The organism is Actinoplanes sp. NPDC024001 (genome assembly GCF_040638955.1).
Lineage (GTDB): Bacteria > Actinomycetota > Actinomycetes > Mycobacteriales > Micromonosporaceae > Actinoplanes.
Map to the genome: position 1 here is coordinate 1 of NZ_JBEZZB010000045.1, position 54,848 is coordinate 54,848.

Here is a 54,848-nt window from a genome sequence, read left to right on the forward strand (position 1 = left end):
CGCCCGCCCGGCGCCGGAGCGGGCCGGCCGGGCCGCGGCCAGCCGCAGCGCGAGAGCCGGCGACTCGCCGGAGCGGGCCGCCGCGAGCGCGTCCCGGGCCAAGGCCGCGCCGCTGAACAGCGCCTCCAGACAGCCGGTGTTGCCGCACGAACAGGCTGGGCCGCCGGCTTCCACCTGGATGTGCCCGATGTCGCCGGCACACCCGTCGACCCCGCGGAAGACCGCGCCGGCCAGGTGGATGCCGCAGCCCACCCCGGTGCCGATCTTCACGAAGAGGAAGTCGTCGACCGAGTGGGCGACCCCGCCGTGCCGCTCACCGATCGCCATGATGTTGACGTCGTTGTCCACCACCGCCGGGCACCCGTGCTCACGGGCGAGCAGTTCGCGCACCGGATACCGATCCCAGCCCGGCATGATCGGCGGTGATACCGGCACGCCGTCGCGGAAGCTGACCGGTCCCGGGACACCGATCCCGACCGCGTCGAGCCGCTCGTACACCCCCTCGGTCTTGGCCTTGGCCAGCAGATCGTTGACCCGGTGCAGGGTCGCCCGCGGGCCGGAGCGGATGTCGGCCGCCTCCCGGTAGGCCGCCAGCGGCTCCAGCCGCCCGTTGGTCACCTCGACGTCGATCGAGGTGGCGCCGAGGTCGACCGCCGCGAAGCGCAGATCCGGATGCAACTCGACGAGCGTCGACCGGCGGCCACCCCGCGAGGCGGCCATCCCGGCCTCAGCGATCAGCCCGGCGGCCACCAGGCGCTCGACCTCGGCGAGCAGGCGCGGCCGGCTCAGCTCGAGGCGATCGCCCAGCTCAGCGCGGGAGACCGGGCCTTCGTCACGGAGCAGGCGAAGGATTCGCAAATGGGGTGCATCGGTCAGGTACAACGAACACCTCCGATGGAGTGGTGCCCGTCACAGTAGGCCCGTTCCGTCACAGCCGTCCATACCTTCTGCATGATCAATAAAAACTTTTGCTTCCTGACGCGAAAGTCCGGCGTGGTGCCGCACCTAGCACCGGCGTCGATTCGTCCGGAGCTGCCCGAAGAGGGGTCGATGTGCGGCTCGCTCCCGACGCCTCACGCTCGCGCCTTTCGCCAGGACGATGAGTCCGCGAGCCGCCGGGGCGTCGACCGACAGGCTGCATCCGAGAGGCCAGGCAGCCAGGCGAGGCCAGGCCAAGCCGCGCAGGGCCGGGCCGGGCCAGGCCGAGCGGGGCCGGACCGGGCGGTGCCGGGCCGGGCGGTGCCGGGCCCGGCAGGCCAAGACGGCTGGCGGCCTGGAGCCGGGCCGCCAGGCCGGGCCGCCGGATCGGAGCCGAACCGCCGCGCCTGGGCGGGGACGCCGCGGAACAGGCTGGGCGGAGCTAGGCCGTCAGGCTGAGCCGCCGAAGCTGGACGACTTTCGGAGCGCGGAGTCCGTCTCGCCCACAGAACTTGTCCAGCTTTGCGATGACGGTGGCCCGAAAACATCAAGATCGCGAGGGGTGGGCGCAACTCAGCCATAAAGATCTGCAGATAAAGTCAGGAGCCGAGGGTCCCAACCGTGAATAGACACTTCTACCCAAAGAACAGAGTTATACCGGCTCAGGAAAGGTCTGGAGATCTGTCGCGATCAGGGTGCCGCCTTCAAAAGTCCTGCGACCTAGGCAGGAAGTCCTGGACGGAAACGTCGCAGGCGAGGACATCTGTGGGGCCTCGGCGTCTGACAGCGTCTGCGCTCGAAGACATTCCGCGTTCGACGCCGGGAAAGAGGAAAGGACTTACTCCGTCAGGGGGTGACCAGCCAACGGCGGCACGCGAACCGACCTAATCGCATGCCCGCATTACCCGCGAGGCGCGGGCTGGGCAACGAAACCGTGCGCCACCGCGCGGCGCGAGCCGGCAACGAAACCGTGCGCCACCGCAGGGCGCGGGCTGGCAACGAAACGGTGCGCCACCGCGGGGAGCGGCGGCGCACCGGAACAGGCGGGCAGGGGCGCTAATTCTGGCTTAGGCCGTGCTCGCTGCCCTTCTTGAGCTTGCGCGTGTCGCGCAGCTCCAGGAACGGCTCGTCGTCGGCCGGGTGGCCGGCTGCGATGGCGCGGCCGCGTTCCAGTTCGGCGTCGAGTTCGGCGCCGAGCATGATGGCGATGTTGGAGATCCAGAGCCAGACCAGGAAGGCGATGACACCACCGAGCGTGCCGTACGTCTTGTTGTAGTTGGCGAAGTTGGCCAGGTAGATGGCGAAGGCCGCGGAGGCCGCCACCCAGAGGACGACCGCGAAGATGCCGCCGGGGCTGACCCAGCGGAAACCGCCGGTCTTCGCGTTCGGCGAGGCCCAGTAGAGGACCGCGAACATCAGGCTGACCAGCGCGACCAGGACGGGCCACTTGGCGATGCTCCACGTCGTGACGGCGACTTCGCCGAGGCCGATCTGCTCGCCGACCACGCGGGCGATGTCACCGGTGAAGATGACGATCGCCGCGGAGAGGACCAGCATCACGCCGACCAGCGCGGTGACGCCGACGCGGATCGGCAGGGTCTTCCAGACCGGGCGGCCCTCCGGCACGTCGTAGATGGCGTTCGAAGCGCGCATGAACGCGGCAATGTAGCCCGACGCCGACCAGAAGGCCACCAGCAGACCGATGATCGCCGCGAAGCCGGCGGTGCCCTGGTCCTTCACCTGGCCGAGCACGGTTTGCACGAGGTTCTGCAGCTGGTCATTGGGGGCGATCTCCTTGATCGCGTCGCTGACCGCTTTCTGGCCGTCGGTGCCGACCAGGCCGAGCAGCGAGATCAGCACGATCATGGCCGGGAAGATCGACAGCACGCCGTAGTAGGTGAGCGCGGCCGCCCAGTCGGAGATGTTGTCCTCGGAGAACTGCTTGAACGTGCGGCGCACCGCGGCAAAGACGCCTTTGAAGCGGAGCTGGCTGGGTTTGTCCGGCCCCTCGTCCGGCCCGGGGGCCGAGAGGTCGGGATCGCGGTCCTCAGCCGTCCGGGTCGTGGCCGCGGCGGCCGCGTCGTAATCGGCGGCGCCACGGCGCCGGGCGCCGGCCGCGTCAGGACCGTCGGCCGCTGTGGGCTCGGCGTGACCGGCCGAGGCGTGCCGGCCCGGCTCTTCTTCGGATTTGTGGCGAAGTTTCATCGCGGGGCTTCCCTCCGGGTGAACCGACGGCTCCCGGCCGACCGCACGCTGCCCTCCCCGCTGCCACGTGCGATTACGGCCTTGATGCTTGTTGCCCGGCAACAGCCCCGCCTAACCTCCGGGACGGGACCTCACTTGCACAGCATGCGCTCCATCCGGCGACCGGCGACGGTCAGACCGACGGCGAGAAGCACCAGCAGGTAGACCACGTCGAGCACCTGCACCCACCCGACGGTGCCGGTGGTGATGCCGCGGATCAGGTCGACCGACCGGTACAGCGGGGTGACCTCGACCAGCCAGCGCAGCACCGCGGGATAGGCCGTGGCCGGCACGAACGTCCCGGAGAAGAGAAAAAGGGCGAACTGGGCCGAACCGATCAGATCGAAGTCCTGCCAGCTGCGGATCAGCGTGGACGTCGTCATGCCGAGCGCCCCGAACGCGAACCCGACCAGGACCGTCGCCGGGAAGGCCGCCAGCGCCCGCATCGGCGACGTCAGATCCATCGCCACCATGATCACCAGGAAGGCCGCGGAGTAGATGCTGCCGCGGATCATCGCCCAGGCCAGCTCGCCGAGCGCGATCTCGATGGGCCGCACCGGAGTGGCGAGCATGCCCTCGTACAGCCGCATGAATTTCATCTTGCCGAAGAAATTGAAGGTGGTCTCGGAGAGCGCCCCGCTCATCGCCGACGCCGCCAGCATCGCCGGGGCGACGAACTCCGCATAACCCACCACGACACCGCCGGGCAGCCTGATGTCGCCGATCAGCTGCCCCACCCCGATCCCGATGGAGAAGAGGTAGAGCACCGGCTCCAGGAAGCCGCCCAGCATCACCAACCAGTACGCCGAGCCGAGCGCGGTGACGTTGCGCTCGGCGACCGAGGCGGACCGCCGGCCCATCCCCTCGAAGGACACCAGTTTCGGCAGAACCAAGGTCAGCACGTCACACCACCAGTCGCTTGCCGAAGCGCCGGACCGCCAGGAACCATCCCGCCGCGCCCCAGACCATCAGGTAGAGCAGGTGCCACAGCCCGTCCCACCCGGGCCAGACACCCAGGGTGGCAGCCCGGGACAGGTCCACCCCGTGCCAGAGCGGCAACACATAGGCCACCCAGCGCAGCACGCCGAGCGACTCGACCGGGAAGAACACCCCGGAGAAGAGCGACATGGGCAGCACCGCGAACCGCATCAGGATCGCCAGATAGCTGTCGCTGGTGACGCTCGCGCTGTATGCCATCACCGGCGCGGCCAGGGCCAGCCCGGTGAGCGCCGCGATCGGCAGCACGGCCAGCGCCGACAGCGAGTGCAGCGTGCCGAACAACGCCGCCACCAGCAGGAACGCGGCCGCACTGATCAGCACCCGGAAGAGCATGAAGGCCAGGTGGCCGGTGACGATGTCGGCCACCCGCAGCGGCGCGGCCGCCTGCCCGAAATAGACCTTCAGCCACTCGAAATAGCTCAGCACCGGCCAGGTGGACTCGCCGATCGCGGTCTGCGCGGCGGCCGAGGCGATCAGGCCGGGAACCAGCCAGTCCAGATAGTCGACGCCCTCGACGCCGGCCGTGACATAACCCCCCACGCCGATGCCGAAGCCGAGCATGGTGAGCAGCGGCAGCACCAGCGTGGAGAGCGCGCTCGCCCGCCAGGTCCGGCGGTAGTTGACCAGGTGATATTCCAGAACATAGGCCGAGGCGGTCATCAGTCCACCAGCGTCCGGCCGGTGAGGTGCAGGAAGACGTCCTCCAGGCTGCTGCGCCGGACCAGGGCGCTGGACGGGCTGAGCGAACGCCGGTGCACCTCGGCGAGGGCCTCGTCGCCGTCGGCCACATAGAGCAGGATGCGGTCGGGCAGCACCTCGAACCGGTCGGCGATGCCGGCCATCTTCTCCGCATAGGTGCCCTGCTCCTCGGTGGCGAAGCGCAGCTCCACCACCTCCCGCGTCGAATAGCGCTCGATCAGCTCGCGGGGCGAGCCCTCGGCGGCGATCCGGCCGCCGTCCATCACCACCAGGCGGTCGCAGAGCTGCTCCGCCTCGTCCATGTAGTGCGTGGTCAGCACCAGCGTCACGCCCTGCTGCTTGAGCCGGAACAGCCGCTCCCAGACCAGGTGGCGGGCCTGCGGGTCGAGACCGGTGGTGGGCTCGTCGAGCAGCACGATGTCGGGCTCGTTGACCAGCGCCCGGGCGATCGTCAGTCGCCGTTTCATCCCGCCGGAGAGCGGCTCCACCTTGCTGTCGGCGCGCTCGCCGAGCTGCACGAACTCGAGCAGCTCGGCGGCCCGGGCACGGGCCACCTTGCGGGGGATGCCGAAGAACCGGGCGTAGGTCGTCAGATTCTCCCGGACGGTCAGCTCGGTATCGAGATTGTCAAGCTGCGGGCAGACGCCCAGTCGCGCCCTGATCCTGGGGCCGTCGCGCTGCGGATCCATCCCGAGGATCCGCAGCTCACCGCCCGTTGGTGGGGAGACACAACCGATCATGCGCATGGTGGAGCTCTTGCCGGCGCCGTTCGGCCCCAGGAAGCCGAACGCCTCACCGGCCCGCACGTCGACGTCGATGCCGTCGACCGCGGTGAAGTCGCCGAACCGTTTGATCAGACCGCGCGCGCTGATGAGAGAGGACACATCCGCAGACCCTACGGAGGGGGTACGACAGAATCCCGCGCAGCGCCCACCAACTCGTCGGTCGCCTCGACCACCTCGGCCCGTTCCACCGGGGTGCCCGCGTCGTACCGCACCGCCCAGCTCAGCCCGTTGCGCCCGCTGACCCGCCGGCCGACCACCCGGACCGCGCCCTCCGGCAGCGCGTGGTGCGTCGTGTACGCCACCGAGCGGGTGACCCGCGCTCGTACCTGATCGGGCAGCTCACCGGGCTCCAGCAGCAGGAACGACCGCACCGGGCCGTCCACCAGGACGGTGTAACCGTCCCGTTCCTCGGCCACCTCGGCCGGCGTGATCCGCAGCTCCCGCCCGGACCAGGCCGCCTTGTGGATCTCGTGCCAGCCGAGCCGCTCCACCGCCGACGGCAGCCAGATCCCCCGGTTGGTGGCGACCACCACCTCGTCGGTGGACTCGGCCACCGGGCACCAGGCCAGCACCCGCTCGTCGGCCTCCAGGGGCGGACGGGACTCCTGCGGGAGCCGCGGGCGCCGTCGGAAGAGCTTCACAATCCACCTGCCGCCTGTTCACGCAGGGCACGGGCCTGCTGTTCCAGCGAGAAGAGCTCCCCGGCCAGCGCAAGGTACTGATCCTTGTGGGTGACCGGGTTGAGCCGCTGCACCTTGGACTTCAGATCACGGATCCGGGTGGCCAGCGCGCCACCCTGCAGCCGGGCCAGGGTGATCTGCACATAGCGCGGGTCGACCGGGCCGTCGACGTAGAGCGGCTCGACCGCCAGCTCGCTGACCAGCACCTGGCCGCCGAGGTCGGCGCACGAGTCGCGGACCTTCTCGATCCAGACCGCGCCGCCGGTGGCCGAGGACGCCCCACCGGCGTGGGTCACCGCTTCCCGGACCGCCTGCAGGACCGCGTCGCCGTAGTTCTCCGGGCCGAGCGCGTCGAACATCGGCCCGGCCAGCACCGGCTCCTGCAGGGCCAGTTTCAGCGCCTCGCGCTCCACCAGCCGCTGCGGCGAGTCGGCAGCCGACGACTGCGCGCCCCGCTGCGGCTGCGGCGCCGCCGCGTCCCCGCGCACCGCCGAGTTCACCGCCCGCTGCACGGGTTCCAGGTCCATGCCGAGGTCGCCGGCGAGCTTGCGCGCGTACTCCGGGCGTTTCTCCCGGTCTTTGATCTTCGCCACCAGCGGCGCCGCGCGCCGCATGGCCTCCACCCGGCCCTCGACGGTGTCGAGATCGAATTTCGCGAGGGTCTGCCGCAGCGCGAAGTCCACCAGCGGCTCGCGGCCGGCGATCATGTCGCGGACCGCGAGGTCACCGCGGGCCAGCCGCAGCTCGCACGGGTCCATGTTGTCCGGCGAGACCGCGATGAAGGTCCGCCCGACGAACCGCTGATCCTCCTCGAACGCCCGCAGCGCCGCCTTCTGCCCGGCCGCGTCCCCGTCGAAGGTGTAGATGATCTCGCCGGTGAAGCTGTCGCTGTCCATCAGCAGCCGGCGCAGCACCTGGATGTGGTCCACCCCGAACGCCGTGCCGCAGGTCGCCACCGCGGTCGGCTCGCCGGCCTCGTGGCAGGCCATCACGTCGGTGTAACCCTCGACGATCACCGCCCGGCCCCGCTTGGCGATCTCCCGCTTGGCGTGGTCGATGCCGTAGAGCACGTGCGACTTCTTGTAGATCGGCGTCTCCGGCGTGTTCAGGTATTTCGGGCCGTCGTCGTCCTCGAAGAGCTTGCGCGCCCCGAACCCGATCACGTCACCGCTCAGGTCCCGGATCGGCCAGAGCAGCCGGCGCCGGAACCGGTCGATCAGCGAGCCGGACCGGGCCGGTTTCGACAGGCCGGCCGCGGTCAGCTCCTCCGCGGTGAAGCCCTTCATCCGCAGGTGCTTGCTGAGCATGTCCCAGCTGTCCGGGGCGAAACCGCAGCCGTACTTCTCCGCCGCGTCCCGGCCGAAACCACGCTCGGCCAGGAACTCGCGCGCCTTGCGCGCCCCCGGCGTACCCAACTGCTCGCGGTAGAAGTCGACGGCGGCGACGTGCGCGGCCAGCAGGCGCTGCTTCTGCCCGGTCTGCGGCCGCGGCGCGGCCGGGCCGCCGGTGTCGGTGTCGTAACGCAGCTGGATGCCGGCCTTGCCGGCGAGCCGCTCGACCGACTCGATGAACGACAGGTGCTCCGCGTCCATCAGGAACTTGATGGCGTCGCCACCCTGCCCACAACCGTGACAGAAATAGACATTGCGGGCGGGGGACACGTTGAACGACGGAGTCTTCTCGTCGTGGAAGGGGCACAGCCCCTTCAGATTGCCGCCACCGGCCGACCGCAGCGTCACCGTCTCGCTGATCACGTCGACGATCGAACTCCGGTCACGGACCAGTGCGATGTCCTCGTCCTTGACCCTGCCCGCCACGGCATACATCCTGCCTCGCGCTATCGGCGGGCCGCCACCAGGGTCCGGTGCCAGGCCACCGCCGCGTGATCGGTCAGCGAGGCCACCTGGTCGATCACCACACGGAGCGCGGCGGCATCGTCGGCGGCGGCCGCATGCTGCGGCCGGAACAGCGGATCCAACCTCTCCGGGGTACGGGTGAGCGCCTCCACCAACTCGACCAGGATGGTGCGCTGCTGGTCGTACCAGTCCTCGGCGGCCCGGGTGCGCATCACGTAACGCAACGCCATGCCCTTGAGCAGGGCGCACTGATCACGCACGGTACGCGGCACCACGAGATCCGCGTCGTAGCGGCGCATCGGATCGGTGCCGAACCGGCTGTGCGTGGCGCCGACCGCGGACGACACGAACCGCCCGGTCAGCACACTGGTCATCCGTTTGAGGGCGACCTGCGCCGGATAGCCGCCGTCGTAGTCGGCCACCGCCACCACCGCCGGGTCGGCCAGCAACTGGTCCAGCGCGGCGCCCAGGTCACCGGCGCTCTCCGCGGAGTACGTGGCGGCCACGTCCGCGCAGAGGGCGGCCCGCTCGTCCGGGTCGTGCAGCAGCGGGCGCAGGCTCAGGTAGCCGCCGTGGATGCCGTCCTCGACGTCGTGCACCGAGTAAGCCACGTCGTCCGCCCAGTCCATCACCTGCGCCTCCAGGCACCGGCGCTCGTCGGTGCGCGGCTGCCGCAGCCACTCGAAGACCGGCCGGTCGTCCGGATAGACCCCGAACTTGCGGCTGCCCGGCTTGCGGAACCACGGGTACTTGGAGCAGGCGTCGAGGGCGGCCCGGGTCAGGTTGAGGCCGGCGCCGGGCACCTTCGCCTCCAGCCGGGTGAGCACCCGCAGGGTCTGCGCGTTGCCCTCGAAGCCCCCGCAGTCCTGGGCGACGATGTCGAGCGCGGCCTCGCCGTTGTGCCCGAACGGCGGGTGCCCGATGTCGTGCGCCAGCCCGGCGACGTCCACCACGTCCGGGTCGCAGCCGAGCCGGGCGCCCATCTCCCGGGAGATCTGGGCCACCTCCAGCGAGTGGGTGAGCCGGGTCCGCAGGAAGTCGTCCGACCCGGCGGTGTGCACCTGGGTCTTGGCCGCGAGCCGCCGGAACCCGGCCGAGTGCAGCACCCGGGCCCGGTCGCGCTGGTACGGCGTACGCCCGTACCCACTGTCCTTGGCGGGCTCGGATGCCCACCGCTGGGCGTCGGCGGCCGTCATGATCCCACCCTAAGCCGGATGCCCCTATCGGGAGCGGGACCCGAGCACGCAGAACTCGTTGCCTTCCGGGTCGGCCAGCACTATCCACGGGACGTCGTCGCCCTGACCGATGTCGGCCGGCCGGGCGCCCATGTCCACCAGCCGCTCGACCTCGGCTTCCTGATCTTCCGGGCGCAGATCCATGTGGAGCCGGTTCTTCACCGCCTTGACGTCCTTCACCGGGGTGAACAGCAGAGCGGGCAACTCGTCCCGGCTCCGGCGGATCTCGACCTCGTCCGACTGCTCGTTGACGATCACGTAGCCGAGCGCCTCGGCCCACCACCGGGCGAGCCGTGCCGGGTCCTGCGCGTCCACCACGATCTTTTCCCACCGGACCGGCATGAAACCTCCCGAGATCGACGTATGTGACGATCACGTTACGCGACCCGGGTGGGTGACCCCGAACGGAACAGCGCACCGGCCGTGCGACGACGGGACTCGATGAAGCCCAGGATGACGTTCCGTGATTCCTGGTTCACCGGCGACCGCGTCGATGCGGCGCCTGCTCACCGACCTGGGCGAGTCGGGCCGTACCGGCGCGCTGCATGTCGGCGGCACCCCCGGCGGGGTGCTCTATCTGACCGCCGGGCGTATCACCTATGCCGAGACGCCGGCGCGTCCCGGCATCGGCGAGCGCCTGGTCTCCTCCGGCCGGCTTTCCCCGCACACGTGGCGGGCGGCGTACGCCGAGGGCCGTGGCTCGCACCGGGTCGGGCGGGTGCTGCTACGGGACGGCCGCTTGGGCCAGAACGAGCTGACCCTGCGGGTGGTGGCGGTGATCGCCGACGCCGCCCACGAACTGTTGCAGCAGGATGACGCGCCGGCCCGGTTCGTGCCCGGCGAACGGCACTGGCTCGGTGAGGTGGCCGGGGTGGACCTGGGCGCGCTCGGGCACCGCACCGCCGTACGACTGCGAGCCGCACCCGGCCCGCGCAGGCCGCGCTCGCGGCCGGTAGCGCTGACCGGACCATGACGCACAAAACGTGCGACTTGTCGCCGCAGTGTCACCGGAGGATGGCCCACGGTGGCGGCGCGGGAGGCACCGGACGCCATCGGGGCAACGAGGCCCGTGAGCGACGAAGCGCTGAGGAGTGATGTGCCCGGCGTCGACCACTGTCTGCAGGAGGCCATGACGATCCCCGGCGCTGTCGGGGCCAGCATCGTCGACTACACCACGGGGTTCCCGGTCGCCACGACCGGAGCCGCACCCAATGCGGACCACGAGGCCGCGGCGGCCGGCACGGCGGAGGTGGTCCAGGCCGCGAACAGCCGCTCGCTGTTCGTCTCGGCCATCCCGCACGACCTGCTCGAAGACCTGATCATCACCACCGCCGGCGGCTATCACCTCCTGCGGATCGTCCAGACCGAGTTCGACAGCCGGCTGGTGCTCTACGTGTGGCTGGACCGGGTGCGCGGCAACCTCGCCGTGGCCCGCCGACAGATGCAACGCCTCGCCGACGAACTGGTCGCGACCTGAACAGGAGTTTGTGGTGACACCCACGAAGACCGCAGCGCCCGGGAGCCTGCTCACGCAGGTCGCCGGCGAGCGGCAGACCGGCGCGCTGGTGGTCGGCGGCCACCCGGGCGGCGCGGTCTACGTCTTCGAGGGGCGGATCGTCTACGCCGAGTCACCGGCCGCGCCGGGGGTCGGCGCCCTGCTGACCTCCTCCGGGCGGCTGGCCGGGCGGACCTGGCAGAACGCGCTGGACCTGGGCACCTCCACCGCCCGGGTCGGGCAGCTCCTGGTCGAGCAGGGCCACCTCACCCAGGGTGAGCTGGAGCTCTGTGTGCTCGGCGCGATCTACGACGCGGCCTATTTCGTGCTGAGCTCGCCGTCCGCCCCGGCGAAGTTCGTGCCGGACGCGGCGCACTGGCTCGGCGCGGTGGTGCACGTCGACGCGGCCGCGATCGACCGGGAGGTGCGCCGCCGGGTCCGGCTGCTCGACGACATCCTGCCGAATCCGCGGATCGACACCGCGCCGGTCATCCCGGTCACCCGGGCACCGCGGGAACGGGTCGTGCTGACCGCGCTGCAGTGGGAGCTGCTGGTGCACGCCGACGGCCAGCGCACCCCGGCCGATCTGGCTCTGCTGCTGGGCCGCGCGGGCTTCGCGACCATCCAGGAGCTGCGGCGCCTCGCGGCGCTCGGGCTGATCGAGCTGCCCGCGGTACGGGCCGCCGACGGCCCCGATTTCGTCCGGCTCCCCCAGCCGCGCGGCGTCTCGGTGCCGGTCGCCCGTCCCGCCGTGGACGTCGCGGACGCGCCGACCGTACCGGTGATCAGCGGGCCGGAGCCGGTGACGGCCCGGACCCCGCCGCCGAACAGTGAACCGCCATTGGCCGCCACGCCGGCCGCCGACAACAACGCGGGGGTGTACCGGCCGCCCCGGCTGGCCCGCCGCAAACCCGGCGCCAAGCTGCCGAAGGAGATGGCAGCCGCCGAGAACCCGCCGGTGCACCAGGGCACCGACGAAGTCCTGCTCAAGCGCATACGCACCGCATTGCGGGCACTGCGGTGACGCGCGCACCCCCGACCAGCCGAAGGAGCGAGGAGAGGATGACGGTGGACCCGGCGGTACTCGAGGAGCTCGGCCGCCTGCGAAGCAGGGTGCCCGAACTCTCCGGCAGCGTGCTCGCCACCGCGGACGGCTTGGTCGTCGCGCACGATTCGCACGGACTCGAGCCGGACACCCTGGCCGCGCTGGCGGCCGCCCACCTGGCCCTGGCCCGCCGCTTCGCGCACGCCGTCGACCACGGCGAACTGCGGGAATCCGTGGTCGAGTGCGACGGCGGCTACATCACCTCGTACACCGCGGGGCCGAACGCGCTGCTCACCGTGGTCACCTCCGGCGACGCGAATCTCGCCATGGTGCACCTGGAGGCCCGGCGATGTGTTCGCCGCATCGTCCGGATCCTCGCCCTGGAGTCCGCGCCGCAGCTGCGGCCGGAGATCCCCACGCAGTCCGGTCCATCGACGCCGCTCGCCCGGCGGACCCCGATGGCCACCCTGCCCAACGTCGCGCGCCGCCGCCAGGCGGCCGGCTGACCGGCAGATGAACCGCGGCACCGCCGCACCAGACGGCGTGGCACCCGCCGCGCCCGATCGGCTCGACCGTCCGAGCAGGACGCGGGCCGCCATCCCACCGCAACGGAGGAACGAATCCCATGCCCGACATGGACACCGCACTCAAGGAAATCATGGAGATCGACGGCTGCATCGGCGTCGCTCTCGTCGACCACACCAGCGGCATGGCCCTGGGGACCCTCGGAGGCGGCAAGGAACTCGACCTGACCGTCGCGGCTGCCGGCAACACCGACGTGGTCCGGGCGAAGCTGCGGGCCATGGAGATGCTCAACCTCTCCGAGAAGATCGAGGACATCCTCATCACGCTGGACACCCAGTACCACATGATCCGGCCGCTCACGAGCCGGTCCGGCAAGGGCCTGTTCCTGTACGTGGCGCTGCGCCGGGACCGCGCGAACCTGGCGATGTCCCGGCACCAGCTGCGCCGCATCGAGAACGACCTCGACGTCTGAGGCCCAGCGGCGTGATCGCCACCCCTGGCGGGGAGGGCCCGCACCGCCCTCCCCGCCCTCGCCGCTCCCGGCGGATGTGGTGCTGATCTCCCTACGGGCGGGAGCCCGGAGTCCGGCAACTACCATGGGCTCCCATGACGGCCCGCGAGATCGTCGACCGGGCCCGGGCCGGAGACCTCGATCATGAAACTGCGCTTGACCTGCTGACCGGCGCGCCGGCTGCCGAGGCGGACGCCGCCCTCGACGCGGCGCTGGCCGAGCAGTTCGACCGGTTGTTCCGCAACGGCTGGCAGCCTCTCGAACTGCACCGGGCGGTCGCCCGGCGGGGCAACCCGATCCAGGCGCGGCTGGTCACCGAGGCGGCGACCGCGTTCCTGCGCGGCAAGGATCCGGTCGACGAGCGCTGGCGGGCCCAGATCCCGGCCCCGGCCCACGAGCGCAAGCGCCAGGACCGGATCGCCGTCCTGGACGCCTCCCTCGACCTGCTCTGCGAGCTGCGCCGGCTGCCCGCCATCGAGGTCCTCATCCCGCCGCCGGGCACCGCGGACACCACCGTCCACCACCACGCCGACCGGCGCATCCTCGACCGGGTCCGGGCGTTGCTGGCCAAGGCGGAGGCGACCGACTTCCCGGCCGAGGCGGAGACGTACAGCGCCAAGGCCCAGGAGCTGATCACCCGGTACCGGATCGAGGAGGTCACCGCCCCGGATGTGGACGTGACACCGTTCGCCCGCCGGATCGGGGTGGACCACCCGTACGAGAGCGAGAAGGCGAGCCTGCTGGACGCGGTGGCCCGGGCGAACACCTGCCGTACCGTCTGGTCGCCGGAGCTGGGCTTCAGCACGGTCTTCGGCTTCGACGCCGACATCGAGGCGGTGGAGTTGCTCTACACGTCGCTGTTGGTGCAGGCCAACCGGGCGATGACCCGCGACGAGCCGGCCAAGGGCAAGGCCCGGGTGAAGGCGTTCCGGCGCTCGTTCCTGGTCGCCTACGCGATCCGGATCGGCGAGCGGCTCCGGCAGGCGGCCGAGCGCGAGTTCGCCGGCCACGACCTGCTGCCGGTGCTGCGCAATCGCGAGGTCCAGGTGCACGAGGCGATGGACCGGGCCTTCCCGCGGACCGTGCGGGCCCGGGGCCGCCGGGTGGACAGCCTGGAGGGCTGGGAGTCCGGCCGGGCCGCCGCCGACGAGGCCGAATTGCTTTGACAGCCGCGGCAGACTGGGGGCATGCACCCGGTTTGACGCTGACACCGCCTGTTCCACGTGGTGCGTGCCCTCGAGGAGGGCGTGCTCCTCTACCCGGTCTACGCCCTGCTCTTCGCCGACACCGGGCTCACCACCGGCGAGATCTCGTCGCTGTTCGCGATCTGGTCGGTGGTCTCCTTCGTGTGCGAGGTCCCGGCCGGGGCGCTCGCCGACGTCTGGTCGCGTAAGCGGCTCTACGCGCTCGGCCAGGCCGTCACCGCGGCGGGTTTCGCCTGCTGGCTGATCTGGCCGGCCTACCCGGGCTTCGCCCTGGGCTTCGTCCTGTGGGGCATCGGCGGCGCGCTCGGCTCCGGCACGCTGGAGGCGCTCGTCTACGACGATCTGGGCGACTCCACCGCCTACGCCCGGGTGATCGGCCGGTCCGGCACGGTCGCGCTGCTCGCGATGCTCGCCGCGACGCTGCTCGCCGCACCCGCCTACGCCGCCGGCGGCTACCTGGCGGTCGGCCTCGCCAGCATCGCGACGGTCGCCCTGGGCGGTCTGCTCGCGCTCCGCCTCCCCGAGAAACCCCTTTCCGGTACGGACGACAGCAGTTCCGAAGAGACGGCGGAGGGCCTGGGTTACCTGGCTACGCTCCGGTCGGGTCTGCGGGAAGCGGTCGGCAGCAGGCACGTCGCCCGGGCGGTCCTGGTCGCCGCGGCGGTGCCCGGGTTCAGCGCCCTCGACGAATATCTGCCGTTGCTCGCCCGGGACAAGGGTGCGCTGACGTCAGCCGTACCCCTGCTCTTCGCCGTGACCGCGCTGGCGATGGCGGCCGGCAGCGCGCTGGCCGGCCGGGTGCCGCCCACCTCGCCGCGCCCGCTCGCGGGCGCGCTGCTGCTGGCCGCCGCGCTGATGGCGGCCGGTTCGCTGGTGCCGCACCTGGCCGGCATGATCGCCGTCTCGGCCGCGTTCGGCCTGCTCCAGTTCGCCATGGTGCACGCCGAGACCCGCCTGCAGGAGACGATCACCGGTCCGGCGCGCACCACGGTCCTGTCGATCAGCGGTTTCGCCGCCGAGGTCGGTGCGGTCGCCCTGTACGCCGCTTTCGCCCTGCCGCTGGCGCTGCCCGTGCTCTACGCCGTTGCGGTCGTCCCATTGCTGGCGACCGCCCTGCTCGCGACCCGTCAGAAGCCGCCACCGGAGTAGCCACCGGAGGAGGAACTCCCGCCGCCACCGTCGAACCCACCGCCATAGGAGCCGCCGTCGAATCCACCGCCGAAGGAGCCGCCACCGTCGGAGCCGCCGCCGTAGGAGCCGCCGCTGACACTGCTGTAGCTCGCGACGTCGATGCCCCAGATGCTGAGATAGGGATCCGGCTGCGAGCCGAGGCTGCTCCAGGTCACGCCGGGGGTGCGAACCGGGTTCCGGTGGCCGCGCCGCCGCGCCCGCTCGTGCGGCCAGCCGCCGGCCGGGCGCAGCGCCTCCGCCTCCTCGGTGCGCCCGTCCCTGCTCAGCAGGGTGAAGAGCGCGAAGAGGACGGCCGGCTCGGACGCCTTCGGATGTTCGCGCAGCAGGGCCTCACCCTCGGCCGTCCGGCCCTGCTGCTGCAGGAGCAGGGCGAGCGGAACCGCCGCGGCGGGGTCGGCCACCGCGGGCCGCAGGACCGTCTCGGCGTCGTCGAGGCGGCCGGCCCGGGTCAGCCGGTGCGCGGTCAGCAGCCGCCAGTCTCCCGCCGGTGCGGCCGCGCCGGTATCGAGGGCCCGCAGCCGGGTCGCCTCCCGCTCCACGGCCATCGCCTCGTCGTAGGTCCCGGGCCGGGTCAGCATCGCGGCGAGCAGCTCATGCCGCTCCGGGTTCTCCGGGTCCATCGCGACAAGGGCACGGGCGATCTCCACCACGCCCGACCCGTCGCGGTAGGCATCCCCGTCGAGCATGGCGACCAGGTCCACGAGCTCCTGCTGGGAGGCGGCGGCGAGCAGCCGCGCCCGAATCGGCCCGGTGTCCAGCTCGCTGAGCCGGCCATGCCGGAAGTACTCGTTGAGCAACGCCCGGTAGGCCGGTGTGCTGCCCTGCTCGATGGCGCTGCGCAGCATGCCCTCGGCCTGCTCCGGTGATCGGTCAGCAAGCGTCCTGGCGATGCGGGCGTGCAGCTCCCAGTCGCCGGGCCGGGAGCGCAGGTTCATCCGCAGGCCGGTCGTCCGCCCGGGCCAGATGCCCGGCTCCCGCCGGACGACCCATCCGCAGATCAGGGCACCGGCCAGGGCGCCCGCGAGCAGCGCCCACCACCCCACCTCCGGCCGGAACCACCGGACCGCCCCGGCCACCACGGCGAACGGAACCAGGACCGCGGCCAGCCGGACCGACCAGACGATCAGCACGGCCGGCCACAACGACACACCTGCCACCTTCTTCGGCATGCGTTGATCGTGCCCGATCGATGCGAGGAGTCAAGCAACCTTTTCAGCGCTGCAACACACATACCGGCATCCCCTTGGAAAGGCGATCCCCATGCTTCGCAAAACGCTCCTGGCCGGTGTGACCGGCCTGCTGGCCGTGACGGCCAGCGTGTACGGCCTGACGAGGGCCGACGCCGCGACCTACCCGAACCCGGGTGCGGTCACCGGGTCGACCTTCGCGCACGACCCGACCATGGTGAAGCGCCCGGCCGGCGGGTACCTGCTCGCCTACACGGCACCGGGCATCGGGCTGAAGACGTCGACGGACCGGACCCGGTTCACCGACGCCGGCAAGGCGTTCCCGAACGGCACCCCGTGGGCCGACCCGTACACGAACGGCGACGCCAACCTGTGGGCGCCGGACATCTCGTACCACGGCGGCAAGTACCTGATGTACTACTCGGCCTCCACGTTCGGCTCCAGCAAGTCGGCGATCTTCCTGGCCGGCAGCACCACCGGCGCGGCCGGCACCTGGACCAACTACGGCAAGGTCATCGAGAGCACCGCGACCAGCGGATACAACGCGATCGACCCGAACCTGACGGTCACCGCCTCCGGCGAGTGGTGGCTGAGCTTCGGCTCGTTCTGGTCCGGGATCAAGATGGTCAAGCTGAACCCGGCGACCGGCAAGCGGGCCGACAGCACCGTCCACCACCTCGCCGAGCGGTTCGTGAACAGCAAGTCGGTGGAGGCGCCGCACATCTACTACCGCGGCGGCTACTACTACCTCTTCGTGGCGTTCGACCTCTGCTGCAAGGGGGCGTCCAGCACGTACCGGACGATGGTGGGCCGGTCGAAGTCGATCACCGGGCCGTACGTGGACCGGGCCGGCACCGCGATGACCGCGGGTGGCGGCACCGAGATCCTCGCCTCGCACGACGCCGTCTTCGGGCCGGGGCACCCGGCGGTCTTCGCCGACGGCAGCCAGGACGTGCTGGTCTACCACTACTACACCGCCGCGGGCGACGCCCGGCTCGGCATCAACCTGCTCGGCTGGACCTCGTCCGGCTGGCCGTACGTCTACTGAGGGGACCTGTGATGAGGCGTATTCGCGCGGCACTTCTCGTGGTCCTGATGGCGACCGCGGCGTTCACGGTGGGCGTCCTGCGCCCGCTCTCCAGTGAGGCGGCCGTCGCCTTCACCAATCCGGTGGCGCACGCTCCGTACGGCGCTGATCCGTGGATGGGTTACGACAACGGTTACTACTACCTGGCGGCGACGACCTGGAACTCGCAGGTGGTGATCAAGAAGGCGAAGTCGGTGGCGGCGCTGCCGGGCGCGACGGCGTCGGTGGTCTACACCGGCACGGCTGCCAGCAGCTGCTGCAACGTGTGGGCGCCGTCGATGCACAAGCTGGCCGGGCCGAACGGGACCCGCTGGTACCTGTACTACAGCGCCGGCACAGCGGCGTGCTGCGACGGGCAGCGGTCGTTCGTGCTGGAGTCGGCGGGCACCGATCCGATGGGGCCCTACACGTTCAAGGGCCAGCTGAACGTGCAGGCCGGCAACGGGTGGGCGATCGACGGCAGTGTCGCCACGATCGGCGGGAAGAACTACTTCCTCTACTCGTCGTGGGTCGGTGACCTGCAGTCGCTGTTCATCGCGCCGATGAGCAACCCGTGGACGGTCTCCGCCCACGGCACGCGGATCTCCTATCCCACCCATGACTGGGAGAAGGCCGGGGGCAACACCGAGGAGGGCCCGTACATCCTGCAGCGCAACGGGCAGACCTTCCTGACGTTCTCGGCGTCGTCGTGCAACACCCCGGACTACAAGATCGGCATGCTGACGCTGACCGGCAGCAACCCGCTGTCCGCATCGTCGTGGACGAAGAAGAGCACCCCGCTGTTCCAGCGCTCGGACGCCAACAGCGTCTTCGGGCCGGGGCATCACTCGTTCTTCACCTCGCCGGACGGCAGCGAGACGTGGATGGCGTACCACGCCAACGAGACCACCGGCCAGGGCTGCGGGGCTACCCGCACCACCCGGATCAAGAAGGTGAACTGGAACAGCGACGGAACCCCGAACCTGGGTACGCCGGACCGGCTGTCGAGCTCGCTGGCCGCGCCGTCCGGTGACCCGGGTGGCACGGTGTCGTTCCCGGCGGCCGGCACGAAGTACCGGCTGACCAACCAGGCCTCCGGCAAGGTCCTGGACGCGGCCGACTGCGGGACGGCGAACGGGACGGCGATCCGGCAGTGGGCGCCGCTGGGCAACGCCTGCCAGCAGTGGACGTTCACGAGGACGACCAGTGGCTACTACCGGATCACCAACGTCAACAGCGGCACCGTGCTGGACTCGGTGAACTGCGGGGCGGCCAACGGCACCGCGCTGAACCTGTGGGCGAACCTGGGCAACGCCTGCCAGGAATGGAGCCTGACCCCGGTCAACGGCGGCTACCTGATCGCCAACCGGGGCAACGGCCTGGTCCTGGACGTCACCGACTGCGGCACCGCCGACGGCGTCGCGGTGCGGCAGTGGGCGTCGCTCGGCAACACCTGCCAGCAGTGGAAGATCGCCGCCTGACCTCGGGTGGGCTCCGCACGCGCAGCTCACACGGAGGATCTAGGCGAGGCCGTGCCGGGTCGCGTAACCGGCGGCCTCGGTGCGGTTGCGAGCGCCGATCTTGGCGAACGTGTTGTTGATGTGCGTCTTCACCGTCGCCTCGGTCACGAACAGGGCCGCGGCGATCTCGGCGTTGGTGCGGCCCGCGGCGATCTGCCCGAGCACCTCCGCCTCCCGCTGAGTCAGCCCGTCCGGCAGCCGCTCCGGCGCCGGGCGGGCCGGCGGCCGGTTCATCGCGTCGGCCAGCCGGGCCGTGACCACCGGGTCGAACATCGCGTGCCCGGCCGCCGCCGCCCGCAGCGCGATCCCGATCTCGGCCCGGCCGGCGTCCTTGGTCAGATAGCCCCGGGCGCCGGCTGCCAGCGCGCCGGCGATCGACTCCTCGTCCGCGTACGTGGTCAGCACCACGACCGCCACCTCGGGGAACCGCTCCCGGACCCGGGCGGTGGCGGTGATCCCGTCCAGCACCGGCATGCGCAGATCCATCAGCACCACGTCCGGCCGGGACTCCGCGATCAGGTCGAGAGCCCGCGCGCCGTCCCCGGCCGACCCGACGACCTCGACGCCGTCGGTAAGCTCCAGCAGAGCGGTCAGCCCCTCCCGGACTAGCTGCTGGTCGTCGACCACCAGCACCCGCAACAGCCGGTCGCTCAACGGGGAACCTCCACGGTGACCCGCCAGGCGCCGTCCACCACACCGGCCGTCAGCGTGCCGTCGACCAGGGCGATCCGCTCCCGGGCGCCGGTGAGGCCGTGTCTGCCCGTACCCTCGGCGGGTTTGATCTCGTCGGTGGGATTCTCCACCGCGAGCCGGACCGCCGGCCCGGAGAGGTCGAGGATCATCGTGACCGGCGCGCCGGGCGCGTGCCGGACCGCGTTGGTGAGCGCCTCGCGCGCGATGCGCAGCAGCGCGACCTCCGCGGCCGGTGACAGCGAGCAAACGCTGCCCTCGATGCGCAGGGTGACCACGGCTCCATGATCGGCCCGGTAGGCCGCCGCCAGCTCGGCGAGCGCCCGCGGCAGCGGCGGCACGTCCTCGCGCAGTGCGGCCACCGCCGAACGGGCCTCGACCAGGCCGTCCGCGGCCAGCCGGCGGGCCCGGCGGATCCGGGTGGCGGCGCCCTCGACGTCGCCGCGCTCGGTCAGCTGAGCCTCGGCCACCTCCAGCTGCACGCCCAGCGCGCCGAGCGAGTGGGCCAGCACGTCGTGCAGCTCCCGGGCGATCCGGGTCCGCTCGTCCAGCGCGGCGGCCCGGGCCTGCGCCTGCTGCATGCGCAGCGTCTGCTCGGTGCGCAGCCGGTACTCCCGCCGGTGCAGGCTGAACAGCACCAGCACGGCGATCAGCGCGGGCTGCGTCAACATCGCCGCCGGCCCACGGCCGGCCAGCCACAGGCCGGACAACAACACCCCCAGGACGCTCGCGGTGAGCGCCAGGATGGCCCACATCGGGGTACGCGGAAGCAGCACGAACGTGAACAGTGCCGCGTAGAGGTAGAGCAGCGCCGACCCGTCGTCCGGACGGCCGGCGACGACGGCCGGGAGCAGCGCCGCCAGTGCCAGGGCGGCACGGGCGAGCCGGGGCCGGCGACGGTCGGCGACCAGGAAGAACATCCAGCAGGCGAGGGCGACGGCGAGCAGCGGGCGCACACCGGTGCTCGCCGTGCCCGCGGTCAGGAACGCCCAGAGCAGCAGCGCGCTGAGCACGATCCGGACCAGCCAGCCGGTCTCCGGATCGTCCTGGCGCAGCCGTTCCCGAAGGGTCAACCCCGCTCCCCCACCAGGGTCAGGATCAGGTCGATCATCAACAGACGGTAGGCGACGAACGCGAGGCCCGCCACGCCCAGTATCACCAGGATGGCGGCGATCGCCCGGCCGGTGATCCGGCCGCCGTCCCGGTCGAGCACCCGGCCGATGATCTGACCGGCCAGCCGGGTGCTGCGGTTGCCCTCGCGGTCGCCGGTCAGCACGTAGTTGACGGCGCCCCTCTTCCCGGTGCGTTCAGGCATGCTCTTTCCGTTGCCTTCAGTCATGCCGCAACGCTAGGAATCGAGCGGGGTGGACCGGGACCGCCGGAGGGTGGAGATCCGGGTGGAGAGCGCCGGTCAGCCGCCCGACTCGTCGGTCTCCGCGCCCTCCGGGACCGACTCGTCGTCCCGGCTGTCCAGCCAGCCGTGCGGCAGCGACACCTTGCCCGGGGCGTTGACCCGGCCGCGCGGCTGACCCAGCGCGTCGGCCGGGAACGGCACCGCCGGGTCCAGCCTGGCCAGCAGGTCGTCCAACTCGGCGAGCGACGAGATCATCGCCAGGCTGCGGCGCAGATCGCCACCGACCGGGAACCCCTTCAGGTACCAGGCGACGTGCTTGCGGAAGTCGGCGCAGCCGTGCTTCTCGTCCTCCAGCGCCTCGACCAGCAGCTGCGCGTGCCGGGAGATGATCTTTGCGACCTCGCCGAGCGTCGGCAGCACCGGCTGATAGCTGTCACCCTGGGTGAACGCGGCCTCCAGGTCGGCGAAGAGCCACGGCCGGCCGAGACAGCCGCGGCCGACGACCACGCCGTCGCAGCCGGTGTGCTCGACCATGCGCAGCGCGTCCGAACCCTCCCAGATGTCGCCGTTGCCGAGCACCGGCACGTCCAGGGCCTGCTTCAGGGTGGCGATCGCGTCCCAATCGGCCTTGCCGGAGTAGCGCTGCTCGGCGGTCCGCGCGTGCAACGCCACCGCGGCCACCCCGGCGTCCTGCGCGGCGAGGCCGGCCTCCACATATGTCAGGTGGTCGTCGTCGATGCCCTTGCGCATCTTGATCGTGACCGGGATGCCGAACGGTTTCGCCGCCTCGACCGCCTGGCTCACGATCCGCCCGAAGAGCCGGCGCCGCCACGGCAGCGCCGAACCGCCGCCCCGGCGGGTCACCTTCGGCACCGGGCAGCCGAAGTTCAGGTCGATGTGATCCGCCAGGTTGTCCTCGCCGACCATCCGCACCGCGGCCGCGGTCACGTCCGGATCCACGCCGTAGAGCTGCAGACTGCGGAAACCCTCGTCCTCGGCGAACGCGATCATCTTCAGCGTCTTGGGGATCCGCTCCACCAGCGCCCGCGTCGTGATCATCTCGCAGACGTAGACGCCGCCGCCCTGCTCGCGGCAGAGACGCCGGAACGCCACGTTGGTGATCCCCGCCATCGGAGCGAGCACGACGGGTGGGTTGACGGCATGGTTGCCGAGCAGGAGCGGAGCGGTCACGCGCTCTAGGGTGACACGCTCCGCCCGGCGACCTCGAATCGGCCGCTCGGCTACTGCCGGTTGTCGCGCTCGATCAACGTGTCCAACATCCCGATGATCTTGTGCATCCCGCCGTCCAGGCGGTCAAGCTTCTCGGTGTGCTCCGCGAGGGCGGCGGCGTGCTGCGCGTGGGCGGCGGTGTGCTGCGCGAGGGTGGCGGTGTGCTCCGACTGCGTCTCGCTCAGGGCTTTGAGGAGCGTGGTCTGCACCCGCAGCTTCTCGGCCAGGTCGGACAGGTCGTGGTCCTGACTGGCGCGGAGCCTTTCGACCTCGTCCATGCGCTCCTCCAGGCGAGTGACGCGGGCTTCCAGGGTGGGCATCGTGCCTCCGAAGGGAAGGGTAGCCGGTTGCCAGGCCGGCCCGGGACTTCACGGCTCCATGACTATAGGCGCTGAGCTACTAGGCGCGCGACCCCTGAAAGGCGTGCGCGGCCCACGGCCGTCTGGCAGAGTCGGGCGGGTGAGTGACGCGTCGAGCCCACGGCGGCTGATCGCCGTTTTCGAGTCGCCGGTCTCCGAGATGCTGCTGCGGTTCGGCGTGGAGCTGGGCTTCCACTCCGTGCTCGTGGAGCCCGACCCGGCCAGGCTGGCCGGGACGCCCCGGGCGCACGGCGGCACCTTCGTCAACGACCTCTCGGCGGCAGCGCCGGACGAGCACACCGACATCCTGCTGACCGATCATCACCGGCCGGAGCCGGAGATCGGGGCGATCCTGCGCGAGGCCCTCTCCGGCAAGGCCCGGTGGATCGGCATCCTCGGCAACCCGCGCGCCGAGGGCCCGCACGTGGCGGCGCTGCGCGGCCTGGACGTGCCGGACGAGGAGATCGCCCGGGTGCACCGCCCGGTCGGGCTGAACATCGGCTCCCGCACCCCCGCGGAGATCGCGGTGGCGGCGCTCGCCGGCCTGATCGCGGACCGCAACGGCCGCCCGGGCGGCTTCGAGTTCTGAGCCGGGGTCAGCGGGTCTTCCGGAACGTGTGCCACACGCGGGCGCCGACGATCGCGACGCCGAACGGCACCCAGCAGACGACGAAGCCGGCCGATCCGGAACGGGCCAGGTCGACCGCCACGTAACCCATCAGCCCGAACGCGATGAGCGCCCCGGTCACCGCCCATACCCGCGCCGGATGCACCCGCCACCGGCGCGGCGGCGGGTCGTAGGGCCGCGGCTCCCGGGAACCGCCGATCAGTGCCCCGCCCGCGACGAAGAGGGCGAGGAAGGCCCAGAGCGCGTAGTGCCACTGGAATCCGCCGCCGCTGCGCAGGATCGACCCGATGCCGATCAGCAGCACCACCAGGGCACCGGCCGTGACCGCGAAGACCCGGGCCCGGTCCGGCCGCGGCTGATGGCGGGGCATGGCACACCATACCCCGCCATCGATCATGTTCGAATCCTCAGCTCAGCGGGAGCGTGTAGCCGATCAGCGGGGCGTGGTCGGAGAAGCCGTCGGGCGTCGCCGAGGTCAGCGTGTCCTGGAAACCGGCGTGCCGGACGTCGCAGGAGTCGAAGCCGGCACTGGCGAACAGGTAGTCGATCTTGCCGGGGTCGGTGCCGCCGATCGTGGTCTCCCGCTTCGCATCCCCGGCGCGATACGAGACCTCGTCACACTCGGGGTAGTCGTCGTGCATGGTCTTGAGCCAGGTGTCCCACTGGCGCGTGTTGAAGTCACCGCCGATGACCACCTGCGGCGCGTCCACCGGGCGGGTGAGGAAGGCGCGCAGCGCCTTGATCTGGGCGGCGTAGGCCGCCTCACCGACGCCGCTGTTGTACAGGTGGGTCGTGCACACCTCGGTCGACCAGTTCTTGACCTTGGCACAGAGCACGCTCGGCTGCCCCTGGCCCTCGGGCGAACGGGGCGTCTGCGGCACATGCAGCACCCGGCGGGTGGTCTGGGAGATCGTGCCGCGGACGGCGATGGCGACGCCGAGGGTGCCGGCGAGGCCGCTACGGCAGTCCGAACGCCCGTCCGGGCGCGGCATCTCAGCCCAAGCCGTCGTCCACTCGGAGCCGAGATTCGCCTGGATCCGGTCGAGCAGGCTGGTGTTGCCGGCCGACTGGTTGATGACGAGCGGGCCTGAGCACATCTCCTGCAGCATCACCACGTTGAGCTGGTGCGCGTCCACCAGACTGCGGATCGCGCCGACCTTGGCGTCCGGGTTGTTGCGGTGCGGGCAGTAACCGGGGTCGGGGAAAGCGCTGCCGGCTTCGCCGCAGATGTTCCAGGTCACCGCCCGGATCTGTTCACCGGCAGCGGCCGCCTCGTTCACCACCGCGGGCGCGGTGCCGGTTCCGCCCGCGTGCCCCAGAACCCCGGCGAGGACGGCACTGACGGCGACGGCGGCGAGCAGGGACGGCAGCACTCTGCGCACGATGGAATCACCCTCCAGAGATCGAAGATCTTGAAGGTGAGACCGTATCGCGGGGCATGGCCGAGCCATGCCCCGCGTCGGCGTTCAGCAGCCGGGAAGGCGCTTGATCAGGTAGTCCTCGATCTGGTCGAGGGAGACCCGCTCCTGCTTCATGGTGTCGCGGTCGCGCACCGTCACCGCGTTGTCGGTGAGGGTGTCGAAGTCGACGGTGACGCAGAACGGCGTACCGATCTCGTCCTGGCGGCGGTAGCGGCGGCCGATCGCCTGCGAGTCGTCGAACTCGACGACCCAGCGCTTGCGCAGGTCGGCGGCGAGACCCTTGGCCTTCGGCGACAGCTCCGGGTTGCGCGACAGCGGCAGCACGGCGACCTTGACCGGCGCGAGCCGCGGGTCGAACCGCATCACTGTGCGCTTGTCGACGCCGCCCTTGGTGTTCGGCGCCTCGTCCTCGTCGTAGGCCTCCAGCAGGAAGGCCAGCACCGCGCGGGTGAGGCCGGCCGCCGGCTCGATGACGTAGGGCACCCAGCGCTCGCCCTTCTCCTGGTCGAAGTAGGAGAGGTCGACACCCGAGTGCTTGGAGTGCGTCGACAGGTCGAAGTCGGTGCGGTTGGCGATGCCCTCGAGCTCGGCGAACTCGGTGCCGCCGAACTGGAAGCGGTACTCGATGTCGACGGTCCGCTTCGAGTAGTGCGAGAGCTTCTCCTTCGGGTGCTCGAAGAAGCGCAGGTTGCTCTCGGACAGGCCCAGGTCGCGGTACCAGTTCCAGCGCTCCTGCAGCCAGTACTCGTGCCATTCCTCGTCGCTGCCGGGCGCGACGAAGAACTCCATCTCCATCTGCTCGAACTCACGCGTACGGAAGATGAAGTTGCCCGGGGTGATCTCGTTGCGGAAGCTCTTGCCGACCTGCGCGATGCCGAACGGCGGCTTCTTGCGCGCCGCGGTGGCCACGTTGTTGTAGTTGACGAAGATGCCCTGCGCGGTCTCGGGCCGCAGGTAGTGCAGGCCCTCCTGGCTCTCGGTCGGGCCGAGGTAGGTCTTCATCAGGCCGTTGAACATCTTCGGCTCGGTGAAGGTGCCCTTGTTGCCGCAGTTCGGGCAGTTCAGCTCCTGCAGCGAGGCGGGCAGCTTGCCGTGCTTGGCCTCGAACGCCTCCTCCAGGTGGTCGGCCCGGAAGCGCTTGTGGCAGGACTGGCACTCGGTCAGCGGGTCGACGAACGCGTCCAGGTGACCGGAGGCGGCCCAGACGTCGCGGGCCAGGATGACGGCGGAGTCCAGCCCGACGATGTCGTCACGCTGCTGGACCATCGTGCGCCACCACTGCCGGCGGACGTTCTCCTTCAGTTCCACGCCGAGCGGACCGTAGTCCCAGGCCGAGCGGGTTCCTCCGTAGATCTCGCTGGAGGGGAAGACGAAGCCGCGGCGCTTGGCCAGGCTGACGACGCTGTCGATACGGTCGGCAGGCATGTTGATTTTCCTCCTACGCCGGCTGGGTGTCGGCGGGGAAATTCGTAGGTGACGGGACGAAAAGCGAGGTTACTCCCCGAGCTCGCACACCTCGAACTCGGCCGTCGAGGTGTTCTGCTCGATGCGGGCCCGCAGGTCGCCCACGTCACCGTCGGAGTACGTCACCCGGACCGGGACGCTGAACGTGAGCGAGTTGAAGTCCCCGACCTGGTACGACGTGATCTGCTGGCTGGCCGCCATCTCCGAGGTGTATTCCGCCTCGCTGATCTCGTCCCTGGTGTCCTGGCACAACTGCCGGTACGCCTTGCCGAACTCGCGGTCCTGCACGGCCTCCACATAGCGGCTGACCACCACGGTGGCCTGCTCGTTGAGGGCGTCGTCGGCGGCCAGGCCCAGCCCGTAGAGCGCGGCCCCGCCACCGCCGCAGACCAGCAGCAGCACGCCGCCACCGACGCCGAAGCCCAGCCCGATCCGCCGGCCTTTCCCCTCCACCGGGGGCGCCGGGAACGGCGGGTGCACGCCCGGACCGTGCGGTGGCGGCGGGACGTGCCCGGGGACGGGCGGCGGTACGTACGGCGCCGTGCTCATGCTCCCAGCCTAGTGTTCAGCGCCAGGGCTCGGTGGACCGGTCACTCGCCGTGATCACCACCGGCTCACCGGGCGCGGCGGCGGCGAGCGTCTCGAAGGCCGACGGCTCGTCCAGCGACTCGGCGAGCAGCGGGGTGGCGTGCACCTTCACGTCGAAGTTGCCGAGGGCGCGCCGGTAGGCTCCCACCGACTCCCACTCGGTGACCAGGGTCCAGGCGGCGGGGTCCTCCAGGGCCCGGGCGAGCCGGCCGGATCGGTAACCCGGGCAGCGCGCCAGGGCGGCGAGCGCGGCATGCGCCCGCTCGAGGAATCCGTCCTGCGTGTCCGGTGGGGCTTGGAAGCGGTTGAGCACCAGCATGTGACGAGGGTACGCAAGCGACAGGGAGCCGCCCGTGACACCGTCAGACCACCTTCTCCGTCGCCTGTCCCGGGTGAGCCCGACGGCGGCGTTCCTCGGCGCGCTCGTCCTGTTCCTGGCCGGGCTCTTCCTGCCGGGCATCGTGGGCGCCCTGCTGCTGGGCGTGCTCGCGGCCGGCCTGGGCGCGCTCACCTTCACCACCTGGCCGGTGCAGTCACCGGCGACCCGGGTCGTCCGGGTGGTGCTGCTCACTCTTCTGGTGGCCGCGGCGGTGTCGAAGGCTCTGTGAATCCATGCGCTTTTGACAATCATTGTCATTATCGACGACAGTTGCTGGCATGATGCGTCGCCTGGTTCCCGCCCTGCTCCTCCTGGTTGCCCTCAGCGGCTGCGGCGGGACGTCGAGTGACGACGGCAAGCTCGACGTCGTCTCCGCCTTCTACCCGCTTCAGTTCATCAGCGAGCGGGTCGGCGGCGACGTGGTCAGCGTCAGCAACCTCACCAAGCCGGGCGCCGAGCCGCACGACGTGGAGCTGACCGCCCGCCAGGTGGGCGAGATCACCGACGCCGGCCTGGTGGTCTACCTCAGCGGCTTCCAGCCCGCGGTGGACGAGGCGGTCAAGCAGAACGGCGGCGACCGCGGTTTCGACGCCGCCACCGCGGTGGAGCTGCTCACCGCTGAGGAGGCGGACGCCCACGCGCACGAGGGCGAGGCCGAGGGCGAGGAGGCGCACGCCGAGGAGAGCACCGGCACCGACCCGCACGTCTGGCTGGACCCGACCCGCCTGGCCACCATCGCGGACAAGCTCGCCGAGCGGCTCGGCCAGGCCGACCCGGACCACGCGGCCGACTTCACCGCCCGGGCCGCCGCGCTGCGTACCGAGCTGACCGCGCTGGACGGCGAGTACACCGCCGGGCTGAAGACCTGCGAGCGGCGCGAGCTGGTGACCAGCCACACCGCGTTCCACTACCTGGCCGACCGTTACGACCTGAGCCAGATCGGCATCACCGGCATCGACCCGCAGGCCGAGCCCTCCCCGCAGCGTGTGGCCGCGGTCGCCGCCGAGGCCAAGGAGCACGGCGCCACCACGATCTTCTTCGAGACCCTGGTCAGCCCGAAGGTCGCCGAGACCATCGCGAGCGAGGTGGGCGCGCAGACCGCGGTGCTCGACCCGATCGAGGGCCTGACCGACCAGAACGCTGACTACTTCTCGGTGATGCGCGCCAACCTGGCCGCGCTGACCAAGGCGTTGGGATGTGCCTCATGACAGTTGTCGAAGTGCGGCACGCCGCCGCCGGGTACGACGGCCGGGAGATCCTGCGGGACGTCTCGCTGAGCGTGGCCGCCGGTGACGTGGTCGCGGTCCTCGGGGCCAACGGCTCCGGCAAGTCCACCCTGATCCGCACCATCCTCGGCCTGGTCCCGCTGAGCCGCGGCGAGATCGAGCTGTTCGGGACGGCGCAGCGCCGGTTCCGGTCCTGGGCCCGGATCGGGTACGTGCCGCAGCGCCTCGGCGCCGGCAGCGGCGTGCCGGCCACGGTCGGCGAGGTGGTCGCCTCCGGCCGGCTGGCCCGGCGCGGCATCTTCCGGCTGCCGGGCGCCGCGGACAAGGCGGCGGTCCGCGAGGCGCTCACCGCGGTCGGCCTGCTGGACCGCGTCAACGACCCGGTCGCCACCCTCTCCGGCGGCCAGCAGCAGCGCACGCTGATCGCCCGCGCCCTGGCCGGCAAGCCGGACCTGCTGGTCCTGGACGAGCCGAACGCCGGCGTGGACGCGGCCAGCCAGGAGGCGTTCGCCACGGCGCTGGCCCGCTTCGCCGGCGACGGCGGCACGATCATGCTGGTGCTGCACGAGCTGGGTCCGCTGCGGCCATTGATCGGTCGTACGCTCGTGGTGCACGACGGACGGATCGCGCACGAGGGCGCGCCTCCGGAGCCGGCCGGGCACCACGCCGAGCCGGACCACGACCACGTGCACCCGCACGCCGACGAGGTGAAGGCGGGCATCTGCGAGTGGGCGCCGACCGAGGGAGCGAAGTCCTACTGATGGAGCTGCTCGCCTACCCGTACATGCAACGGGCCATCATCGCCGCGCTGATCATCGGGTTGGCCGCGCCGGCGCTCGGCATCTATCTGGTGCAGCGCCGGCTGTCGCTGGTCGGCGACGGCATCGGGCACGTCGCGCTCACCGGCGTCGGGGTCGGCCTGCTGCTGAACCAGTCCCCCGTGCTGACCGCGGTGCTGGTCGCCACGATCGGCGCGGTCGGTGTCGAGCTGATCCGTGAACGCGGCCGCACCTCCGGCGACCTGGCGCTCGCGCTGCTCTTCTACGGCGGCATCGCCGGTGGCGTGGTGCTGGTCGGGCTCTCCGACAGCGCCAGCAACGCCAACCTGATGCAGTACCTGTTCGGGTCGCTGGTCACCACGTCGCCGCAGGACATCACGGTGATCGGGGTGCTGGGAGCGGCGGTGCTGGCGGCGATGCTGCTGCTGCGGCCGGCCCTGTTCGCGCTCTGCAACGACGAGGAGTACGCCCGGGTCAGCGGTCTGCCGGTGCGTACCCTCAACATCCTGCTCGCGGTGACCACCGCGGTGACCGTCACGATCGCCATGCGCACCGTCGGCCTGCTGCTGGTCTCCGCCCTGATGGTGGTCCCGGTCGCCGCCGCCCAGCAGGTCACCCGCGGGTTCCGCGCCACCATGGCGGCCGCGATGGCGATCGGCCTGCTCGCCGCCGGGGTGGGCGTCCTGGTCTCGGCCGAGGCGGACACCGCGCCGGGCGCCACCACGGTGCTGATGGCCCTGGCCGCCTTCCTGGCCACCACGATCGGCGGGCTGGTCCGCCGCAACCTGCGCCGCCGGCAGTCCCGCCCGGCGGTGGCCACTGAACCCCCGGATGTGGTGCTCCATGGCTGACGGCTACGAGGCGTACGAATCGGCGGGCGCGCTGCTGCGTGCCCTGTCCGCGCCGATCCGCGTGGCGATCGTGGTGGAACTCGGTGAGGGCGAACGCTGCGTGCACGACCTCGTGGAGAAGCTGGGCGCGCCGCAGCCGCTGGTCTCGCAGCACCTGCGGGTGCTGCGCGGCGCCGGCGTCGTGCGGGGTGTGCGGCGCGGCCGGGAGATCGCATACTCCCTGGTGGACGAGCACGTCGCGCACATCGTCACGGACGCCGTGAGCCACGCGAGGGAGGGCCGGTCGTGACTGACACCGGAGCCCCGCGCAACACCAAGCAGCGCAGCGCGGTCAGCGCCGTGCTGGCCGAGACCGAGGGCTTCCACAGCGCGCAGGACCTGCACGCGATGCTGCGCGAGCGGGGCGAACGGGTCGGGCTGACCACGGTCTACCGCACGTTGCAGGGCCTCGCCGACGCCGGCGAGATCGACGTGATGCGCCCGCCCGGCGGGGAGCATCTCTACCGGCGGTGCAGCCAGGGGCACCATCACCATCTGGTGTGCCGCTCGTGCGGGCGGACCGTCGAGGTGGCCGGCCCGGCGGTGGAGTCCTGGGCCGAGAAGGTGGCCGGGCAGCACGGCTTCGTGAACGTGTCGCACACGTTGGAGATCTTCGGCACCTGCCCGGAATGCGCCGCCAAGGGCTGAGTGGGAACCTTCCGGTGTGAAGCTCTACGCCGACCGCGTTCCCGTCGCCCTCCGTCAGCTGATCACCGACATCGCCGTCGTCCTCTGGGTCTATCTGTGGATCCGGATCGCGTTCTGGATGAACGATCTGGTGCAGAAGCTGGCCGTGCCCGGTCAGAAGCTGGAGGGCGCCGGCACCGGCATCGCCGACAACCTGGCCGACGCCGGCGGCAAGGTGGACGACGTCCCGGTGGTCGGTGACGATCTCACCGAGCCGTTCACCAAGGCCGCGGACGCCGCCCGTGCCATCGCCGACGCCGGCCGGGAGCAGCAGGAGTTCGTCGGCCAGCTGGCGCTGATCCTGCCGGCCGTGGCGGTCGCGGTGCCGCTCGCCCTGGTGCTGTTCTTCTGGCTGCCGTTGCGGCTGCGCTGGATCCGCCGGGCCGGGGTGGCCGCGGCGGTCCGCAACGAGCCGGCCGGCCGCGACCTGCTGGCACTGCGGGCCCTGGCCGGCCGCCCGCTGAACGAGCTGGCCAGGCTGGGCCCGGACATCGCGCAGAGCTGGCGGGCCGGCGACTCGGACGCGGTGGACGCGCTCGCCGAGCTGGAGCTGCGGCAGCTCGGGCTACGAGGACGCCGCCGCTGAGTCCTCGTCGTCCTCGCCCCACTCCCGGTGGAAGAACGGCAGCCCGGCCCAGAAGGTGAGGAACCAGCCGGCCGTGATCACGGTCAGCGGGATGGCCCACTTCCAGTCCAGCACGTAGTCGGTGATCAGCAGGACGCTGCTGACCATCGAGATCAGCATGAAGGCCAGCCCGCTGGACGCCATCTTGTGCGCGTACTTGACCAGCTCAGGTTTGCGGCCCTGCCGGAACAGCGCGCGGTGGAAGGCGACCGGCGAGATGATCAGCGCCGTGGCGAACGCCGCGCTGATCAGCGCCACCACGTAGACGTCCTTCTGGAACGCGGTGGCGTTCGGGAAGCCGTTGCTGAACGGGATGGTCAGCAGGAAGGCGAAGAGGATCTGCACACCGGTCTGAGCGACCCGCAGCTCCTGCAGCAGGTCCGCGAAATTGCGGTCCCAGCGCTGCTTCTCGGTCTCCTGGGACGAATTCTTTCGGGGGGATTGCGTTTCGACCGCCATGTCGCGCCAGCGTTCCCCCACAGCGTCATGGTCAAACGCCGATCCGTGCCAGCACGGCGTCCGCCAGTTCACGTGGCGCCTGTTCGGGCACCCAGTGGCTGACGCCCCGCATGGCGACCAGCTGATAGTCGCCCTGCACCCAGTCGGCGGTGCGCAGCGCGGCGGTCAGGCCGACCACGCCGTCGCGGTCGCTCCAGACGTACGTGGTGGGCACGGTGACCACGCCGGTCCCGGCCACCTGGTCCAGGGAGAACGCGCGGTACCAGTTCAGTCCACCGGTCAGCCGCCCGGGCTCGTGCATCGCCGCGACGTACTGCTCGGCGTGGTGCAGCGGGCGCAGCATCCAGCGCAGCATCGTGCCGTTGCGGGCCAGCAGCAGCCGCTCGGCGACCGACGACCGGAAGACCTGGAAGTAGGCGAACCGGGCCCGCTGCGAGGGGCGGACGCGCATCGCGAGCATCAGGGCACGCGGGTGCGGGACCGAGATCGCGGTGAGGGTGCGCACCCGGTCCGGGTGGCGGGCGGCGAGCAGCCAGGCGACGTGCGCACCCCAGTCGTGGCCGACCAGGTGGGCGCGTTCGACACCGAGAGCGTCGAGCACGGCGAGGGCGTCGGCGACCACCTCGTCCAGCCGGTACGCGGACACCTGGGCCGGGCGGGCGCCGGGCGAGCACCCGCGCTGGTCCATCGCGTAGGTGCGCAGGCCGGCCGCCTGCAGGCGCGGCGCCAGCAGGTCGAACTCCCGGTGGTCCTGTGGGAAGCCGTGCAGCAGCAGTACCGGATCGCCGTCCTCGGGGCCGCCCTCGTACACGTCGAACGTCAGACCGCGGGCCTTGACCTCCATGTGGCTCCCTCCCTGTTACTGGCCTTCACCTCGGTGTTAGCGTCATCGTCATCGAAACACATGCACCGAAGTTTGTTCGCGACGGCGGAGACCAGTGCGTCGCTTCAGCGATGCATAAGTCGAGGTAGGTCGCGAACAAACCTCGTTCCGACAGGGGAGCGCACAGCGCTGAGAGTGCGGGCGACCGCAGACCCTCGCACCTGATCTGGGTAATGCCAGCGCAGGAAGTTCGGTCTTTTCTCCAGCCGTTCCCGGGCATCGCCGCCCGGTTGCGGCGTGCGTCTCCTCCCGGTACCCGCTGGGAGGCGTTATGAACGACACCAACCCGAACCGCTGGCGCACGATAGACGTCGTGGTCGCCTCGGTCATCGCCGTCGCGTTCGGCGTGATCTTCTGGGCCTGGAACACCGTCTGGAGCGTCACCGAGAGCGCCTTCGCGTTCTTCCCGCCGGCGCAGACCCTGCTCTACGGGATCTGGCTGATGCCGGCCGTGCTCGGCGGCCTGATCATCCGCAAGCCGGGCGCCTCGCTCTACACCGAACTGGTCGCGGCCATCATCTCCGCCCTGCTCGGCAACAGCTGGGGCGCGACCGTCATCCCGCAGGGCCTGGTCCAGGGCCTGGGCGCGGAGCTGGCGTTCGCCGCACTGCGCTACCGCAACTACCGGCTGCCGGCCGCGCTGCTCGCCGGCGCGCTGACCGGCCTGAGCGCGGCGATCTTCGACTTCTTCGCCTGGAACTCGGAGACCGCCCTCTGGTCGTACCGCGTTCCGTACGCGCTGCTCACCGTGGTCAGCGGCACCGTGCTCGCCGGCCTGGGCAGCTGGCTGCTGGTCCGGGCGCTGGCCCCGACCGGTGTCCTGGACCGGTTCGGAGCGGGCCGGGAACGGGCACTGATCTGAGTCATGAGTGAGGTTCAGCTCCGCGGCTTCGGGTGGCGGCACGCCGGTCGCCGTGCCTGGGCGGTCCGCGGGCTGGACCTGCACATCCGGCACGGCGAGCGGGTGCTGCTGCTCGGTCCCTCCGGGGCCGGCAAGAGCACCCTGCTCGCCGCGCTGGCCGGGCTGCTGCCGGAGGACTCCGGCGAGTCCGAGGGCACCCTCGAGATCGACGGTCTAGAGGCGCGTAAGGCCCGCGACCGGGCCGGCATCGTCTTCCAGGATCCGCAGACCCAGCTGGTGATGGCCCGCAGCGGCGACGACGTGGCGTTCGGGCTGGAGAACCGGGGTGTGCCGGCCGGCGACATCTGGCCCCGCGTCAGCGACGCCCTGGACCGGGTCGGCTTCCCGTACCGAATCAATCGCTCGACCGCCGCGCTCTCCGGCGGCGAGGCGCAGCGCCTCGCGCTCGCCGGCGTGCTGGCCCTGCGGCCCGGCCTGCTGCTGCTCGATGAGCCGACCGCCAACCTGGACCCGCCCGGCGCCGAGCTGGTCCGGGAGGCGGTGGCCCGGGCCACCGGCCCGGAGACCACGCTGATCATCGTGGAGCACCGGGTGGCCGAGGCGCTCACGCTGGTCGACCGCGTGGTCGTTCTGGAGCCGGGCGGCGGCGTGCGCGCCGATGGCGCGCCCGAGATGATCTTTGCCGCCTACGGCGACAAACTGGCGGACGAGGGCGTCTGGGTGCCCGGCTTCAGCACGCCGCCGGTCAAGGCCGCAACCGGAGCAGACCCCGATCTGGTACGGGCGGAGCACGTCGCCGTGCCCGGCCGTCTGGCCCCCGTCTCGATCGGTGTGGGCGGCGGCGAGGTGCTGGCCGTCACCGGGCCCAACGGCGCCGGCAAGTCCACGCTCGCGCTGCTGCTCGGTGGCCTGCTGGCTCCCGGCTCGGGCCGGATCGAGGCGTTCGGCGACCGGCGCCCGCCGCACCGGTGGCGGGCCGCGACGCTGACCCAGCGGATCGGGTCGGTCTTCCAGAACCCGGAACACCAGTTCGTCACGAGCCGGGTCGCCGACGAGCTCGCCCTCGGGCCGCGCCGGGTCGGCCGGTCGCCGGACGAGGTGCGGCGGATCGTGGACGAGCTGCTGGAACGGTTGCGGCTGACGAAACTGGCGGCGGCGAACCCGTACACGCTTTCCGGTGGGGAGGCCCGGCGGCTGAGCGTGGCCACCGCGCTGGCCACCGCGCCGCGGCTGCTCGTCCTCGACGAGCCCACCTTCGGGCAGGACCGCCGCACCTGGCGGGAACTGGTCGACCTGCTCGCCGGCCTGCGCGCGGAGGGGCACGGGATCGTCGCGGTGACCCACGACGACGCGTTCGTGCGGACGCTGGCCGACCGTACCGTTCCGCTCGGCCAGCCGGCGCCGGCGCCGCTGCCGCGGAGGTTGCGCCCGTGACCCTCGCCCTGGAGCCGGTGGCCGACCCGTCCGCGCCGCTCGCCCGCCGTAACCCGGTCGCCAAGCTCGGCGCCGCCCTGCTCTTCTCGCTGCCGCTGATCGCCACGGTCGACCCGTTCACGCCGGCGGCCGCCCTGCTCGTGGAACTGGTGCTGCTGCCCTTCTTCGGTATCCGCTACCGGGTGCTGGCGCGGCGGGCCGCGCCGCTGCTGCTCGCCGCGGCCGGGGTGCTGGTCACGATGGTGCTGTTCGCCGCCGAGCGCACCGGCGACCTGCTCTTCTCGGCCGGGCCGTTCGACGTCACCACCGGGGTGCTCGCCACCGCGACCGGGCTGATCCTGCGCATCTTCGCGGTGGCCCTGCCCGGGATGATCGTCTTCGCCACCACCGACCCGACCGACCTGGCCGACGCGCTGGTGCAGAACGCGAAGGCGCCGGCCCGGTTCGCGATCGGCGCGTTAGCGGCGTTCCGCCTGCTGCCCCTGCTCGCCCAGGAGTGGCGGGCGCTGACCCTGGCCCGCCGGGCCCGCGGCGTGGACGCCGGGCGCAACCCGGTGGCGAAGCTGCGGCTCTTCGCGTCGACGGCGTTCGCGCTGCTGGTCGGGGCGCTGCGGCGCGGGGTACGGCTGGCGGTGGCGATGGACGCCCGCGGCTTCGACTCCGGCACGCCCCGGACGTACGCGCGGCGGCAGCACTTCACCACCGCGGACACCGCGCTGCTCGCCGGCGCCGGGACGGCCTGCGCGGCGATCCTGGCCCTTTCCATCGCACTGGGGTTTTTCCGGCCGATTGTCGGCTGATCGTTCGCCGGGCGGCAATGCGATCGACAGCGGGCGTTGTCCTGATCTGACCAAGGTGACGATCATGGGTCACGGCCACGATCATCACCACCACACTGTCGATGCCGCCGGGGCGGACGTCCCCGACGCACTGGACCTCAGCGTCCCCGAGGGCGAACTCGCTCCCGACGACCGCTCCCGCCGCCGCTTCCTGCTCGGCGCGGGCCTGCTCGGCGCCGGCGCCGCCGCCTCCGTGCTGGCCCGACCGGGCGCCGCCGCGGCCGCCGGGCTGCCGCACACCCACGACCACGTGGGCGGCGGCTCGGCGAAGGGCGGTTTCCGGTGGCTCGCCGGGGATCACCACATTCACACGCAGTACAGCTCGGACGCGCAGTACCGAGTGCTCGACCAGGCGCAGAAGGGGCACGCGTACGGGCTGGACTGGCTGGTCATCACCGACCACGGCAGCGCCACCCACGCCAAGATCGGCGTGGACAAGGTCAACCCGGACATCGTGAAGACCCGCTCCGCGCTGCCCGAGCTGCTCACCTTCCAGGGGCTGGAGTGGAACATCCCGGCCGCCGAGCACGCCACCGTCTTCGTGCACCCGGGCCGCAACGAGGTCGACGTCCTCAAGCAGTTCGAGAACGCGTACGACGGCTCGCTGCTGCCCTCCACCAACACCGCCGCGCAGAACGAGGCGATGGCGATCGCCGGCATCCAGTTCCTCGGCGAACAGGTCCGCAAGCGCAAGATCGACGGCGCGCTGTTCTTCGCCAACCACCCGGCCCGGCGCGGCATCGACTCGCCGCACGAGATCCGCAACTGGCGTGACGCGGACCCGACCGTCGCGGTCGGCTTCGAGGGCGCGCCCGGCCACCAGGCCGCCGGCATCCCCGCCCCGAACGGCCGGGGCGGCGCCCGCGGCTACTACGACAACAACCCGTCGGCCGCGTCGTTCGCCGGCTACCCGCTGGAGAGCTACCGCACCTGGGGTGGCTTCGACTGGATGACCGCCACGGTCGGCGGCCTGTGGGACAGCCTGCTCGCCGAGGGCAAGGCGTGGTGGATCACCGTCAACTCGGACAGCCACGTCAACTACCTGGACCAGACCGAGCGGGGCCCGGGCAGCGACTTCAACGCCAACGGCAAGTACAACGACCCGGTCTACAACGGCTCGATCAACACCCAGGCCGGCGACTTCTGGCCGGGCTACTACGGCCGGACCAACGTGGGCTCGTCGTCGTTCTCCTACCGGGCGGTCATGGACGGCCTGCGCGCCGGCCGCGTCTGGGTGGACCACGGCCGGCTGATCAAGGGCCTGGACGCCCGGGTGCGGGTCTCCGGCGACCGCCGCGGGCACACCGGCACCCCGCTCGGTGGTGTGCTGCAGGTCAAGCGCGGCACCTCGACCGAGCTGGTCCTCGACATCGACCTGCAGGACATCCCGAACTGGGCCGGTTTCATCCCGGTGCTGAAGCGGGTCGACGTGATCGTCGGCACGGTCACCGGGCCGGTCGCCGACAAGGACGCCTTCACCACCCCGAACACCAAGGTGGTCAAGTCGTTCGAGGTCTCCAGGACCAGCGGGCGGATCACCCTCAGCTACGACCTGGGGCGTCTCGACAAGCCGTTCTACCTGCGGGTCCGGGGCACCGACGGCAACCGCACGCAGCCGGGTCTGCTCGGCGCCTCGGTCGACCCGTACGGTCCGCAGCTGGACGTGGTCGGCGCCGCCGACCCGTGGGGCGACCTGTGGTTCTACACCAACCCCATCTGGGTCCTGCCACGATGAGTTCGAATTCCCGGATCATCGGGGTCAGCCTCGGCCACCGCACCCTGGCCGAGGCCGACCACTGGATCCTGGCGCTCGACCCGGCGCCCGTGCTGGCCTGCACGCACCTGGTCGGCGAACCGTTCCCGCACGTGGCGATCAGCGTGCTGAGCGTTTCGCCGATCACGTCGCCGCCGGAGCTGCGGTCCGCCGCGGATGCCGCGGCCACCGGGCGGTCCGGCCGCGCGGTGCGGTTCCCCGGTGTGGAGCGGCTGACCGGTGACCTGACCGTCGGTGAGATCCTGCAGCGCAGCTCCATCTCCCGGGTCGACGTGCTCGGCGGCGGCCCGGCCGAGGCGGGGACCGTGGTGGCGACCGGCGACTTCGTCCGCCCGCAGTTCCAGGGCGGCGAGCTGGTGCTGGTCACCACCCCGGCGGCCGGTGGGCGGCTGGTCCCGTTCGAAAGGCGGGACCCGACCCCCTGCTGTGCCGATCACTGACCCGGGGCTTTCTAGGGTGGGGGCCATGTCGCGTACCCCACTGCCGCAACTGCTGGCCGAGGCGCGCAGCGGCGTGTTGCTCTTCAGCCTCACGCCGCCGCGCAGCAGCGCCACCGAGGAACGGATCAAGGAGATCGCCGAGGCCACCCTGCAGCGCCTCGGCGGTCTCGACCTCGACGGCCTGCTGCTCTACGACATCGACGACGAGTCCGACCGCAACCCGGACGAGCGGCCGTTCCCCTACCTGCCGACGCTTGACCCGGCCCGGTACTACGCGGAGCACCTCACCGGCTGGCGCGACCCGGTGATCATCTACCGCTGCGTCGGCAAGTACTCCGGGGAGGAACTGCGCGACTGGATGACCGGGGTCGACTCGCGGGTGCTCAGCGTCTTCGTCGGCGCCTCCTCGGGCGACAAGCCGGTCCGCACCACCCTGCCGCAGGCGCACCAGCTTCGCGCCGAGGTCCGGCCGGACCTGCCGCTGGGCGCGGTGGCCATCGGCGCGCGCCGCGACGAGCACCTGCGCATGCTCGCCAAGCAGGAGCGCGGGGCGAGCTTCTTCATCTCCCAGGTGGTCTACCACGTCAACGAGACGAAGAACCTGCTCAGCGACTACTACTACGAGTGCCGGGACCGGGGTGTGCAGCCACGCACGGTCATCTTCACGCTGTCACTGTGCGGATCGCTGAAGACCCTGGAGTTCCTCAACTGGCTCGGCGTCGACGTGCCCCGCTGGCTGCGCAACTCGCTGCGGCACGCGTCCGACCCGCTGGCCGAGTCGTACCGGCAGTGCGTGGCGATCGCCCGTGACCTGATCGACTTCTGCGAGGACCTGGGCGTCCCCTACGGCTTCAACGTGGAGAACGTCTCGATCCGCCGCACCGAGATCGAGGCGACCACGAACCTCGCGGCCGAGGTCGCCGGCCTGCTGGCCCATCACCGCGCGGGCTGATCCAACGCGGTCAGCTCGGCGGGCGTCAGGCGCAGTCCGCCGGCCGCCACGTTCTGCTCCAGGTGAGCGATGTCGCCGGTGCCCGGTATCGCGAGGACGTGCTCACCCTGATGCAGGGTCCAGGCCAGCCGCACCTGATGTTCGGTCACCCCACGCTCGGCGGCGATCCGGGCGGCCGGTCCGTTCCCCGCGGCGGCGCCGGCCTCCCGGGCGCCGCCGGCGATCGCGAAGAACGGCACGAACGCGATGCCCCGGGCGCCGCACTCCCGCAGCAGGTCGTCGTGCCGCCGCAGGTCGAGCGCGTAACTGTTCTGCACGCACGACACCGGCGCTATTCGCTGTGCCTCGACGAGGTGCTCCACCCGTACGTTGGAGATGCCCAGCTGGCGGATCATCCCCGCCGCGCGCATCTCGGCGAGGGCGCCGAACCGCTCGGCGAGCGATTCTCCGCCGGCATCGCCGGCGATCCGCAGGTTGACCAGGTCCAACGTGTCCACCCCGAGCCGGCGCAGGTTCTCCTCCACCTGGAATCGCAGCTGCGCGGCGGTTGCCGCGCGACCCCAGCCGCCATCCGGCAGGGGGCCCGGCCCGACCTTGGTCGCGATGAGAAGATCTTCGGGGTACGGGTGGAGCGCGGCCCTGATCAATTCGGTGGCGTACCGGACCGCGCCCGGCTCCCCATCGATGATCCCGCCCGGCGAGAAGTAGAAGGCCGCCGTGTCGATGTGGTTCACCCCGAGCTCGACGGCCCGGCGCAGCACACGGATCGCCGCCGTCGGGTCCGCTCGCACGGTGAGGCGCATGGAGCCGAAGCCCATGCGGTTGACGGTCCGGTCCCCCAGGGTCCACGTTCCGGCCGCGGTGATCGCTTCAGAAGGCACCCGGTGACGGTAGGTGCGCGGCGGGCGTTGCGCACTCGCCCGGCCACCCGATACCGAAATGCGTCGATCGCTGATAGTTTTTGGTCACGGGCGAGGTGCCGGGTGGCGATACGGTAACCGCGTGATCGACTTCTCCAACGGCTCCGTGTTCAAGCTCAACCCCTGCGATCCGCAGGAGGTCTACCCGCAGATCAGCCCGTTCCTGCTCCAGGGCGAGCAGATCATCTTCAGCTTCAAGGCGGTCCGCGACTTCGTCGTCTTCACCGACAAGCGCCTGATCGCGGCGAACGTGCAGGGCATCACCGGCTCCAAGACAGACTTCACGTCGCTGCCCTACAGCAAGATCCAGGCTTTCTCGGTCGAGACCGCCGGCAGCCTGGACCGCGACACCGAGCTGGACCTCTGGTACAGCGGCCTGGGCAAGGTCCGCCTGGAGTTCAAGCGCAACGTCGACATCCGCCAGCTCAGCCTGATGATCGCCACTTACGTCCTCTGACCGGTGGCCTCCGATGCGAAGCCGTCACATCGGAGGCCGCACCGCTCAGTTGACCGCGCCCGGCTCGGCAACCCACCGAGTAGGCTGCCCCGTCACCTTCGCCACCTGCGAGAAGTCCTTGTCGAAGTGCAGAATGGTCATCCGGTGCTCCTCGGCCGTGGCCGCGACGAGCAAATCCACCGCCCCCGCTGACCGATGTTTGCCACGCTCCGTCAGCGCCTCCTGCACCTCGGCCGCACGCTGGTAGACCCGGTCCGGAACAACCACCCAGCAGTAGACCCTGCGCAGCGCCTCTTCCCACTCTGCCCGCTGCTGCCTGGAACGTGCGCTGTAGAAGATCTCCAGTTCCGTCAGCGGACAGATACTCAGAACTCCCGCGGCTGCCGCCCTGCGCCACGCCGCGCGCAGCTCGGGGTCACGCGAGAGTCGCGTGAATGCGCTGGTATCGACCAGGTATTCCACGGTCATCGACGGTAATTCCGCTTGTCGGCGAGATCGTCGAAGGCGCCGGCGGCACCCATCTCACCGAGACGCTCGAACGCCTCAAGCCTGCGGCGCACCGCGATGACCTCCCGCAGCGCCGCGTTGACGGTGTCTTGCGTCCCCGAGGTGCCGAGTATCTCGGCCGCAGTCGTCAGCGCCTCGTCATCGACATTGATGCGATGTTCCGCCACTACCGCCTCCATGAATCAACCGCCTCCCCATCTTAGGCTTCGCCAACTAGCGCCTAGTTGCTTTGCGACTAGACTAGTCGCCTGCATTGATCGACTCAAGGGGTGATCGCTGGGAGGATGGCCGCATGCTGGTTGCTTTCTCTGTGACGCCGATCGGGAGCGGGGACTCCGTCGGCGACGCCGTCGCCGAAGCCGTTCGGGTGGTTCGCGCCTCCGGGCTGCCGAACCGGACCGACGCCATGTTCACCACGATCGAGGGCGAGTGGGACGAGGTGATGGCGGTGGTCAAGCAGGCCGTGGACGCCGTCGCGGCGGTCGCGCCCCGGGTCAGCCTCTCGCTGAAGGCGGACGTCCGGCCGGGCGTCACCGGCGCGCTCACCGCCAAGGTGGAGCACATCGAGCGGGTCCTCGGCGCATCGTGAGGCCCAACGTGAGGCGCCTCGTGATGTGGGACATCGACTACACGCTGCTGCGCGGCGGCGGGGTCGCGGCCCGGGCCTGGAAGGCGGCGTTCACCGAGGTGACCGGCGTCGACTGGCACAGCACGCCGAGCTTCGGCGGGCGCACCGACCTGGACATCTGCGCCGAGGTTTTCGCCGTGCACGGGGTCACCGACTGCACGCCGGAGCGGTTCTTCGCGCGGTATGTCGAGATCGTGCACGAGAGCCGGCACGAGTTCGCCGAGCAGGGCGCGCTGCTCCCCGGCGTCCGCGAGGTGCTGACCCGGCTCGGCGACGACCCGCGGGTGGTGCAGACGCTGGTGACCGGCAACGTACCGGAGGTGGCCGCGGCGAAGGTCGCGGCCTTCGGCCTGGCCGGCTCGTTCGACGCCGAGGTCGGTGGTTACGGCACCGACGACAGCGTGCGCGCCACCCTGGTGCGCCGCAGCCTGGAGCGGGCCCGCGCGAAGTACGGCGAGGACTTCCGCCCGGTGGTCGTCGGCGACACCGTGCACGACGTGACGGCCGCGCTGGCGAACGGCGCGGTCGCGATCGCCGTGGCGACCGGTGCGACCGCCGCGGCCGACCTGACCGCGGCGGGCGCCCACACCGTGCTGCCGGACCTGGCCGACGCGGACGCGGCGATCCGGGCGCTCACCGCCTGAGCGGTGAGCGTCAGGTCGGGCTGACCGGGTTCGGCAGGGCGCCGCCGAACCGGCGGTCACGCTGGGCGTAGAGCTCGCACGCGTACCACAAGTGGCGGCGGTCGAAGTCGGGCCAGAGGGTGTCGAGGTAGACCATCTCCGCGTAGGCCGACTGCCAGAGCAGGAAGTTCGACGTGCGCTGCTCGCCGGAGGGACGCAGGAACATGTCCACCTCCGGGATCTCGGGGTGGTAGAGATAGCGGGCGATGGTCTTCTCGTTGACCTTGTCGGCCTTCAGCCTGCCGGCCGCCACGTCCCGGGCGATCGCCGCCGCCGCGTCCGCGATCTCCGCCTGGCCGCCGTAGTTCACGCAGAACTGCAGGGTGAGCGTCTTGTTGTTCTTGCTCATCTCCTCGGCGGTCTGCAGCTCGGAGATGACGCTTTTCCACAGCCGCCCGGCCCGCCCGGACCAGACCACCCGGACGCCGAGGTCGACCAGCTGGTCGCGGCGGCGGCGGATCACGTCCCGGTTGAAGCCCATCAGGAAGCGCACCTCCTCGGGCGAGCGCTTCCAGTTCTCGGTGGAGAACGCGTAGGCCGAGAGGTAGGGGATGCCCAGCTCGATGGCGCCCTCGATGGTGTCGAAGAGCGAGTACTCCCCCTGCTCGTGCCCCTTGGTCCGGGACAGGCCGCGCTCCTTGGCCCAGCGGCCGTTGCCGTCCATGACGATCGCCACGTGGCGCGGGATCGCAGCGGAGGGCAACTGGGGCGGCCGGGCACCGGAGATGTGCGGGGTGGGCGGGCGCGGCGTCAAGGGTTCAACTCCCGTCGATCGACAAGCGGCAGCGAGCGCAGCGCCCGCTCCATGTGCCATTGCAGGTGGGCGGCGACCAGGCCGCTGCACTCCCGGCGGACCGGGGACTCGGTGGCGTCAGCGAACGCCCAGTCGCCGGTGGTCAGGGCGGCCATCAGGGTCAGCGTGACCGGGCTGGGGTGGGCGGCGCCGGGCGGCCGGCAGTCCGGGCAGACCGCGCCGCCGGCCGGGACGGCGAACGCCGCGTGCTGGCCGGGGGCGCCGCAGACGGCGCACTCGGTGATCGCGGGCGCCCAGCCGGCGAAGGCCATGGCACGCAGCAGGTAGGCGTCGAGCACCAGGCTGCCGGCGTGCTCACCGGCGGCGAGAGCCTTGAGCGCGCCCAGGGTCAGCTGGAAGAGCCGCAGCGCGGGCTCCCGCTCGACCGGGGTGAGCCGCTCGGCGGTCTCGCAGATGGCGCTGGCCGCGGTGTATCGCGGGTAGTCGGCCAGGAAGCTCTTACCGAACAGCGCCACCGCCTCGACCTGGCTGACCGAGTGCAGCGAGCTGCCCACGCCCTCCGGCGAGCCGGCGAGCTGCAGGTCGATGTGGCCGAACGGCTCCAGCCGGGCACCGAAGCGCGAGCTGGTGCGGCGCACCCCGCGGGCGACGGCGCGCAGCCGGCCGTGCCGCCTGGTCAGCAGGGTGACGATGCGGTCGCTCTCGCCGAGCTTCTGCACGCGCAGCACCACCGCGTCGTCGCGGTAGAGATGGCGTCGGTATCCGGCGGGCACCCCGTCATTCTGCCCGGTGCCTACGACAAACCCTGACCCGGATCTCAGGGTTGCCTCCGGGACGGGACTGATGGTGCCCGGGGTGCGCCCCGAAATAGCGTCAGGGCATGCCGAAGGAGAGCACAGCATGAATCGGAGAGTTGCCCTGATCCTGGCTGCCGCCTCGGTGGGCGCCCTGGCCGGCTGTGACGGCGTGGTGGGCGCGCGGATGACCTTCGACGACACCGAGACCACGAAGATCACCGAGATCGTGCTGACCGGTGGTCACGGCGACGTCCTGGTGCACGGCAACGCCTCGGCCACCGAGACCCGGATCCGGCGGGTCATCCGGGGCGACACCGATCCGAAGGCGTCCTACCAGCGTTCCGGCGGCGTGCTCACGCTGAACACCGACTGCGGCCCGGACTGCAGCGTCTCCTACGAGATCACCGCGCCGGCCGGGGTCGCGGTCCGCGGCGAGCTGACCGCCGGCGACCTCACCCTCGCCGGGACCGGCCCGGTCGATCTGGAGCTGACCTCCGGCGACGTGATGGTGGAGCGGGCCACCGGCGCGGTGAAGGTGAAGGCCACCTCCGGCGACGTGACCGTGATCGGCGGCACCGGCGTCACCGTGGACACCAAGTCGGGCGACCTGATGGTGGACGACGTCACCGGTCCGCTGACCGCCCGGGCCACCTCCGGCGACATGACCCTGCGGCTGGCCGCCCCCTCGTCGGTGACCGCCTCGTTGACCAGCGGCGACATCGACCTGATGGTGCCGCCCGGCCCCTACCGGGTCCGCACCGACATCACCCACGGCAGCGACGAGCAGATCGTCGGCATCCCGAACGACCCGAAGGCGACCAACGTCCTCGACGTTCGCACCACGAACGGTGACGTCTCGATCACCGCAGGATAGAGACGGGCTCGCCGGCGGGGGCCGGTGAGACCGGCACGGGGGCCCGCCGGCCCGGTACCAGCACGGGCCGGCGGCCGGCCGCCACGTCCTCCACCCAGCCGACCGCCGCGATCACCACGCCGAGCAGCAGGAAGACCACGACGGTACGCCAGCCGATGCCGGCGAACCCGTGCACCGGCAGGCCGAAGTGCGCGCCGGTCTGGGTCACCGCGACGATCAGCGGCACGTGCCAGAGATAGATGGTCAGGGCCCGCGAGTTCAGCACGGTCAGCAGCCGGTGCCCCCGGACCATCGGCGCGAAGCCGAGCGCGACCAGGATGAACGCGGCCGACCAGAGGGCGTTGCCAAGCGGGATGTCGTTCAGGTCGAAACCGCGCGGCCCGGGATGGGTGAGCACCCACGCCGCCGCGGGAACGGCCAGGGCCGCGGCGATCCCGAGCAGGAGCTTGCGGTTGAGCCGGCTCAGGTGGCCGTCGTGGTGGGCGAAGCCGAGCAGCCAGGCGCCGCCGTACAGGGCCAGGTCGCGGGCCACCGGCGGGACCGTCAGGTCACCCAGTTCGAGGATCGCCAGCGCCACGTACGGGGTCAGCAGCGAGGCGATCGGGAACCGGCGGAAGACCGGCAGGGCGAACGGCGAGAGCAGCACCAGCCAGAGGAAGTCGCGCAGGTACCAGGCGTGGCTCAGCGACTGCATCCACCAGCCGGTGGCCTCCGGGTCGACGATCGGAAAACCCCAGAGCAGCAGGCGCACGTCCCACGGGGTGCCGGCCAGCAGCATGGCCGGCACCGCGATCAGGGCGATCACCCAGAGCGAGGGCAGCAGGCGCCGCAGCCGGCGCTCCACGGACCACACCCCGAACCGGTCCAGCGACGCCGCCATCAGCGAGCCGGCCAGCGCGAACATCACCGACATCGCCGGGAAGAGGATCGTCAGGGCGGTCCAGCCGGTCAGGTGATAGATCACCACCCGTACGGTGGCGACGGCGCGCAGAAGGTCGAGGTACCGGTTACGCATGGCTGAACGTGTTACCCGCGTTCCAGCAAAAAGCGCAAACTCCGGTGAACTATCCCATAGTCAGAGAATGTCCAAATATCGATTAAAATCCGAGCTTACGGAGCTGTTTCGGATCCCGCTGCCACTCTTTGGCGACACGAACGTGGAGATCCAGATAAACGCGGGTGCCGAGCAGCTCCTCGATCTGTGCGCGGGCCTGTGAGCCGACCTCCTTGAGCCGGGCGCCCCGGCTGCCGATCACGATCGACTTCTGGCTGTCCCGCTCCACGTAGAGGTCCGCGTAGATCTTGGTCAGCTTGCCCTCGACCATCATCTCCTCGACCAGCACCGCGATCGAGTGCGGCAGCTCGTCACGCACGCCCTCCAGGGCCGCCTCCCGGATCAGCTCCGCGATCAGCACCTGCTCGGGCTCGTCGGTCAGCACGTCGTCCGGGTAGAGCTGGGGGGACTCCGGCAGGTAGCGCACCATCAGGTCGGTCAGGTTCTCCACCTGGTGCCCGGAGACCGCGCTGACCGGGACGATCTCGGCGAAGTCGTAGAGCTGGGAGACGGCGAGCAGACGCTCGGCCAGGGTGGCCGGATCGACCAGGTCGACCTTCGTGACCACCGCGATCACCGTGGCCTTGAGCTCGCTGATCTCCGAGGAGATGAACCGGTCGCCGCGGCCCACCGGCTCGTCGGCCGGGAAGCACACCCCGATCACGTCGACCTCGCTCCACGTCTCGCGGACCAGGTCGTTGAGCCGCTCACCGAGCAGCGTGCGCGGGCGGTGCAGACCGGGCGTGTCGACCAGCACCAGCTGCGCGTCCGGCCGGTGCAGGATGCCCCGGATCACGTGCCGGGTGGTCTGCGGCTTGTTCGAGGTGATCGCGATCTTCTGGCCGACGATCGCGTTGGTCAGCGTCGACTTGCCGGCGTTCGGCCGGCCCACGAAACACGCGAAACCGGCCCGGTAGACACCGTCATCAGCCTTGGCGGCACGCGCGGCCTTGTGCCGGTGCGCCCGCTGCTTCCCGGTACGCGACTCCGGCCGCTCCGTGGCCCGGTCCGGCCGTGCCCGCCGTTTTCCGGGCGCGCCGGCCGAACCCTGTCCGGGGTCGACCGCCCCCCGGGCACGGTCACCCACACCCCCGGCGTTGCCACGGGCGCGGTCCTCACGCGTACCGAAGGAGCCGGCCGAGCCACCTCGCAAACCGGAACCGGACCGGCCGGCCGCGCCCCGCTCGCCGGACGCACCGCCACGCGCGCTGCCCGGCTTGCGCCCCCGCTGGTCCGCGCCCTGCTCGGCGGAGCGCCGTGCCGCCCGCCGCTCCTGCCGGCGCTGCTCGTTGCGCTCCCCCGGCGTCAGCCGGCGCTCCGGCTGCCCTTCCCGCGGCCCCTGCTCCTGCGCCATCAGGCGGTGACCGTGCCGAGCAGCGAGCCGTTCGGGCCCGCCACGTGGATCGGCGCGTCGGTGGAGAGGTCACGCACCGCCGCGTGGCCCGCGCCGTCGAGCATCGACGCCTCGGTCACCACCGCGGCGGCCTCCAGCCGGGTCGTCCCGGACGAGGCGGCCTGGGCCACCGCCAGCTGCAACGCCGTCACCGCCAGGCTGGGCAGCGCCACCGAGGCGGCCGCGTAGGTCCGGCCGTCCTGGTCACGGACCGCGGCGCCCTCGACCGCGCCCACCCGGGCGCGCGAGCTGCGTGCCAGGGTGACCAGCTTGGCGTCCTCGGCACTCAGCACGGCACCGTCCGCGCTCGGAACGGGAGAAGCGTCGAAGATCTGCTCAGGCATCTGCGGGTTGTCTTTCCTCGGTCTCGGCAACGTTCTCGTCAGTGTGGTCGGCCGCCGGATCCGGCTGCACCCGGCGCACCAGCACCGAGTCGATCCGGTTCCGCCGGCCGGTGGCGCCCTCGGCGGTCAGGTGCAGGCCACCCACCTCCGCCTTGGCGCCGGGAATCGGCACCCGGCCGAGCGTCTGCGCGAGCAGGCCGCCGACCGTCTCCACCTCGTCGGCGGGCAGCTCCACGCCGAACACCTCGCCCAGGTCCTCGATCGGCAGGCGGGCGGCCACCCGGACCGCGCCGTCCTCGAGATGCTCGATCGGGGGGCGCTCCACGTCGTACTCGTCGGTGATCTCGCCGACGATCTCCTCGAGGATGTCCTCGATGGTGACCAGGCCGGCGGTCCCGCCGTACTCGTCCACCACGATCACCAGGTGGTTGCGGGCCGCCTGCATCTCCGACAGCAGGTCGTCGACCGGTTTCGACTCCGGCACGAAGGTCGCCGGGCGCATCGCGTCGGCCACCGCCTGCGCGGTCGTCGCCGGGTCGCCGGACTGGGTCCGCCGGATCACGTCCTTGAGGTAGAGCACGCCCAGCACGTCGTCGACGCTCTCGCCGATCACCGGGATCCGCGAGAAACCCGAGCGCAGGAAGAGGAAGAGCGCCTGCTGGAGGGTTTTCGGCGCCTCGATCCACACCATGTCGGTCCGGGGCACCATCACCTCGCGGGCGATCGTGTCACCCAGCGCGAACACCGAGTGGATCATCTCGCGCTCGCCGTGCTCGACGACGCCGCGCTGCTCCGCCAGGTCGACCAGCTCGCGCAGCTCCACCTGGCTGCCGAACGGCCCCTCCGGGAAGCCCTTGCCGGGCGTCACCGCGTTACCGATGAGGATCAGCAGCTTGGCGAGCGGGTTCAGGACCTTGCCGAGCCAGCGCACCAGCGGGGCGGTCGCCCGGCCCACCGCGTAGGCGTGCTGGCGGCCGACCGTACGCGGGGCGACCCCGACCACCACGAAGCTGACCAGCGTCATCGCGCCGGCCGCCACCAGCGCCGCCTGCCAGCCGACACCCCAGGTGTCCACCGCGACCAGCGCCACCAGGGTGGTCGCGGTCAGCTCGCAGAGCAGGCGCAGCAGCAGGAGCAGATTGACGTAGCGCACCACGTCGGACGCGACCACGGCCAGCGCCCCCGCGCCCCGCTGTCCCTCCCGGGCCATCTCGGCCGCTCGTGCCGGCGACACCGTGGCCAGCGCGGCGTCGGTCATCGAGGCCACGCCGGCCAGCAGCACCAGCAGCACCGCGACCAGGATCAGCTGCAGGTCAGGCAGGCCCGCCGAGGCGGCCGCCGCGAGGTGCGCGGGGTCCACGGGACTCAGCCGGCCTTGCGGCCGGCGCGCCAGCTCTGCAGAAGCTTGTTCTGCAGGGCGAACATCTCCCGCTCCTCTTCCGGCTCGGCGTGGTCGTAGCCGAGCAGGTGCAGCGCCCCGTGCACGGTGAGCAGGTGCAGCTCGTCCGCGGCCGAGTGCCCGGCCACGGCCGCCTGTTTCGCCGCCACCTCGGGCGCCAGCACGATGTCGCCCAGCAGCGCCGGCTCGCCGGTGCCCGACTCGCCGGGGCCGTGGTCGACGCTGCCCTCGTCCATCGGGAAGGCCAGCACGTCGGTGGGGCCGTCGCCGCCCATCCACCGATGGTTCAGCTCGGCCATGTAGTCGATGTCGACGAGCAGGATCGACAGCTCGGCGAGCGGGTTGACCCCCATCTCGTCCAGGGCGTGCCGGGCAACCGCGAGGATCGCGTCGGTGTCGACCTCGACTCCCGACTCGTTGGCGATCTCGATGGACATAGTGGTGCGATTACCCCTTGCGACTAGCGCCGGCGCCCCGACGACCGGCCGCCACTGGCGGCCCGGCCCGGCACGGCGTGAACGGATTGTGCGGCCTGTTGCTCCTGCTCGGCGTCGAACCGTGCGTACGCGTCGACGATCTCCGCGACCAGCCGGTGCCGCACCACGTCGGAGCTGGACAGCTCCGCGAAGTGCACGTCCTCCACGTCGCGCAGGATCTCCCGCACGACCTTGAGACCGCTGCTGGTGCCGCCTGGCAGGTCGATCTGGGTGACGTCACCGGTCACCACGATCTTCGCCCCGAAGCCGAGCCGGGTCAGGAACATCTTCATCTGCTCGGGCGTGGTGTTCTGCGCCTCGTCCAGGATGATGAAGGCGTCGTTGAGCGTGCGGCCCCGCATGTAGGCCAGCGGCGCGACCTCGATCGTGCCGGCCGCCATCAGGCGCGGGATCGACTCCGGGTCGAGCATGTCGTGCAGCGCGTCGTAAAGCGGTCGCAGGTACGGATCGATCTTCTCGGTCAGCGTGCCGGGCAGGAAGCCGAGCCGCTCCCCCGCCTCGACCGCCGGCCGGGTCAGGATGATCCGGTTGATCTGCTTGGCCTGCAGCGCCTGCACGGCCTTGGCCATCGCCAGATAGGTCTTGCCGGTGCCGGCGGGGCCGATGCCGAAGACGATCGTGTTCTCGTCGATGGCGTCGACATACCGCTTCTGGCCCAGCGTCTTGGGCCGGATGGTGCGCCCGCGCCGGGACAGGATGTTGAGGGTGAGCACCTCCGCGGGGCGCTCGGTCGTGTTGGCCTCGAGCATCGCGAGGGTGCGGCGGACCGCGTCCACGCTGAGCGTCTCGCCCTTCTCGATGAGTTCGACCAACTCGGAGAAGAGCCGCTCGGCCGTGGCGTTCTCGGCGGGTTCACCCGTGATGGTGATCTCGTTACCGCGAACGTGCACGTCGCTGTCGAGAGACCGCTCGATGAGACGGAGGATCTCGTCCTTGGCGCCGAGCAGGTTCACCATGATCTTCGGGTCACTCACCGAGATCTTGGTCTGCGCCCGCACCGGGCTGGACGAGCCCGTGCTGGAAGGGTTCGGCGTACCGGTCATAGGGCGGCCCTCAGGGCCTCCGCCACCTGCTCTCTAACTCTTCGTCGTCCCGGTCGGGGCGGCGTGCTCAAGGATCGTGCCATCCTATCCGCTCACCGACCCGCCCGCCGATGCCATTATCGCGGTTCGGGCCCGGACGAGGCGGGGCCGCCGTCGAAGCCCTCCTGCAGCCGGGTGAACCGATAGGTCGCCCAGTGCATCCGGACCACCGCACCGCCCTCGTCGCGGGTCAGCCGCAGGAGCTCGCCGGCCTCCCGGCCGGAGCGGGTGCGCAGCACGTCGGGCTGCCCGGGCAGCGGCTCGAAGATCGCCGGCGGCCGGTCGGCCGGGGCCTCGGCGACCCGGGCCTGCAACTGCCCGTCGTGCCAGGCGAAGACGAACTCGGTGCCCTCGCTCCACCAGCGGCCGAGCACCGACCGGTAGGCCACCGGCGCGGGCGGCGCCGGACGCCACGGCGTGATGTCGGCCGGATCCAGCTCCACGGCGAGTCGCAGCAGCTCGTGGACCAGCTCGTTGGTCTGCCCCGCGGTGCCGGAGGAGCCGAGCACCGCGCAGCCGAGCGCACCCGGGTTGCCCTCGCCGCCACGCCGGCCGTAGACCCCGGCCAGGAAGCCGGGCATGGCGCCGTCGTGGCCGACGTGCACCACCCGCCTCGGTTCGGGAGCCAGGATCAGGCCGAGGCCGAAGCCGGCGCCCCAGAGCGCCTCGTCGGTGGTGGTGAGCGGCCAGCGCATCTCGTCGAGGGTGGCGGCGGCGAGCACCCGGCCGGCCGGGTCGACACGGCCCGGGTCGGCCAGGAAGGCGGCCCACTTCGCCATGTCGGCGGCGGTGCTCCAGAGCTGCGCGGCCGGCGCGACCCCGCCCAGGTCGACCGGCGGCTCCGGGCGGGCCGCGTCGGAGTAGGCGTCGACCAGGTAACCGACGACCGCCTCGGGCGGCGCGTCGACGGTGGTGGCGGCGAGACCGAGCGGGTGCAGGATCCGCTCGGTGAGGATCTCCGCCCAGGTGCCGCCGCGGAGTTTCGCGACGAGCTGGCCGAGGACGGCCAGACCCAGGTTGGAGTAGTGGAAGCGGCGGGCGTTGGGCAGGACCCGCTCGGCCCGGTCCAGCTCGGCGATCATCCGGGCCGCGTCCGGGGTGATCAGGGTGTCCCAGACGTCGCCGTACGGCTCGCGCTGGTAGCCGGCGGTGTGCGAGAGGAGCCGGCGGATGGTGGCGTCGCCGTGCGCGGGCACGTCGAGGTAGTCCCCGACCGGCGCGTCCAGGTCGAGCAGCCCCTCGTCACGGGCCTGCATGACCAGGACCGCGGTGAACGTCTTGGTGACCGACCCGATCCGGAACCGGCTGCCGGGGTGGAGCTCCCGGGACGGGTCGCCGGACTCGCCGACGGTGAAGACCCAGGGCTCGCGGTCAGCGCGGTGCAGGGCGACCGAGAGAGCGGGGATGCGGCCGTCGGCCTGGGCCTTGCGGGCGGCTCGCTCGTACCGGGCGGTTGCGCTCACCTGGTCGCCAGCATCGGGCCGAGCGGCTCGCCACCGAGCACGTGCGCGTGGACGTGGAAGACCTCCTGCCCGGAATGCGGACCGGTGTTGAAGATCACCCGGAAGCCGTCACCCAGGCCCTCCTGCTCCGCGACGGCGGCCGCGGCGGCCAGCACGTCGGCGGCGGCGGACCGGTCGGCGGCGAGAGCGACCACGTCAGCGTGGTGGGCGGTGGGGATCACCAGGACGTGGGTCGGCGCCTTCGGGTCGATGTCGCGGAAGGCGAGGGTGGTCTCGGTCCGGTGCACGACGGTGGCGGGGATCTCGCCGGCCACGATGCGGCAGAAGAGGCAGGAGTTTTCCACCTGTCGGATCTTAGGGGCTGGCTGTTGAATGGACGGCGGATCCACCGAGCCAAGTTTGGGAGCGCTCTCATGACCGAAATCGACCATCTTCTCAAGGAATTGACCCTCGAGGAGAAGGTGTCCCTGCTGACCGGACAGGACTTCTGGTCCCTGCCGGCGATCCCGCGGATCGGCCTGCGTTCCCTGGTGATGTCGGACGGCCCGGTCGGCGTCCGCGGCACCGGCTACACCCCCGACGACCCGTCCGTGGCGCTGCCCAGCCCGACCGCCCTGGCCGCCGGCTGGGACGTGGCGCTGGCCGAACGGGCCGGCCGGCTGCTCGGGCAGGAGTCCCGGCGCAAGGGCGTGCACGTGCTGCTCGGGCCGACGGTGAACCTGCACCGCACGCCGCTCGGCGGCCGGCACTTCGAGTGCTACTCCGAGGACCCGCTGCTCACCGGCGAGATCGCGGTCGGGTTCGTGGCCGGCGTCCAGGCGCACGGCGTGGGCACCACGGTGAAGCACCTAGTGGGCAACGACTTCGAGACCGACCGGATGACCGTGGACGTCCGCATCCCGGAACGGGCGCTGCGCGAGCTGTACCTGGCGCCGTTCGAACGGGTGACCAAGGCCGGTGGGTGGGGCGTGATGAGCGCCTACAACGGCGTCAACGGCGACCCGATGGCCTCGAACGGGCGGATCCAGGACGAGATCCTCAAACGGGAGTGGGGCTTCGACGGTGCGGTCGTGTCGGACTGGCGGGCCGCCCAGGACACCGTCGCCGCGGCGCTCGGTGGCCTGGACATCGCGATGCCGGCGATGGACAACCCGTGGGGGCCGAAACTGGTCGAAGCGGTCCGGGCCGGCAAGGTGGCCGAGGAGCTGATCGACGACAAGGTCCGCCGGGTGCTGCGGCTGGCCGCCCGCACCGGAGCGCTGGACGGCTTCCCCACCCCGGACGTTCCGCTGGACGAGGACGGCCCGGCGGTGGCGCACGAGGTCGCGGTTCGCTCGTTCGTGCTGGCCCGCAACGAGAACGCGACGCTGCCGCTGGCCGCGGAGGGCCTCAGCCGGGTCGCGGTGATCGGCGCGCTCGCCACCGACGCCCGGGTGCTCGGCGGCGGCAGCGCGCAGGTCACCCCGCAGCACGTCATCTCGCCGCTGGACGGCCTGCGCCGGGCGCTGCCGGGCGTGGACGTGGCGTACGCCATCGGTGCCGACCCGCGCCCGTTCCTGCCCCCCGCGCAGGGCCCGGACTGGGCGCCGTTCACCTTCCGCATCTCCGACCACGAGTTCGGCGTGGAGACCGCGACCGTCCGCTGGATCGGCGACCTGCCCGGCGGCCTCGACGTCGCGCACGTCACCAGCCTCGAACTGCGCACCGAGATCACCCCGGCGGTGTCCGGCGAGCACGTCCTCGCGATCTCCGGATTCGGCGCGTTCGAGCTGATCGTCGGCGGCGAGCAGGTCTACCAGGGCTCGCTGCACCCGCCCGGCACCGGCCGCGCCGACCTGCTGCTGCACCCCAAGGAGCAGCGCTTCCCGGTCACGCTCACCGCCGGCGTACCGGTCCCGGTGCTGCTGCGGCAGAGCTTCGAACCGGGCATGGCGCACTCGGTCTCCACCACGCTCGGTCACCGCGCGCCCGGTCCGGACGAGGAGGGACTGATCGCCGAGGCGGTCGAGCTGGCCGCCCGCTCGGACGTCGCGGTGGTCGTGGTCGGCACCACCGAACAGGTCGAATCGGAAGGTTTCGACCGGATCTCGCTGGCCCTGCCGGGACGTCAGGACGAGCTGGTGAGCCGGGTGGCGGCGGCTAACTCGCGTACCGTCGTGGTGGTCAACGCCGGCTCGCCGGTGCTGCTGCCCTGGTCGGAGGAGGCCGCGGCGGTGCTGCTCACCTGGTTCCCCGGCCAGGAGGCCGGCGCCGCGCTCGCCGACGTGCTGCTCGGCGTCGCCGAGCCGGGCGGCCGGCTGCCCACCACCTGGCCGCGCCGGGAGCAGGACTGCCCGGTCCTCGAGGTGCGCCCTTCGGGCGGCACTCTCGGTTACGACGAAGACATCTTCACCGGCTATCGCGGCTGGTTGCGCTCGGCTGCCACGCCGCTGTTCGCTTTCGGTCACGGTCTCGGTTACACCACCTGGGCGTACGGCGAACTGGCCGTCACCGGGACGGAAGCGGTGGTGACGCTCACGAACACCGGCGAGCGCACCGGTCGTGAGGTCGTGCAGATCTACCTGGCCGGCGACGGCAACCCGCTGCCGCGGCCGGAGCGCTGGCTGGCCGGCTTCGCGAACGTGCAGGCGGCGCCGGGCGAGACGGTGACGGTGCGGGTGCCGCTGCCGGAGCGCGCGTTCCAGGTGTGGGACGGCGGCTGGCAGAGGGTGGCCGGCTCGTACACGGTGATCGCCGCGCACGCGCTCGACGACCCGCGGCTCACCGCCACGATCACCGTCGGCTGACCGCTGCTCCGGGCGTGAGCATCGCTCACGCCCGGAGCGCCTACCTCGACCCATGCGGACGCACGAAGCCGGCCAGACCCACCTAC

62 protein-coding genes, 1 pseudogene and 1 riboswitch are annotated in these 54,848 nt (G+C 71.4%); of the genes and pseudogenes, 28 read left to right on the forward strand and 35 right to left on the reverse strand.

Annotation, left to right across the window (positions count from 1 at the left end):
- The 9 genes from AB0F81_RS19240 to AB0F81_RS19280 all read right to left on the reverse strand — a co-directional run.
- Window positions 1–882: ROK family transcriptional regulator (locus AB0F81_RS19240; RefSeq protein ID WP_360198991.1), on the reverse strand; the 882-nt coding region annotated here is incomplete at its 3' end.
- Between the two features lie 1,092 nt (window positions 883–1,974).
- The gene (locus tag AB0F81_RS19245; protein ID WP_360198993.1) at window positions 1,975–3,123 is read right to left on the reverse strand and encodes a YihY/virulence factor BrkB family protein; all 1,149 of its coding nucleotides are present in this window, start codon (window positions 3,121–3,123) and stop codon (window positions 1,975–1,977) included.
- 131 nt (window positions 3,124–3,254) lie between these two features.
- Window positions 3,255–4,064, reverse strand: a complete 810-nt coding sequence (locus tag AB0F81_RS19250) for an ABC transporter permease (protein WP_360198995.1) — start codon at window positions 4,062–4,064, stop codon at window positions 3,255–3,257.
- Between the two features lies 1 nt (window position 4,065).
- Window positions 4,066–4,821, reverse strand: a complete 756-nt coding sequence (locus AB0F81_RS19255) for an ABC transporter permease (RefSeq protein WP_360198997.1) — start codon at window positions 4,819–4,821, stop codon at window positions 4,066–4,068.
- Complete coding sequence (locus AB0F81_RS19260; RefSeq protein ID WP_360198999.1) at window positions 4,821–5,744, reverse strand: ABC transporter ATP-binding protein; 924 nt, start codon at window positions 5,742–5,744, stop codon at window positions 4,821–4,823. The genes AB0F81_RS19255 and AB0F81_RS19260 overlap by 1 nt, the downstream gene beginning before the upstream one ends.
- Before the next feature lie 11 nt (window positions 5,745–5,755).
- Window positions 5,756–6,286 (reverse strand): hypothetical protein, encoded by a 531-nt coding sequence (locus AB0F81_RS19265; protein WP_360199001.1) that lies wholly within the window; start codon window positions 6,284–6,286, stop codon window positions 5,756–5,758.
- A complete protein-coding gene (gene dnaG, locus AB0F81_RS19270) occupies window positions 6,283–8,151 on the reverse strand; it encodes a DNA primase (RefSeq protein ID WP_360199003.1) in 1,869 nt (622 codons plus the stop codon). Before dnaG ends, AB0F81_RS19265 begins: the two co-directional genes overlap by 4 nt.
- Before the next feature lie 11 nt (window positions 8,152–8,162).
- Complete coding sequence (locus AB0F81_RS19275; protein ID WP_360199005.1) at window positions 8,163–9,377, reverse strand: deoxyguanosinetriphosphate triphosphohydrolase; 1,215 nt, start codon at window positions 9,375–9,377, stop codon at window positions 8,163–8,165.
- Between the two features lie 24 nt (window positions 9,378–9,401).
- A complete protein-coding gene (locus tag AB0F81_RS19280; protein ID WP_360199007.1) occupies window positions 9,402–9,758 on the reverse strand; it encodes a VOC family protein in 357 nt (118 codons plus the stop codon).
- Window positions 9,759–9,879: 121 nt separating this feature from the next.
- Between AB0F81_RS19280 and AB0F81_RS19285 the strand changes: the two genes are divergently transcribed.
- From AB0F81_RS19285 to AB0F81_RS19315, 7 genes are all read left to right on the forward strand, one after another.
- Window positions 9,880–10,389, forward strand: coding sequence for a DUF4388 domain-containing protein (locus AB0F81_RS19285; RefSeq protein WP_360199009.1), 510 nt, complete (start codon window positions 9,880–9,882; stop codon window positions 10,387–10,389).
- A 96-nt stretch (window positions 10,390–10,485) separates the two neighbouring features.
- Window positions 10,486–10,893 carry a hypothetical protein gene (locus AB0F81_RS19290; RefSeq protein WP_360199011.1) on the forward strand — a complete coding sequence of 136 codons (408 nt, stop codon included), beginning with the start codon at window positions 10,486–10,488 and terminating at the stop codon, window positions 10,891–10,893.
- Window positions 10,894–10,906: 13 nt separating this feature from the next.
- Entirely contained in the window at window positions 10,907–11,935 is a 1,029-nt protein-coding gene (locus AB0F81_RS19295) for a DUF4388 domain-containing protein (RefSeq protein WP_360199013.1), read from the forward strand.
- Window positions 11,936–11,973: 38 nt separating this feature from the next.
- The gene (locus tag AB0F81_RS19300) at window positions 11,974–12,462 is read left to right on the forward strand and encodes a roadblock/LC7 domain-containing protein (RefSeq protein WP_360199015.1); all 489 of its coding nucleotides are present in this window, start codon (window positions 11,974–11,976) and stop codon (window positions 12,460–12,462) included.
- A gap of 119 nt (window positions 12,463–12,581) precedes the next feature.
- Entirely contained in the window at window positions 12,582–12,953 is a 372-nt protein-coding gene (locus AB0F81_RS19305) for a hypothetical protein (RefSeq protein ID WP_109591698.1), read from the forward strand.
- A 134-nt stretch (window positions 12,954–13,087) separates the two neighbouring features.
- A complete protein-coding gene (locus AB0F81_RS19310; protein WP_360199018.1) occupies window positions 13,088–14,158 on the forward strand; it encodes a DUF2786 domain-containing protein in 1,071 nt (356 codons plus the stop codon).
- A gap of 57 nt (window positions 14,159–14,215) precedes the next feature.
- Window positions 14,216–15,346, forward strand: coding sequence for an MFS transporter (locus AB0F81_RS19315; protein WP_360199020.1), 1,131 nt, complete (start codon window positions 14,216–14,218; stop codon window positions 15,344–15,346).
- Here AB0F81_RS19315 and AB0F81_RS19320 read toward each other — a convergent pair.
- The gene (locus tag AB0F81_RS19320) at window positions 15,325–16,557 is read right to left on the reverse strand and encodes a hypothetical protein (RefSeq protein WP_360199022.1); all 1,233 of its coding nucleotides are present in this window, start codon (window positions 16,555–16,557) and stop codon (window positions 15,325–15,327) included. The two genes, AB0F81_RS19315 and AB0F81_RS19320, sit on opposite strands and share 22 nt — an antisense overlap.
- A gap of 91 nt (window positions 16,558–16,648) precedes the next feature.
- Here AB0F81_RS19320 and AB0F81_RS19325 point away from each other — a divergent pair, with 91 nt between their 5' ends.
- Both AB0F81_RS19325 and AB0F81_RS19330 read left to right on the forward strand, forming a co-directional pair.
- A complete protein-coding gene (locus AB0F81_RS19325) occupies window positions 16,649–17,623 on the forward strand; it encodes an arabinan endo-1,5-alpha-L-arabinosidase (protein ID WP_360199024.1) in 975 nt (324 codons plus the stop codon).
- 11 nt (window positions 17,624–17,634) lie between these two features.
- Complete coding sequence (locus AB0F81_RS19330) at window positions 17,635–19,122, forward strand: family 43 glycosylhydrolase (RefSeq protein WP_360199026.1); 1,488 nt, start codon at window positions 17,635–17,637, stop codon at window positions 19,120–19,122.
- Between the two features lie 39 nt (window positions 19,123–19,161).
- On the opposite strand, the gene AB0F81_RS19335 is transcribed toward AB0F81_RS19330, so the two are convergent.
- The 5 genes from AB0F81_RS19335 to AB0F81_RS19355 all read right to left on the reverse strand — a co-directional run bounded on the left by AB0F81_RS19335 (window position 19,162) and on the right by AB0F81_RS19355 (window position 22,755).
- Window positions 19,162–19,815 (reverse strand): response regulator transcription factor, encoded by a 654-nt coding sequence (locus tag AB0F81_RS19335; RefSeq protein ID WP_360199028.1) that lies wholly within the window; start codon window positions 19,813–19,815, stop codon window positions 19,162–19,164.
- Window positions 19,812–20,924 carry a histidine kinase gene (locus tag AB0F81_RS19340; RefSeq protein WP_360199030.1) on the reverse strand — a complete coding sequence of 371 codons (1,113 nt, stop codon included), beginning with the start codon at window positions 20,922–20,924 and terminating at the stop codon, window positions 19,812–19,814. The genes AB0F81_RS19335 and AB0F81_RS19340 overlap by 4 nt, the downstream gene beginning before the upstream one ends.
- Window positions 20,921–21,190 (reverse strand): hypothetical protein, encoded by a 270-nt coding sequence (locus tag AB0F81_RS19345; protein ID WP_360199032.1) that lies wholly within the window; start codon window positions 21,188–21,190, stop codon window positions 20,921–20,923. The genes AB0F81_RS19340 and AB0F81_RS19345 overlap by 4 nt, the downstream gene beginning before the upstream one ends.
- Window positions 21,191–21,262: 72 nt before the next feature.
- Window positions 21,263–22,396 (reverse strand): tRNA dihydrouridine synthase DusB, encoded by a 1,134-nt coding sequence (gene dusB / locus AB0F81_RS19350; protein WP_360199034.1) that lies wholly within the window; start codon window positions 22,394–22,396, stop codon window positions 21,263–21,265.
- A 50-nt stretch (window positions 22,397–22,446) separates the two neighbouring features.
- Complete coding sequence (locus AB0F81_RS19355; protein WP_360199036.1) at window positions 22,447–22,755, reverse strand: hypothetical protein; 309 nt, start codon at window positions 22,753–22,755, stop codon at window positions 22,447–22,449.
- 139 nt (window positions 22,756–22,894) lie between these two features.
- Between AB0F81_RS19355 and AB0F81_RS19360 the strand changes: the two genes are divergently transcribed.
- A complete protein-coding gene (locus tag AB0F81_RS19360) occupies window positions 22,895–23,383 on the forward strand; it encodes an XdhC family protein (RefSeq protein ID WP_360199038.1) in 489 nt (162 codons plus the stop codon).
- A gap of 7 nt (window positions 23,384–23,390) precedes the next feature.
- On the opposite strand, the gene AB0F81_RS19365 is transcribed toward AB0F81_RS19360, so the two are convergent.
- The 5 genes from AB0F81_RS19365 to AB0F81_RS19385 form a co-directional block, all read right to left on the reverse strand.
- Complete coding sequence (locus AB0F81_RS19365; RefSeq protein ID WP_360199040.1) at window positions 23,391–23,792, reverse strand: hypothetical protein; 402 nt, start codon at window positions 23,790–23,792, stop codon at window positions 23,391–23,393.
- Between the two features lie 37 nt (window positions 23,793–23,829).
- Window positions 23,830–24,804: an endonuclease/exonuclease/phosphatase family protein gene (locus AB0F81_RS19370; RefSeq protein WP_360199042.1), complete on the reverse strand. Its 975-nt coding sequence runs from the start codon at window positions 24,802–24,804 to the stop codon at window positions 23,830–23,832.
- 84 nt (window positions 24,805–24,888) lie between these two features.
- Window positions 24,889–26,268, reverse strand: coding sequence for a glycine--tRNA ligase (locus AB0F81_RS19375; RefSeq protein ID WP_360199044.1), 1,380 nt, complete (start codon window positions 26,266–26,268; stop codon window positions 24,889–24,891).
- A 69-nt stretch (window positions 26,269–26,337) separates the two neighbouring features.
- Complete coding sequence (locus AB0F81_RS19380; protein ID WP_360199046.1) at window positions 26,338–26,856, reverse strand: hypothetical protein; 519 nt, start codon at window positions 26,854–26,856, stop codon at window positions 26,338–26,340.
- Between the two features lie 16 nt (window positions 26,857–26,872).
- On the reverse strand, window positions 26,873–27,214 hold the full coding sequence (locus tag AB0F81_RS19385) for an antibiotic biosynthesis monooxygenase family protein (protein ID WP_360199048.1): 342 nt from the start codon (window positions 27,212–27,214) through the stop codon (window positions 26,873–26,875).
- 34 nt (window positions 27,215–27,248) lie between these two features.
- On the opposite strand from AB0F81_RS19385, the gene AB0F81_RS19390 reads away from it, so the two are divergent.
- From AB0F81_RS19390 to AB0F81_RS19420, 7 genes are read left to right on the forward strand one after another with little or no spacing between them, the layout of a single operon-like run.
- Complete coding sequence (locus AB0F81_RS19390) at window positions 27,249–27,503, forward strand: DUF6703 family protein (protein ID WP_360199050.1); 255 nt, start codon at window positions 27,249–27,251, stop codon at window positions 27,501–27,503.
- A 49-nt stretch (window positions 27,504–27,552) separates the two neighbouring features.
- The gene (locus tag AB0F81_RS19395; protein WP_360199052.1) at window positions 27,553–28,482 is read left to right on the forward strand and encodes a metal ABC transporter substrate-binding protein; all 930 of its coding nucleotides are present in this window, start codon (window positions 27,553–27,555) and stop codon (window positions 28,480–28,482) included.
- Entirely contained in the window at window positions 28,479–29,261 is a 783-nt protein-coding gene (locus AB0F81_RS19400) for a metal ABC transporter ATP-binding protein (RefSeq protein ID WP_360199054.1), read from the forward strand. Before AB0F81_RS19395 ends, AB0F81_RS19400 begins: the two co-directional genes overlap by 4 nt.
- Entirely contained in the window at window positions 29,261–30,130 is an 870-nt protein-coding gene (locus AB0F81_RS19405; protein WP_360199056.1) for a metal ABC transporter permease, read from the forward strand. Before AB0F81_RS19400 ends, AB0F81_RS19405 begins: the two co-directional genes overlap by 1 nt.
- Entirely contained in the window at window positions 30,123–30,419 is a 297-nt protein-coding gene (locus AB0F81_RS19410) for a metalloregulator ArsR/SmtB family transcription factor (RefSeq protein ID WP_360199058.1), read from the forward strand. The genes AB0F81_RS19405 and AB0F81_RS19410 overlap by 8 nt, the downstream gene beginning before the upstream one ends.
- Window positions 30,416–30,817 carry a transcriptional repressor gene (locus AB0F81_RS19415; protein ID WP_360199060.1) on the forward strand — a complete coding sequence of 134 codons (402 nt, stop codon included), beginning with the start codon at window positions 30,416–30,418 and terminating at the stop codon, window positions 30,815–30,817. The genes AB0F81_RS19410 and AB0F81_RS19415 overlap by 4 nt, the downstream gene beginning before the upstream one ends.
- Window positions 30,818–30,833: 16 nt before the next feature.
- Window positions 30,834–31,442, forward strand: coding sequence for a hypothetical protein (locus AB0F81_RS19420; protein WP_360199062.1), 609 nt, complete (start codon window positions 30,834–30,836; stop codon window positions 31,440–31,442).
- Here AB0F81_RS19420 and AB0F81_RS19425 read toward each other — a convergent pair.
- Both AB0F81_RS19425 and AB0F81_RS19430 read right to left on the reverse strand, forming a co-directional pair.
- Window positions 31,422–31,940 carry a DUF6328 family protein gene (locus AB0F81_RS19425; RefSeq protein ID WP_360199064.1) on the reverse strand — a complete coding sequence of 173 codons (519 nt, stop codon included), beginning with the start codon at window positions 31,938–31,940 and terminating at the stop codon, window positions 31,422–31,424. The two genes, AB0F81_RS19420 and AB0F81_RS19425, sit on opposite strands and share 21 nt — an antisense overlap.
- A 31-nt stretch (window positions 31,941–31,971) precedes the next feature.
- Window positions 31,972–32,784 carry an alpha/beta hydrolase gene (locus AB0F81_RS19430; RefSeq protein ID WP_360199066.1) on the reverse strand — a complete coding sequence of 271 codons (813 nt, stop codon included), beginning with the start codon at window positions 32,782–32,784 and terminating at the stop codon, window positions 31,972–31,974.
- A gap of 142 nt (window positions 32,785–32,926) precedes the next feature.
- Window positions 32,927–33,029: riboswitch (TPP riboswitch) on the forward strand.
- Between the two features lie 65 nt (window positions 33,030–33,094).
- On the opposite strand from AB0F81_RS19430, the gene AB0F81_RS19435 reads away from it, so the two are divergent.
- The 6 genes from AB0F81_RS19435 (at window position 33,095) to AB0F81_RS19460 (ending at window position 39,124) form a co-directional block, all read left to right on the forward strand.
- Window positions 33,095–33,685, forward strand: a complete 591-nt coding sequence (locus tag AB0F81_RS19435) for an ECF transporter S component (protein WP_360199068.1) — start codon at window positions 33,095–33,097, stop codon at window positions 33,683–33,685.
- Window positions 33,686–33,688: 3 nt separating this feature from the next.
- Window positions 33,689–35,119, forward strand: a complete 1,431-nt coding sequence (locus AB0F81_RS19440) for an ABC transporter ATP-binding protein (RefSeq protein ID WP_360199070.1) — start codon at window positions 33,689–33,691, stop codon at window positions 35,117–35,119.
- Window positions 35,116–35,919: an energy-coupling factor transporter transmembrane component T gene (locus tag AB0F81_RS19445; protein ID WP_360199072.1), complete on the forward strand. Its 804-nt coding sequence runs from the start codon at window positions 35,116–35,118 to the stop codon at window positions 35,917–35,919. The genes AB0F81_RS19440 and AB0F81_RS19445 overlap by 4 nt, the downstream gene beginning before the upstream one ends.
- A 64-nt stretch (window positions 35,920–35,983) precedes the next feature.
- Entirely contained in the window at window positions 35,984–37,693 is a 1,710-nt protein-coding gene (locus AB0F81_RS19450) for a PHP domain-containing protein (protein ID WP_360199074.1), read from the forward strand.
- Window positions 37,690–38,172 carry a hypothetical protein gene (locus AB0F81_RS19455; RefSeq protein WP_360199076.1) on the forward strand — a complete coding sequence of 161 codons (483 nt, stop codon included), beginning with the start codon at window positions 37,690–37,692 and terminating at the stop codon, window positions 38,170–38,172. Before AB0F81_RS19450 ends, AB0F81_RS19455 begins: the two co-directional genes overlap by 4 nt.
- A 25-nt stretch (window positions 38,173–38,197) precedes the next feature.
- Window positions 38,198–39,124 (forward strand): 5,10-methylenetetrahydrofolate reductase, encoded by a 927-nt coding sequence (locus AB0F81_RS19460; RefSeq protein WP_360199078.1) that lies wholly within the window; start codon window positions 38,198–38,200, stop codon window positions 39,122–39,124.
- On the opposite strand, the gene AB0F81_RS19465 is transcribed toward AB0F81_RS19460, so the two are convergent.
- On the reverse strand, window positions 39,109–40,005 hold the full coding sequence (locus AB0F81_RS19465) for an aldo/keto reductase (protein ID WP_360199080.1): 897 nt from the start codon (window positions 40,003–40,005) through the stop codon (window positions 39,109–39,111). The genes AB0F81_RS19460 and AB0F81_RS19465 overlap by 16 nt on opposite strands.
- Before the next feature lie 121 nt (window positions 40,006–40,126).
- Here AB0F81_RS19465 and AB0F81_RS19470 point away from each other — a divergent pair, with 121 nt between their 5' ends.
- A complete protein-coding gene (locus AB0F81_RS19470) occupies window positions 40,127–40,501 on the forward strand; it encodes a PH domain-containing protein (RefSeq protein WP_360199082.1) in 375 nt (124 codons plus the stop codon).
- 45 nt (window positions 40,502–40,546) lie between these two features.
- Here AB0F81_RS19470 and AB0F81_RS19475 read toward each other — a convergent pair whose 3' ends face one another.
- A complete protein-coding gene (locus AB0F81_RS19475; RefSeq protein ID WP_360199084.1) occupies window positions 40,547–40,963 on the reverse strand; it encodes a PIN domain nuclease in 417 nt (138 codons plus the stop codon).
- A gap of 2 nt (window positions 40,964–40,965) precedes the next feature.
- Window positions 40,966–41,187 (reverse strand): type II toxin-antitoxin system VapB family antitoxin, encoded by a 222-nt coding sequence (locus AB0F81_RS19480; protein ID WP_360199086.1) that lies wholly within the window; start codon window positions 41,185–41,187, stop codon window positions 40,966–40,968.
- A gap of 113 nt (window positions 41,188–41,300) precedes the next feature.
- Here AB0F81_RS19480 and AB0F81_RS19485 point away from each other — a divergent pair, with 113 nt between their 5' ends.
- On the forward strand, window positions 41,301–41,597 hold the full coding sequence (locus AB0F81_RS19485; protein WP_360199088.1) for an MTH1187 family thiamine-binding protein: 297 nt from the start codon (window positions 41,301–41,303) through the stop codon (window positions 41,595–41,597).
- Between the two features lie 8 nt (window positions 41,598–41,605).
- Window positions 41,606–42,280, forward strand: coding sequence for an HAD hydrolase-like protein (locus tag AB0F81_RS19490; protein WP_360199090.1), 675 nt, complete (start codon window positions 41,606–41,608; stop codon window positions 42,278–42,280).
- A gap of 10 nt (window positions 42,281–42,290) precedes the next feature.
- Here AB0F81_RS19490 and AB0F81_RS19495 read toward each other — a convergent pair whose 3' ends face one another.
- Together AB0F81_RS19495 and recO are read right to left on the reverse strand one after the other, a co-directional pair.
- Window positions 42,291–43,073, reverse strand: coding sequence for an isoprenyl transferase (locus AB0F81_RS19495; RefSeq protein ID WP_360199092.1), 783 nt, complete (start codon window positions 43,071–43,073; stop codon window positions 42,291–42,293).
- Window positions 43,070–43,846: a DNA repair protein RecO gene (recO, locus tag AB0F81_RS19500; RefSeq protein ID WP_360199094.1), complete on the reverse strand. Its 777-nt coding sequence runs from the start codon at window positions 43,844–43,846 to the stop codon at window positions 43,070–43,072. The genes AB0F81_RS19495 and recO overlap by 4 nt, the downstream gene beginning before the upstream one ends.
- A 127-nt stretch (window positions 43,847–43,973) precedes the next feature.
- Between recO and AB0F81_RS19505 the strand changes: the two genes are divergently transcribed.
- Window positions 43,974–44,744 (forward strand): DUF4097 family beta strand repeat-containing protein, encoded by a 771-nt coding sequence (locus tag AB0F81_RS19505; RefSeq protein ID WP_360199096.1) that lies wholly within the window; start codon window positions 43,974–43,976, stop codon window positions 44,742–44,744.
- Here AB0F81_RS19505 and AB0F81_RS19510 read toward each other — a convergent pair.
- From AB0F81_RS19510 to AB0F81_RS19545, 8 genes and pseudogenes are all read right to left on the reverse strand, one after another.
- Entirely contained in the window at window positions 44,731–45,759 is a 1,029-nt protein-coding gene (locus tag AB0F81_RS19510) for an acyltransferase (protein WP_360199098.1), read from the reverse strand. The two genes, AB0F81_RS19505 and AB0F81_RS19510, sit on opposite strands and share 14 nt — an antisense overlap.
- An 82-nt stretch (window positions 45,760–45,841) precedes the next feature.
- Window positions 45,842–46,714: pseudogene (gene era / locus AB0F81_RS19515) on the reverse strand (GTPase Era); the annotation flags it as partial.
- A gap of 437 nt (window positions 46,715–47,151) precedes the next feature.
- Window positions 47,152–47,535: a cytidine deaminase gene (locus AB0F81_RS19520; protein WP_360199100.1), complete on the reverse strand. Its 384-nt coding sequence runs from the start codon at window positions 47,533–47,535 to the stop codon at window positions 47,152–47,154.
- Window positions 47,528–48,895: a hemolysin family protein gene (locus tag AB0F81_RS19525; RefSeq protein ID WP_360199102.1), complete on the reverse strand. Its 1,368-nt coding sequence runs from the start codon at window positions 48,893–48,895 to the stop codon at window positions 47,528–47,530. The genes AB0F81_RS19520 and AB0F81_RS19525 overlap by 8 nt, the downstream gene beginning before the upstream one ends.
- A 5-nt stretch (window positions 48,896–48,900) precedes the next feature.
- Window positions 48,901–49,371: an rRNA maturation RNase YbeY gene (gene ybeY / locus AB0F81_RS19530; protein WP_360199104.1), complete on the reverse strand. Its 471-nt coding sequence runs from the start codon at window positions 49,369–49,371 to the stop codon at window positions 48,901–48,903.
- Window positions 49,372–49,394: 23 nt separating this feature from the next.
- Window positions 49,395–50,474: a PhoH family protein gene (locus AB0F81_RS19535; protein ID WP_360199106.1), complete on the reverse strand. Its 1,080-nt coding sequence runs from the start codon at window positions 50,472–50,474 to the stop codon at window positions 49,395–49,397.
- A 116-nt stretch (window positions 50,475–50,590) separates the two neighbouring features.
- Window positions 50,591–51,976: a serine hydrolase domain-containing protein gene (locus AB0F81_RS19540; protein WP_360199108.1), complete on the reverse strand. Its 1,386-nt coding sequence runs from the start codon at window positions 51,974–51,976 to the stop codon at window positions 50,591–50,593.
- Window positions 51,973–52,320 (reverse strand): HIT domain-containing protein, encoded by a 348-nt coding sequence (locus AB0F81_RS19545; RefSeq protein WP_360199110.1) that lies wholly within the window; start codon window positions 52,318–52,320, stop codon window positions 51,973–51,975. Before AB0F81_RS19545 ends, AB0F81_RS19540 begins: the two co-directional genes overlap by 4 nt.
- Window positions 52,321–52,389: 69 nt before the next feature.
- On the opposite strand from AB0F81_RS19545, the gene AB0F81_RS19550 reads away from it, so the two are divergent.
- A complete protein-coding gene (locus tag AB0F81_RS19550) occupies window positions 52,390–54,762 on the forward strand; it encodes a glycoside hydrolase family 3 C-terminal domain-containing protein (RefSeq protein WP_360199112.1) in 2,373 nt (790 codons plus the stop codon).
- Window positions 54,763–54,848: the final 86 nt, after the last annotated feature.

Coding starts and splice junctions, on each gene's coding strand:
- AB0F81_RS19245 (WP_360198993.1), bottom strand. CDS start 3,123: ATGAAACTTCGCCACAAATCCGAAGAAGAGCCGGGCCGGCACGCCTCG.
- AB0F81_RS19255 (WP_360198997.1), bottom strand. CDS start 4,821: ATGACCGCCTCGGCCTATGTTCTGGAATATCACCTGGTCAACTACCGC.
- dnaG (WP_360199003.1), bottom strand. CDS start 8,151: ATGTATGCCGTGGCGGGCAGGGTCAAGGACGAGGACATCGCACTGGTC.
- AB0F81_RS19275 (WP_360199005.1), bottom strand. CDS start 9,377: ATGACGGCCGCCGACGCCCAGCGGTGGGCATCCGAGCCCGCCAAGGAC.
- AB0F81_RS19280 (WP_360199007.1), bottom strand. CDS start 9,758: ATGCCGGTCCGGTGGGAAAAGATCGTGGTGGACGCGCAGGACCCGGCA.
- AB0F81_RS19300 (WP_360199015.1), top strand. CDS start 11,974: ATGACGGTGGACCCGGCGGTACTCGAGGAGCTCGGCCGCCTGCGAAGC.
- AB0F81_RS19305 (WP_109591698.1), top strand. CDS start 12,582: ATGCCCGACATGGACACCGCACTCAAGGAAATCATGGAGATCGACGGC.
- AB0F81_RS19310 (WP_360199018.1), top strand. CDS start 13,088: ATGACGGCCCGCGAGATCGTCGACCGGGCCCGGGCCGGAGACCTCGAT.
- AB0F81_RS19320 (WP_360199022.1), bottom strand. CDS start 16,557: ATGCCGAAGAAGGTGGCAGGTGTGTCGTTGTGGCCGGCCGTGCTGATC.
- AB0F81_RS19325 (WP_360199024.1), top strand. CDS start 16,649: ATGCTTCGCAAAACGCTCCTGGCCGGTGTGACCGGCCTGCTGGCCGTG.
- AB0F81_RS19330 (WP_360199026.1), top strand. CDS start 17,635: ATGAGGCGTATTCGCGCGGCACTTCTCGTGGTCCTGATGGCGACCGCG.
- AB0F81_RS19345 (WP_360199032.1), bottom strand. CDS start 21,190: ATGACTGAAGGCAACGGAAAGAGCATGCCTGAACGCACCGGGAAGAGG.
- AB0F81_RS19355 (WP_360199036.1), bottom strand. CDS start 22,755: ATGCCCACCCTGGAAGCCCGCGTCACTCGCCTGGAGGAGCGCATGGAC.
- AB0F81_RS19365 (WP_360199040.1), bottom strand. CDS start 23,792: ATGCCCCGCCATCAGCCGCGGCCGGACCGGGCCCGGGTCTTCGCGGTC.
- AB0F81_RS19375 (WP_360199044.1), bottom strand. CDS start 26,268: ATGCCTGCCGACCGTATCGACAGCGTCGTCAGCCTGGCCAAGCGCCGC.
- AB0F81_RS19380 (WP_360199046.1), bottom strand. CDS start 26,856: ATGAGCACGGCGCCGTACGTACCGCCGCCCGTCCCCGGGCACGTCCCG.
- AB0F81_RS19385 (WP_360199048.1), bottom strand. CDS start 27,214: ATGCTGGTGCTCAACCGCTTCCAAGCCCCACCGGACACGCAGGACGGA.
- AB0F81_RS19395 (WP_360199052.1), top strand. CDS start 27,553: ATGATGCGTCGCCTGGTTCCCGCCCTGCTCCTCCTGGTTGCCCTCAGC.
- AB0F81_RS19400 (WP_360199054.1), top strand. CDS start 28,479: ATGACAGTTGTCGAAGTGCGGCACGCCGCCGCCGGGTACGACGGCCGG.
- AB0F81_RS19405 (WP_360199056.1), top strand. CDS start 29,261: ATGGAGCTGCTCGCCTACCCGTACATGCAACGGGCCATCATCGCCGCG.
- AB0F81_RS19410 (WP_360199058.1), top strand. CDS start 30,123: ATGGCTGACGGCTACGAGGCGTACGAATCGGCGGGCGCGCTGCTGCGT.
- AB0F81_RS19425 (WP_360199064.1), bottom strand. CDS start 31,940: ATGGCGGTCGAAACGCAATCCCCCCGAAAGAATTCGTCCCAGGAGACC.
- AB0F81_RS19430 (WP_360199066.1), bottom strand. CDS start 32,784: ATGGAGGTCAAGGCCCGCGGTCTGACGTTCGACGTGTACGAGGGCGGC.
- AB0F81_RS19435 (WP_360199068.1), top strand. CDS start 33,095: ATGAACGACACCAACCCGAACCGCTGGCGCACGATAGACGTCGTGGTC.
- AB0F81_RS19440 (WP_360199070.1), top strand. CDS start 33,689: ATGAGTGAGGTTCAGCTCCGCGGCTTCGGGTGGCGGCACGCCGGTCGC.
- AB0F81_RS19450 (WP_360199074.1), top strand. CDS start 35,984: ATGGGTCACGGCCACGATCATCACCACCACACTGTCGATGCCGCCGGG.
- AB0F81_RS19455 (WP_360199076.1), top strand. CDS start 37,690: ATGAGTTCGAATTCCCGGATCATCGGGGTCAGCCTCGGCCACCGCACC.
- AB0F81_RS19460 (WP_360199078.1), top strand. CDS start 38,198: ATGTCGCGTACCCCACTGCCGCAACTGCTGGCCGAGGCGCGCAGCGGC.
- AB0F81_RS19480 (WP_360199086.1), bottom strand. CDS start 41,187: ATGGAGGCGGTAGTGGCGGAACATCGCATCAATGTCGATGACGAGGCG.
- AB0F81_RS19485 (WP_360199088.1), top strand. CDS start 41,301: ATGCTGGTTGCTTTCTCTGTGACGCCGATCGGGAGCGGGGACTCCGTC.
- AB0F81_RS19505 (WP_360199096.1), top strand. CDS start 43,974: ATGAATCGGAGAGTTGCCCTGATCCTGGCTGCCGCCTCGGTGGGCGCC.
- AB0F81_RS19510 (WP_360199098.1), bottom strand. CDS start 45,759: ATGCGTAACCGGTACCTCGACCTTCTGCGCGCCGTCGCCACCGTACGG.
- AB0F81_RS19520 (WP_360199100.1), bottom strand. CDS start 47,535: ATGCCTGAGCAGATCTTCGACGCTTCTCCCGTTCCGAGCGCGGACGGT.
- ybeY (WP_360199104.1), bottom strand. CDS start 49,371: ATGTCCATCGAGATCGCCAACGAGTCGGGAGTCGAGGTCGACACCGAC.
- AB0F81_RS19535 (WP_360199106.1), bottom strand. CDS start 50,474: ATGACCGGTACGCCGAACCCTTCCAGCACGGGCTCGTCCAGCCCGGTG.
- AB0F81_RS19550 (WP_360199112.1), top strand. CDS start 52,390: ATGACCGAAATCGACCATCTTCTCAAGGAATTGACCCTCGAGGAGAAG.